Genomic DNA, 56,070 nt, shown 5'->3' with positions numbered 1-56,070 from the left:
TCCGGATCCACCGCAGCACCCTCGTCGCGTCCGCGCACATCACCGAACTCCGCTTCGACGGCGGGCGCGCCGCCGTCCAGATCGGCGACGAACTGCTCCCGGTGAGCCGCCGCCACACCCGCGAGGTCCGCGACCTGCTCGTCCGCCGCTTCCACCACGAGCAGCGCGACGACTGCGACGGGGACGGCCGCCGTGCTTGAGGCGACGACCGACGCCGACCCGCACCATACGACCGCCGCGCCCCCGGCGGACGCCCCCGACGCGTCCGACCCCGACCCGTCCCATACCGGCCGGGACGCCGCCCGCGCCCAGCTCCTGATCGCCCTCCGCACCGGCGCGATCGTCACGGCCGCCGTCGCCGCCCTGCCGCTGCTCCCCGCCCCCCTCGCCCCGGCCGTCCCCGCCGCCCTCGCGGCCGCCGCACTGGCGCACGTCCGCTGCGCCGAACGAACCGAAACCCCCCGCCCACCCCGCATTCGACGCCGCGCATTCCGCTGGGAGCCGGGCGTTCGGGCGGTCGATTCCCGGTGAGCGCGGCGGCCCTGGCGGCCGTGCTCGTCGCACTGGCCGTGGCGTTCACGGCGCGGCGCGGCGCGCGCCGGGCGTCGGCCCGTCCCGTGCCCGGACTGGCGGACGCGGCGCGGGAGGTGCCGCCGTGGCGCAACGCCGCCGCGGTCGGCGGCGAGCACCTGTGCGCCGCGATGTACCTGGGCGCCGCCGGGCTCGTCCTCGCCCACGGGACGGGCGTGCTGTGGCTGCCCGTGGGCGCGGCCGCCGGGTGCGCCCTGCTGGCGGCGTTCGTCGCCGCGCCGCTGCGCAGGTCCGGCGCGTACAGCGTCGCGGACTTCGCCGAGTGGCGGCTCGGCTCGCGCGGCGCCCGGCACGCCGCCACCGGCTGCGTCTGCCTGGTGGGCTGGTGCTACCTGCTGCCGCAGCTCCACGGCGCGGGCGTGGCGCTGTACGTGCTCACCGGCGGCCCCCACTGGACGGGCTGGACGATCGGCGTCGCGGCGGCGTCGGTCCTCGTGGTGTCCGGCGGCGTGCGGAGCGTCACCGCGTTCCAGGCCGTCCACTTCTGGGCGAAGCTCGCGGCGCTGACCGTGCCCGTCCTGGCGGGGGCCGTCCTGTGGCACGCGCACGCGGCGCCGGACGTCCGGGCCGTGCCCGCCGCGGGCGGCGCCCCCGGGACCGCCGGGACGTACGCGCTGGTCGCGTGCGTCGCGCTCGGCACCGTCGGGCTGCCGCAGATCCTCATGCACTTCTACGCGAGCGGCGGGGGCGGCGCGGCGCGCAGGACGGCGGCGTACGTCACGGTCCTCGTCGCGCTGTCCTCGGTGGTCGCCGTCCTGTACGGCGTGCTCGGACGCCGGCACGGGGCGGCCGCGCCGGGAACCGGGGCCGACGCGGCCCTCCTCCTGCTGCCGCAACGGACGATCCCGGGAACGGCGGGCGCGCTGCTCACGGGGCTGCTGGCGGCGGGCGCGCTCGCCGCGTTCGTCACCGCCTCGTGCGGCGTCGCCGTCGCCGTCGGCGGGACGGTCGCGCAGTACGCGCGGCGGCGCGGGGCGGCCGTGTCCCGCGCGAGCGCGGTGGTCGTGCTCGCCGCGCCGCTGGCCGTCATGCCGCGGCTCGGCCCGCACGGGGCGGCGGCACTCGTCACCCTGGCGCTCGCCGTCTCCGCGAGCACGCTGTGCCCTCTGCTGCTGCTGGGAATCTGGTGGCGCGGGCTTACCGCGCCCGGCGCGGTCGCGGGTCTGGTGTGCGGCTGCTGCCTGGCGCTCGCGGCGGGGGCGGCGCAGCTCGCCGGGCGGGGCGCGGTCCCGGCCGCGGCGGCGGCGCCCGCGGCGGCGGCCGTGATGGTCGCGGTGTCCCTGCTCACGCGCCGCAGCGTCCCGCGCCACGCGGGCCGCGCCCTGGCGCGGCTGCACCTGCCGGACGGCGCGTCCGACCGCCCTCCGGCCGGCTGACCGGGACGGACGCGCGCTCCGCCCGTTCGTCGCGCGAAACCGACCGCTCACCGTATGACTACGCTACGCACATCTATGACTACGGACCGTTCATCGCGGGCGGCGTGTCCGGGGTGCCGATCTGCGCATCACGGGCTTAGTGTTCTCAGTGGCACCACGAGCAACACCCGCCTTCGGAGGGGCGGGCGGCGCGGGGGACGGACGTCCGCCGGCCGCGGAACCTCCCACAACAGCACACCCGGAGATCCGGCGAACGCCAGTCGCCGCCGGATCGTGAGTCGCCGGGTCCCGTACCGGGGGGGTGGGACCCGACGGCCTGTGGCTCGGGTGCCGGTGGACAGTCGGGGGGTTGTTCATCGGCACCCGAGCTCTTTTCGTGCTCGGGTGTTTCCCGGCCGGGCCCGTGCGTTCGTCCGGGGCCGTGCGTTCAGGCGTCGCGCAGGCGCTTCAGCGTCGCGATGTCGCGGCCGTGCGGGCCGGGGTCGCGGCCCGGGGTCTCGATGATGAACGGGACGCCCGCGACGGCCGGGTGGTCGAACAGGGCCGCGAACGGCTCCTCGCCGATCTGCCCCGCGCCGATGTTCTCGTGCCGGTCCTTCGCGGAACCGCACGCGTCCTTGGAGTCGTTGGCGTGGACGAGGTCGAGCCGTCCCGCGCCGACCGTCTCGACCAGCGCGTCGATGGTCTCCTTGACGCCGCCCGGCGCGGCGAGGTCGTGCCCCGCGGCGAACGCGTGGCAGGTGTCGAAGCACACGCCCAGCTTCGGGTGGTGCTCCAGCCGCTCGAAGAACGGGCCGAGGTCCTGGACCTTGGCGCACAGCATCTTGCCCTGCCCCGCCATAGGCTCCAGCAGCAGCCGCGGGCCGTCGTCCGGGATCTCCTCCAGCAGGGGGAGGACGTGCTCGTGGACCTGCCGCATCGCGGCGTCGTACGACTGGCTGACGGCCGAGCCGGTGTGGACGACGACGCCCCGCGCGCCGATCACGTGCCCCCGCTCGAGCGAGTGCCGGACCGTCGCGATCGACTTCTCGAGGGTCTCCTCGCTCGGGGAGCCGAAGTTCACCAGGTACGGGGCGTGCACGTAGACGGGCACGTCGTCGCGGTCACGGAGCTTGGCGTCCTCGGCCGGCTTCCCGACGGGGAGCGCCCACCCGCGCGGGTTCGCGACGAACACCTGGATCGCCTCGGCGCCGATCTCGGCGGCGTACTTCAGGCCGCCGGTGGCGAGCCCGCCGGCGACCGGGACGTGGGCCCCGACGGGGCTCTGCGGAGAGGTCATGGTCCCTCCAGCCTATCCGCCGTCCCGCGCCCCCCGGCCGCCGATTCAGGGCGCCCGGACGATCGTGACCGTGGAGCCGCGGGCGGCCGTGGCGTCCCCGCCGGGCGTCTGGAACCGGACGGTGTTCCCGCCCCAGCCCGTCACGTTCACCTCGAACCCGGAGTCCTTCAGGATCTCGGTGGCGTCGTCGACGGTGCGGTTCGTGACGTCCGGCACCGGGATCTTCTCGGCGGCGGCGCCGCCGTCGCAGCCGAACTGGATCGGGCCCGCGTCGATGATGCAGTCGCGCTCGTTGACGACGAGCGTCACCTCGTCGCCGCGGGACACGCCGGTGCCCTCGGCCGGGGTCTGCCCGACGACGGTGCCGGGCGCCTTGCCCTCGACGCGCTTCTCCCGGACGGTCACGTTCAGGCCGAGCGAGCGGAGCTGGTTCGCGGCGGTCTCGCCGTTCGAGCCGACGAGGTCCGGCATCGACATGCCGCTGCTCAGCACGACGGAGACCGGCTCGTCCGGGGACAGCTCCTTCCCGGCGTCGGGGTCGGTGCCGATGACGCGGTCCTTCGGGACGGTCTGCGACTCGCGGGTGCTCGTCCCGCCGACCCGGAACCCGTCGTCGGCGAGGATCTTCTTCGCCTCGTCGAGCGTCTTGCCCTCGACGTCCGGGACGGCCCGGGGCGTGAGCCCCTTGGACGGCGTCAGCGTGACGGTCTCGCCCTGCCCGACGCGGGCGCCCGCGCCCGGGTCGGACTTCGCGACCAGGCCCTTGCGGATCCGGTCGTGGTAGACGGGTTCGGCGACGCGGACGGCGATCCCGGCGTCGGCGAGCGCGCCGCGGGCGTCCGCGAGCTCCATCCCGACGATGTCGCCCGGGACGTGCTCGTACTGCCCGGACGTCTGGTACCAGACGGCCCACCCGAGGATCACGGCGGCGATCGCGCCGATCGCGACGAGCACGTACCGGCCGGTGAGCGCCCCGATGACGCGGTCGCCGCGGGAGCGCGGCGGCGGGCCCGCCGGGTCCTCGCCGGGATCGAGCACGGCGGTGTGCCCGCGCACGTCCTCGGGGAAGCGGACGGGCGAGGTCTGCGGCACGGGCGGGAGCGTCTCCGTGCGCCCGTCCCCGGCCGGTTCGCCGTCCAGGCGCGTGGCGTCGGCGGGCGCCTCCAGGACGGTCGTGGCGCCGCGGGACGCCTCCTCGAGCCGGGCGTCGAGGTCCGGCGGCAGCCCGCCGTGGACCTCGGCGACCGCGGCGAGGTAGGCGTTCGCGTCCTGCGGGCGGTGCGCGGGGTCGCGGCTCGTCGCGGCCGTGACGAGCTCGTCGACCCGGTGCGGCAGCCCGGGGACGAGCTCCGACGGCGGCGGCACGGTCTCGTTGACGTGCTTGTACGCGACGGCGAGCGGCGTGTCGCCCTCGTGCGGGAGCCGGCCGGTGAGCAGCTCGAACAGCATGATCCCGGCGGCGTAGACGTCCGAGCGCACGTCGGCGCTGCCGGACGTGACCTGCTCGGGCGCGAGGTACCCGACGGTGCCGATGATCACGCCGGTCCGGGTCATCCGGCTCGCCGACTCGGCCCGCGCGAGCCCGAAGTCGGTCACCTTGACCTGGCCGTCCTCGGTGATGAGGACGTTCTCCGGCTTGACGTCGCGGTGCACGAGCCCGGCGCGGTGCGCGGCGCCGAGGGCGGCCAGCACCGGCAGCATGGTCTCCAGCGCGGCGCGCGGCCCGAACCGGCCGCGGGCGGCGAGCGCGTCGCGCAGCGTCCGGCCCGCGACGTACTCCATCACCAGGTAGCCGCGCTCGCCGTCCGTCCCCTGGTCGTACACGGCGACGACGTTGGGGTGCGACAGCGCGGCGGCGGCCTTGGCCTCGCCGATGAAGCGGTGCACGAAGTCCTCGTCGGCGGCGAGGCCGGCGTGCATCACCTTGACCGCGACGACGCGGTCGAGCCTGCTGTCGCGCGCGAGGTAGACCGTGGCCATGCCGCCGCGGGCGATGCGGGACTCAATGCGGTAGCGCCCGTCGAGCAGCTGCCCGACGAGTGGATCTGCGACCGTCGTGTCCATCGGTGCGAGTCTACGGCGGGTTCCCCATGGAACTCATCAGTCGCGAGTATGAGCATGGTCGAGCGCGGAGGGTGACGCGGCCGGCGCGGCGGCCGGGACGTCCACGGCGGCGGGGGACGCGGCGGTCCGCGGCCCGCGCCGCCGCTCCCCGCGCGGTGTGCTGCGCGACACGGCCACCCCGGCCAGGCACAGCGCGCCGCCGAGCAGCGTGACCGCTCCGGGGACCTCGTCGAGGAACGCCCACGACATCAGCACGACGATCGCGGGGACGGCGTAGGTCGTCGCGCCCATCTTCCCGGCGGACGTCCGCGCCAGCGCGTACCCCCAGGTGGTGAACGCCAGCGCGGTCGGGAAGACGCCGAGGTAGATCATGTTGAGGGTCGCGCCCGCCGGGGCGTCGGCGGCCTGCGACGCGAGCTGCCCCGCGAACGGCAGCGTCGCGACGGCGCCGATCGCGCACGCGAACGTGGTGAACTGCAGCGCGGACGCGTGCCGCAGCGCGGGCTTCTGGCTGACCACCCCGCCCGCGTAGGTGACGGCGGCGACGACGCACAGCAGGACGCCGAGCAGCGGCGACCCCTTCTCGCCGGACATCGACAGCCCGACGACGGCGGCGCCGGCGAACGCCACGGCCAGGCCCGCGAGCAGCCGGGAGGAGAAGCCCTCCTTCAGCAGCCAGCCGCCGAGGAGCGCGATCAGGATCGGCCCGATGTTGACGACGAGGGCCGCGGTGCCGGCGTCCACGAGCTGCTCGCCCCAGTTGAGCGCGACCATGTAGACGCCGAACCACAGCACGCCGGCGGCGACGATGCCCGGCCACGCGCCGCGCGGCGGGAGGCCCTCGCGGCGGACGAGCCAGAGGGCGCCGAGCACGACCGTCCCGGAGAGCAGCCGCCCGAGCGCGAGGGCGCCCGGGTCGTACGCCTCGCCGGCGCTCCGGATGGAGACGAACGCCGACGCCCACAGGACGACCGTCACGGTGGCGGCGGCGATCGCACGCCGGTCGACGCCCTTCGCCGCGGCGGGAGGGGAGTTGTCCTGTTCCATGAAGCGCACCTTAGGTTCGGATCGTTTCGATGAACCCCGAAGTACGGCGCGCGGTCGCGCCGGACCTCAAGCCGGACCCCGAATGGACCGCCCCCAGTCTGGGAGCGGTCCATTGTTCAGGTCCAGCGAATTACTCTTGAGGTCTCCGTTAAGGAACGCTACATCGAGGCGAGTCCCTCGAACGGCGACGACGCCTGCGCGTACCGGCGCTTCGGGATCCGCCCGGCCAGCCGCGCGAGCCGCCCGCCCTCCACCGCGTGCCGCATCGCGGCGGCCATCGTCGCCGGGGACTGCGCGCGGGTCACGGCCGTCGCCAGCAGCACCGCGTCGCAGCCCAGCTCCATGGCCAGGGCGGCGTCGCTGGCCGTGCCGAGCCCGGCGTCCAGGATGACCGGGACGCCCGCCCGCTCGACGATCAGCTCGATGTTGTGCGGGTTGCGGATGCCGAGGCCCGAGCCGATCGGGGAGCCCAGCGGCATCACCGCCGCGCACCCGACCTGCTCCAGCCGCCGCGCCAGGACGGGGTCGTCGTTCGTGTACGGCAGCACGACGAACCCGTCGTCGACGAGCTGCTCGGCGGCCTCGACCAGCTCGATCGGGTCGGGCAGCAGCGTGTGCTCGTCCGCGATCACCTCGAGCTTCACCAGGTTCGTGCCGAGCGCCTCGCGGGCGAGCTTGGCGGTCAGCACCGCCTCGCCCGCGGTGAAGCAGCCCGCGGTGTTGGGCAGCACGCGGATGCCGCACTCCGCGAGCACGTCCAGGACCGAGCCGCGCGCCGCCGGGTCCACCCGCCGCATCGCGACCGTGGTGAGCTCCGTCCCGGACGCGGTGAGCGCCTCCCGCAGCACCTGCATGCTGGGCGCGCCGCCCGTCCCCATGATCAGCCGCGAGCCGAACTCCTCGCCCGCGATCACCAGCGCGTCGTCCCGCGCCGCCGTCTCGTTCGTCCCGTCGTTCACCGTCAGCCTCCCTGCACGGCGGTCAGCACTTCCAGGCGGTCGCCGTCGCGCAGCGGCGTCGCCTCCCAGGACGCCCGGCGGACGACCTCGTCGTTCAGCGCGGCCGCCACACCGGACGGCGCCGCGCTCACGGCCGCGACGGCGGCGGCCACGCTGGTGCCCTCGGGCAGCTCGCGCGGCTCGCCGTTGACGATGACCTTCATCGCTTCACCTCGGAGAATCGATCGGGGGAGAACGGGCGGGCGACCTCGGGCACCGGGTCGCCGAGCAGCGCCGCGGCCAGCACGTCCGCCGAGACCGGCGCGAGCAGCACGCCGTGCCGGAAGTGCCCGGTGCCGAGGACCAGCCCCGGCACGTCCGAGGCGCCCATGACCGGGGCGTTGTCGGGGGAGCCGGGCCGCAGCCCGGCCGTGACCTCGACGAACTCCAGCTCGGTGACGCCGGGGATCAGCTCGCGGGCGTCCCGCAGCAGCTCCCACAGCCCGCCGGCGGTCACGCGGGTGTCGAATCCGAGCTCCTCCTGCGTGGCGCCGAGGACGATCTCGCCGCCGTCCGCGCGCGGCACCAGGTACACCGGCGAACCCTTCACCAGCCCCCGGACGCACCGCCGCAGGAACGGCACTCGGGCGCGCAGCCGGATCACCTGGCCCTTGACGGGACGGACGGGCGGGACGGTCCCGGCGGGCAGGCCCTCGAGGTCGCCCGACCAGGGCCCCGCGGACAGCAGCACACGGTCGGCCCGCAGGACGGTCCCGTCGTCCAGGCGGACGCCCGCCGCCGCGTCCCGCTCGACGACCACGCCCGCCGCGCGGCGCCGCACGACCCGCACGCCGGACCTCTCGCACGCCGCCAGCAGCGCCGCGGCGAGCCGGCGCGGGTCCACGGACCCGTCGTGCGGGGCGAGCAGCCCGCCCCGGACGCCCGGCGCCAGCATCGGCTCCCGCTTGCGGCACTCCCGCCCGGTGAGCGCCTCGACGGGGAGGCCGAGGCTCTCCTGGAAGCGGCGCAGGTCGTCCAGGACGGCCAGGTCGTCGGAGTCGAACGCGACCTGGAGCAGGCCGTCGTTCCGGTACCCGGTGGCGGTCCCGGTGAGCTCCTCCAATTCCGCCACGAACGCGTCGTAGCGGTCGCGGGACGCGAGGTTGAGCCGCAGCAGCGGCTCCTCGCCGTAGGCCAGCTCGCTGACGGGGGTGATCATTCCCGCCGCGACGGACGTCGCGCCGCTCGCGGGCGCGGGATCGACGAGGGTCACCGTGCCGCCCCGTCCGGCCGTCCGCCACGCCGCGGCCAGGCCGACGATCCCGGCCCCGATGACGACGATCTCCATGCGCGCTCCCTTCGCCGGCATGATCCGGATCAGGTCAGGCGGTCGGCGGCCCGTTCAGCCGCCCTCTCAGCCCGGTCGCACCGGACTCCCGCGGGTGTTCTGGGTGTTCTTCCCCCACTTTACGGCCGCTGTGACGCACATGACCGTCTGGACAGGTGTCCAGGCAAAAGCGGCCCCATTAGGGTGAGCGCCATGGAGAGGCTTGTTGTCGTGGGTGGCGGGCTGGCCGGCGTGCGCGCCGTGGAGGCCCTGCGCAGGAAGGGGTACGAGGGCGCGCTCACCCTCGTCTCGGCCGAGCGGCACCGGCCGTACGACCGGCCGCCGCTGTCGAAGGCCGTCCTCGCGGGCGACTCCGACGACACCACCGTCGACGCCGACTGGGACGCCCTGCGCTGCGAGCTCCTCCTCGGCGAACGGGCCACCGCGCTGCGCCCCGGCGCGCCCGGACGCGGCGGCGTCGTCGCCACCACGGCCGGCGACCTGCCCTTCGACGGCCTGGTCATCGCCACCGGCGCGGCCCCGATCACGCTGCCCGGCGACGGCCGCCAGCACGTCGTCCGCACCATCGAGGACGCCCGCGAGCTGCGCGGCCTCCTCGTCCCGGGCGCCCGCGTCGCGATCGTCGGCGCGGGCTGGATCGGCGCCGAGGTCGCCACCACCGCCGCGAAGAAGGGCTGCGCGGTCACCGTCGTCGAGGCCGCCGACACGCCCCTCGCGAACGCCCTCGGCCCCGAGGCCGGCGCCCTGACCGCCCGCTGGTACGCCGAGGCCGGCGTCGAGCTGCGCACCGGCGTGAAGGTCGCCGAGGTCGACGAGCGCGGCCTCGTCCTCGCCGCCGACGGCGCCCCCGGCCGCATCGACGCCGACGCGGTCGTCGTCGGCGTCGGCGTCCGCCCCGACCTCGGCTGGCTCGCCGGCTCCGGCCTCCTGCTCGAACGCGGCGTCGTCACCGACGCCGCCTTCCGCACCTCCCACGAGGGCGCCGAACCCGGCGCCCCCGGCGAGCACCGCCCCGACATCGTCGCCGTCGGCGACTGCGCCGCCTGGTGGTCGTCCCGCTACGGGCGCCGGCTCCTCGTCGAGCACTGGGACACCGCCCTCAACGCCCCCGAGATCGCCGCCGCGACACTCCTCGGCGAGGACGCCGCCTACGACGCGGCCCCGTACTTCTGGTCCGAGCAGTTCGGCCGCATGGTCCAGTACGCCGGGAACCACGCGGCGTCCGAGCGGATGATCCGGCGCGGCGACCCGGACGGCCCCAAGTGGGCCCTCGCGTGGCTCACCGGCGACCGCCTCGACGCGATCCTCACCGTCGACCGCCCCCGCGACCTCGTCCAGGCCCGCCGCGCGATCGCGTCCGGCGCGTCCGTCGACCCCGCCCTCCTCGCCGACCCCGACACCCCCGTCCGCCAGGCCGTTCGCGCGTAGCGGAGCGTCCTGGCGAAACAGGTGGTCGTCGAGGGGGTTTGCCGGTTTCGAAGGCGTGGTAGCAAGGGGGCGTGACGCAGATGCACGCAACCGTTGAAAGCGCACTCGACCCCCGGACCGACGCCCTCGCCGGCGAGTGGCTCACCCTCCCGGAGACCGCCGAGCGGCTCGGCATCAAGACCAACCGGATCAAGCAGCTCATCAGCGAGCGCAAGCTGCTGGCGGTCCGCCGCGAGGGGGAGCCGATGGTCCCGGCGGCCTTCGTCCACGAGGGCCAGGTGATCAAGGGGCTGTCCGGCACGCTCACCGTGCTCTCCGACGCCGGCTACAGCGACGTCGAGACCGTCCGCTGGCTGTTCACCGCGGACGACACGCTGCCCGGCACGCCGGTCGAGGCGCTCACCGAGAACCGGGGGACCGAGGTGCGGCGCCGCGCCCAGGCCCTGGCGTTCTGACCGTCCGCCCATCGGGGGTCACGCGCGCGCGTGGCCCCCGCAGCACTGCCCCGGAAGGAAGTCCTCCCCACCGTGTCCAGGCACCTGCCCTCCGACCGCGCCGTGGCCCTGCGCGCCCGGCTCGACCGCGCCCGTCTCTACCTCTGCACGGACGCGCGGGAGGAGCGCGGCGACCTGCCCGGGTTCCTGGACGCCGTCCTCGCGAACGGCGTCGACATCGTGCAGCTCCGGCAGAAGGGCCTGGAGGCGCGGCAGGAGATGGCGTACCTGGAGGTGTTCCGGGCCGCGTGCGAGCGGCACGGCGCGCTGCTGGCCGTCAACGACCGCGCGGACGTCGCCCACGCCGTGCGCGCGGACGTGCTGCACCTCGGGCAGGACGACCTGCCGGTGCCGGCCGCGCGGGAGATCGTCGGGGGCGACGTGCTGATCGGCCGGTCCACGCACGCGGCGGAGCAGGCGGCGGCCGCGGCGGCCGAGCCCGGGGTCGACTACTTCTGCACCGGGCCGACGTGGCCCACGCCGACCAAGCCCGGACGCCCCGCGCCGGGCCTGAAGCTGCTCGAGTACACCGCCGGGGAGCGGTTCTCCCGGCCGTGGTTCGCGATCGGCGGCATCGACCTCGGGAACCTGGAGCAGGTCCTGGCCGCCGGGGCGCGCCGCGTGGTGGTGGTGCGGGCGATCACCGAGGCGGACGACCCGGGCGCCGCGGCGGCCGAGTTCGCGCGGCGGCTCGCCGCCGTGTGACCCGCCCGTGTGATCCGCCCGTGTGACCCGCCCGTGCGGGCCGTCCCGTGCGTCCGTCCGGTGTGACGGCCCGCACGGTTCGCGGCGATGCGGCATGCCGCACAATGGGGATCATGGGACCCGACGACGAGCGGCCGGTCGACCTCGACGACGAGTTCGACGTCCTGCCCGACCAGACGTCCGACGACACCGACACCGGCTGGGGCGAGTGGCGCGGCGGCGACGACGACTCCCGCCTGCTGGAGGAGCGCCCGCCGCACTGGTGAGCCGCCCGGCGCCCTACAGGATGCCGAGGACGAACCCCGCCGTCATGACGACGGCGAGCGCGATCATCATGCGCCAGCGGTAGCGCGGGATGCGGGTCGGGCGCGGCTTGGGCGCCGGGGCGCTGCCCTCGCGCAGCGCCCGGACGAGCCGCCGCGCGGACGGCCGGGCCTGCGGGTTCTTGTCGAGGCAGCGGGCCGCGAGGTCGCGCAGCGGGCCGTCGAGGTCGCCGAGGTCCGGCGGCCGGGACGTCACCCGGCGCATCACCGCGGCGTTCGGCCCGGTGCCGAACGGGGGCCGGCCGGTGGCGGCGAACACCATCGCCGCGCCCCACGCGAAGACGTCCGCGGCCGGGCCGACGGGCTCGTCCTCGATCTGCTCGGGGGCCATGTAGGCGGGGGTGCCGAGCGGGCCGGTGGTCAGCGGCGTCGCGTCCGCCATGCGCGCGATGCCGAAGTCGATCACCTTGGCGCCGTCCGGGCCGAGGAGGACGTTGCCGGGCTTGAAGTCGCGGTGGACGATCCCCTCGCGGTGGATCGCGGCGAGCGCGGCGGCGGTGCCGAGGGCGACCCGGTGCAGCCGACGTTCCGGCAGCGGGCCCTCCTCGGCCACGATCTCCTGCAGGGACGGGCCGTCCACGTACTCGCTGACGATGTAGGGCCGGTCGCCGGTCACGTCGGCGTCCAGCACCTGCGCCGTGTGCCGCCCGGTGACCCGCCGCGCCGCGTCGGCCTCCTTGACGAACCGGTCGCGGGCGCGCCGCCCGGCCGCCATGCCGCCCTTCAGCAGCTTGACCGCGCAGAGTCCGCCGTCGTGGTCCTCGGCGAGGTAGACGACGCCCTGGCCGCCCTCGCCGAGCCTGCCCAGCAGGGGGCGGCCGCCGATGTCGTCCGGGTCGCCGGGGCCGAGCGCGGACGCGGGGCGGCGCCGCAGGTCGCGGGGGTCCGGGGCGGGCCGCCGGGTGGTGGCAGGGGACACGGGGACTCCGTGGGGGGAACGGATATGGAGGGTCCTTATTTGTACCGTGTGACCGTCCTGTCCGGCAGGGGAACGCGGATCTTCACGCGCGTCACCGGCATTCCCCGAACGAGCCCCGCTGCGCGACGTCCCGTGACGAGGACCCGACCATGACCGTGTAGCAGCCGTCCGCGACCTTCCACCGCTTCGCCTCGACGTTCCAGTAGGACAGGTCCCGCGCGGTCAGCGGGAAGGCGACGGTCGTGCTCTGCCCCGGCCGCAGCGTGACCTTCGTGAAGCCCTTGAGCTGCTTCGGCGGCTGCGGGACGTCCACACCGGGCGAGGGCAGGCCGAGGTACATCTGCGGGACGGCCACGCCCGTGCGGCTCCCCGTGTTCGTGACCGTGACCTTCACTTCCTTGGAGCCGACCTTCAAGCCGCTGTAGCGGAACGTCGTGTACGACAGGCCGTGCCCGAACGGGTACTTGGGCGTGATGCCCTTGGCGTCGTAGTGCCGGTAGCCGACCATGACGCCCTCGGAGAACGTCGCGGTCTTGTTCACGCCCGGGTACTGCGCGGGGTTCCCGGCCGTGGGCGCGTGCGCCTCCTCGGCGGGGAACGTGACCGGCAGGCGCCCGCCCGGGTCGACGTCCCCGTACAGGACGCGGGCCAGCGCGTCGCCGGCCTCCTGCCCCGGGTACCAGGTCTCGACGACCGCCGCGACGTCGTCCGCCCACGGGGTGAGGACGGGCCCGCCCGTCTGCAGCACCACGATCGTGTTCCGGTTCGCCGCCGCGACCGCCGAGATGAGGCCGTCCTGGTCGCCGCGCAGCGGCTCGCCGCACTCCAGCGTGAGGCACGATTTGTCGAAGAACTCGCCCTGGCCGTCGGTGGCGAACACGATCGCGACGTCCGCGCCGCGGGCCGCGTCCGCCGCGGCGCCGTGGTCGTCGCCGTCCCGGTAGGTGATCGAGGCGCCCGCGCCGGCGCGCCGCGTCAGGCCCTCCTGCGCGCCGACGGACGCGAACGGGACGACCTTGGCCGACCCGAACCCGGCCTGGCTCTCCTTCGCGGCCCGCCCGATCAGCGCGATCTTCTTCGGCGCCTTCAGGGGGAGGACGCCGTCGTTCTTCAGCAGCGTGACGCCGTTCTCGGCGATCGTCCGGGCCGCGGTCTCGCTCGCCGTCCGGTCGACGCGGGCGAGGTCGTTCGGGTACGCGGGCCGGTCGAAGACGCCGAACTCGAACATCGTCCGCAGGACGTTGCGGGTGTGCCCGTCGATGGTCGCCTGGGTGACCTTCTTCTGCGCGCGCGCCATCTTCAGCAGGAACGCGTTGTAGCGGACGCCGATCGGCAGTTCCATGTCGAGCCCGCCGTTGGCGGCCTCGGTGGTGTCGTGCACGGCGGTGTGGTCGGACATGACCATCCCGTTGAAGCCCCACTCCGACCGCAGGATCCCGTTCAGCACGCCGCCGTCGTGGCACGCCCAGCGGCCGTTCAGCTTCCCGAACCCGCACATGACGGTCGCGGCGCCGCCCTCGGTCACGGCGGCCTCGAACGGCGGCAGGTAGATCTCGCGGAGCGTGCGCGGGTCCACGGCCATGTTCAGCTCGAGGCGGTCCTTCTCCTGGGTGTAGACGGCCAGGTGCTTCACCGAGGCCATCACGCCCTGCCCCTGCGCGCCCTTGATCCAGGACGCGCCGAGCCGCGCCGACAGGTACGGGTCCTCGCCGAACCCCTCGAACGTCCGGCCGTTGAGCGGCGTGCGCAGCACGTCCACGGTCGGGCCGAAGATCACGTCGTTGCCGCGGTGCCGCGCCTCCCACCCGACCGTCTTGCCGTACAGGTGCGCGGCCCCCCGGTCGAACGTCGCGGCCAGCGCGATCGGCGCGGGCAGCGCGGTCGCCTCGCCCTGCCGGACGCCCGCCGGGCCGTCGACCATGTACAGCGGCGGGACGCCGAGGCGTTCGATCCCGTTGTTGGTGTCGGCGTGCGCCCAGTCGAAGAACCCGCCGAGCGGGCCGCCGAACGGGTCGTCGGACGCCAGCAGCGCGATCTTCTCGTCGTCGGTCAGCTTCGCGAGCAGCAGCCCGGCCCGCCGGTCCGCGCTCAGCGAGGTGTCGCACCACGGCCGCACGGCCGGGTCGCCGCAGCGGCTCGCCGCGGCCCGCGCGCCGTCCGTCCGGGCGGGGACGACCACGAGCGCGAGCGCGCAGGCGAGCGCGCCGGCCGCGGGCAGCCACCGCCCGGTCCGCGTCCTGAGGGTTCGCGTCCCGCCGGTCCGCGACCTGCCGGTTTGGAGCATCAGGCCTCCCCGCCCCCGTGCCCGGCGCCCTCGTGCCCCGCGCCCTCGTCCTGGACGCGCAGCGCGTTCAGCGTGAAGGCGACCATGTGGTAGTGGCCGATGAGCATCACCAGTTCGATCAGCTCTTGCTCGCCGAAGCGGGTGGCCAGCTCCGTCCAGGTCGCGTCCGTCACCGTGCCGCGCTCGTGCAGCTCGTCCGCGGTGGCCAGCACCATCCGGTCGTCGTCGGCCCACGGATGGTCGTCGGGGTCGCGGCGGAGCGCGGCGATCTCGTCCTCGGTCAGCCCCGCGTCCAGCGCGAGCCCGCGATGGTGCGCCCACTCGTACTCGCAGGACCGGTGGTGCGCCGTCCGCAGGATCGCCAGCTCGCGGTCCCGGCCGGACAGCAGGCCGTTCATCAGCAGCGCCGACCCGAGGCCGATCCAGGACTGGAACAGCGACGGGTGCCGGGCCAGCGTCGTGAAGACGTTCAGCGGCCCGGTCGTGGCGGTGACGGCCTTGAGCACGTCGTCCCACTGCTCCGGCGGCAGCGGGGCGATGCGCGGAACGCGGTTCCCGGGGATGTCGGCGCACATGGCGACATTTCTGCCACCAAATGGTGGGACAGTGCTAGAGCGATCAGGTCATTTGGCCGGATCGTGCCAATCTTCGTGAATCGGTCGCCGGTCCGCGCGGTGTCAGGTGCGGCGGGAGGTCGCCGCGACGGCCAGCCCCGCGAGCGCCTCGCGCGCCTCCTCGGTGATCGGCGCCGCCCGGAGCGCCCGCTCGGCCTCGTCGAGGTACCGCTCGATCATCTCCTCGCAGGCCGCGAGCCCGCCGGTCTCCTCGATGATCGTGCGCAGCTCGTCCACCCCCGGCCGGTCCAGCTCCGGGTCGCCGAGACGCCGCTCGAGCGCCGCCGCCCGCGTCGCGTCCGCCCGCTCCAGCGTCAGCGCGACCAGCACCGTCCGCTTGCCCTCGCGCAGGTCGTCGCCCGCCGGCTTGCCCGTCTCGGCCGGGTCGCCGAACACGCCCAGGACGTCGTCGCGGAGCTGGAACGCGATGCCGAGCGGCAGCCCGTACGCGGTCAGCGCGGCGGAGACGTCCGGACGGCCCCCGGCCAGCGCCGCGCCCAGGTGCAGCGGCCGCTCGATCGTGTACTTCGCGCTCTTGTACTCGACCACCCGCAGGGCCGTGGCGACCGTCGCCGCGCCGCGCGTCCCCTCCAGCATGTCGAGGTACTGGCCGCACATGACCTCGGTGCGCATCAGGTCGTAGACGGCCCGGCCGCGCCGCCGGCGCTCGCCGTCCAGCCCGCACGCCTCGAACATCTCCGCCGACCAGGCCAGGCACAGGTCGCCGAGCAGGATCGCGGTGCCCTCCCCGAACGCCGCCGCGTCGCCCGGCCAGCCCTGCGCGCCGTGCAGCGCCTCGAACCGGCGGTGCACCGACGGCTGCCCGCGCCGCGTGTCGCTGGAGTCCATGACGTCGTCGTGGATCAGCGCGCTCGCCTGCAGCAGTTCCAGGGACGCCGCCGCGTCCACGATGCCCGCCTCCCCGCCGCCGCCCGCGGCGCGCCACCCCCAGTAGCAGAACGCCGGGCGCAGCCGCTTCCCGCCGCGCAGCAGCGCGTCCAGCGCCCCGAGCAGCGGCGACAGGTCGTCGCTGATCGCCAGCAGGCCGGGACGCTGCCGGTCGACGAACGCGAGCAGCGCCTCGTCGACCCGCTTGCGGATGCGGCTCGTCGACATGTCGTGATCGTATCCAGGGGAAGGCATGCAACCGCCCGTCAGTAGCGCGAGATGTCCACCGATCTTAGGAAATCTCCGCCATTTAACGACAACTGGATGTAAACGCGCGGTCCAACCGGAACCTGCCCGGGTCCGGGGCCCGCCGCCCGCCCCTTCTGTACGCTGGGGGGATGCGATCCGTGCGCCCCGAACGGCCCCCCACAGTCCGCGAGCTGCTCGCCACCGGTGGAAGGTCCTTCTCCTTCGAGTTCTTCCCGCCCAAGAGCGAGAAGGGCGCGCGGACCCTCTGGCGTACGATCCGCGAGCTCGAGCCGCTGCGGCCCACGTTCGTCTCCGTCACCTACGGCGCCGGCGGCGGCACCCGCGACACCACCGTCGACATCGTCGAGCGGATCGCCACCGACACCACCCTCACCCCGGTCGCCCACTTCACCGCGGTCGACCACTCCCAGGCCGAGCTCCGCCACCTCATCGGACGGCTCGCCGCCGCGGGCGTCCGCAACATGCTCGCGCTGCGCGGCGACCCGCCCGGCGACCCCATGGGGGAGTGGGTCAGGCACCCCGACGGCGTCGAGTACGCCGCCGACCTCGTCCGGCTCATCCGCGCCACCGGCGACTTCAGCGTCGGCGTCGCCGCGTTCCCCTACAAGCACCCCCGCTCGCCCGACATCGAGAGCGACACCCGGTACTTCGTCGAGAAGTGCCGCGCCGGCGCCGACTACGCCATCACGCAGATGTTCTTCCGCGCCGAGGACTACTTCCGCCTGCGCGACCGCGTCGCCGCCGCGGGCGGCGACGTCCCGATCATTCCCGGGATCATGCCGGTCACCCGGCTCAGCACCATCGAGCGGTCCGAGCAGCTGTCCGGCGCGCCGTTCCCGCCCGAGGTCAAGGCCCGCTTCGACGCCGTCGCGGACGACCCCGAGGCCGTCCGGCGCCTCGGCATCGAGCACGCCGCCGAACTGTGCCGCGAGCTCCTCGACCAGGACGCCCCGGGCGTCCACTTCATCACCTTCAACAAGTCGACGGCGACGCGCGAGGTGTACGGGCTGCTCGAAGCCGACGGCTACTGCGGCGCGGCGCCCGTGGCCAGCGGCAGCGTCCCGCCCATGACCGCGTAGCGGGGCCCGCCGCCCGGGAACTCGAAGTCGGTCAGCAGGTCCACCATGCCGACCGACCGGTAGAGCCGGCGGGCGGGGGTGTCCGGCCGCCGCTCCAGCGTCGACAGCACCACCGTCCGCTCCGGCCTGCCCTCGCACAGCGCCGTCAGCAGCCCCCGGCCGAGCCCCCGCCCCTGCGCGTCCGGACGGACGTGCAGCTCCGCGACCTCGAAGGCGTCCTCGAGCCACGTCGCCGCGTGCTCCGGGCCGCCCCGCGCGGTCAGCGCCTCGAGCACCACGTCGTGCCACCACTGGCCGCGCTCGCCGTGGAACCCGTACGCGAGCCCGTGCAGCGGCCCCGGCAGGCGCACCAGCCCGCCCCGCCGCTCCGCGACGAACGCCCGGAACCCCGGATATCGCGCGTGCCGCTCCATGATCGTGCGCCGCCCCGGCAGCTGCTCGCGCGGCGGGTCCATCGCCGCCGCGTAGACGTCCAGCAGCGGGTCCAGCCTGCGCAGGAAGGCCCGTTCGTCGATCTCGCGCAGCTTCGCGTCCCTCACCCGCCCGAGCCTAGACCCGGGGGAGGGTCCGGGGGGTCGCCGACAGCCGCTCGTACACGTCCCACAGGATCCGGTCGGCGGCCTGCCGCAGCCGCGCCCGCTCCGCGTCGAGGGACGCACCCCACCGGCGCGCCTCCGGGCCGAGCCACGCGTCCGTCCCGCCGAGGGTCTTCACGGGCGCGTCGAGCGCCTGCCGGAGCCGGTCGATCCCGCCGTAGGCGTCCGCGTACGCCCGGTAGAGCTCCGCGTACGCCGGGTTGGGGCGCTCCGTGGGCGCCAGCGCCCCGGCCGCCGCGCCCTCGATCGGCGGCGGCAGGCTCCCCGGAGGCGGCGGCGCGCTCATGCCCGCCTCCTGCGGGGGGACGACCCTCCGGCGGGAGCCGCGCTCATTCCCTCGCTCCGCCCGGTCATGACGCGGGCCGCGACGTCGTCAGGTCCAGCTTGCCGACGGCCTCCCGCGTGCGCGCGCTCCAGTCGGCACCGGCGATGACCTGCACCGCCACCGGACGGACGTCCGCGCGCCCGGCCTCGGCCAGGAACGCCCGCAGCCACCCGACGTCCATCCGGACCTCGTTGCTCGCCATGCCCAGCGACTCCCGGATCACCCGCAGCCGCGCCTCGTCGCCCTCGGCCCCCGCGAGCAGCCGCGCGGCGCCCGCCGGGCCCAGCCGCTCGTACAGGCGCGCGGTGTAGTCGGGATCGTCGACGTCGGCCTTCAGCCGCGCCCACACCGCGGGCGGGACGGCCGCGCCGTCCTCGAACGCAGCCCGCAGGGCCCGCGCGTCCGCCTCCGCCGCCTTCTCGGCCGTCCGCCGGTCGGGGTGGCTGCCGATGTCGCCCGCGCCGCGCGACGGCAGCCCGCCCGGCGACGGCGTCCCCGCCCGTCCCGGATCGGGGGTGCGCGGCGCCTTCGCCACCGGGTCCCGGCGGGGCGGCGCGACCGGCGCGGGCGCGCCGCCGGCGGCCTCCACCGGCGCCCGCCCCGTCTCCGGCAGCGGCGCCGGACCGGACGGCGGCCGCATCGAGCCGCCGTCCGGGTGCGTCATCGCGTAGCTGTAGCGGCGCGACAGCATCCCGAGCTGGTTCCCGACCCACTGCGCGACCTCGTCGGCCTGCCGGTACCCCGCCGCGGACACCCCGGGCGGCGGCCGGTGCCCGTTCAGCCAGCCCCGGATCGCGTTCTGCGCGTCCTGCATCTGCTTGATGAGCCGATCCAGCGCCGGCGGGTCGATCCCCCGGAAGTTCGGGTCGCGGGCGGCCGGGCCCGTGCGCATCTGCGCGGTCATCGGTCCTCCGGGGGTCACCGGACGTCGGGGTCGTCTCCCAGAATCACACCGGCGTCACAGGCTGTCGAGGGCTTTGCCGACAGCGGCCTCGTCGCGCGCGACGAACGCGGCGCCGTCCGTCACCACGATGGGCCGCTGGATCAGCACCGGGTTGGCGACCATGATCTCGATCCACCGCGCCCGGTCGTGCTCCAGGTCCTTCAGCCCGAGCTCCTTCGCGACCGGCTCGGTCAGCCGCGCGACCTCCCACGGCTCCGCGCCGATCCGGGTGAGGACGGCGTCCAGCTCCGCGGCCGTCGGCGGCTCGTCCAGGTACCGCCGCTCGGTGTAGGCGACGCCCGCCTCGTCCAGCGCGGCCTTCGCGGCGCGGCTCTTGGAGCAGCGCGGGTTGTGCCAGATCTCCGTCATCACTCCACCTCCGCCGGGTCGCCCCCGGTGATCTTCAGCAGTTCCTCGTACGACGTCGGGAACACGGTGTGCGGATGCCCGCCCGCCGCCCACACCCGGTCGTGGTCGTCCAGCCAGACGTCCACGAGCGTGCGGATCGGCGCCGGATGGCCCACCGGCGCCACGCCGCCGATCGGCTGGCCCGTCGCCTCCCGGACGAACTCGGGCGTCGCCCGCCGCACCTTCCCCGCGCCCACGAGACCCGCGACCTTCACGGTGTCGACCCGGTGCGCCCCGCTCGTCAGCACCAGCAGCGGCGCGCCGTCCGCGTCGAACACCAGGCTGTTGGCGATCGCGCCGACCTCGCAGCCCAGTTGCTCCGCGGCGGCCTGCGCCGTCCGCGCCGCCTCCGGCAGTTCGACGACCTCGCCCTCGACCCCGTGGTCGCGCAGGACGCTCGCGACGTGTTCGGCGTTCGGATGCATGCCCGCACCCTAACCGACCTGCGCACGGCGCTCCGTTCGAACACGTTGACGAATCGTCACGAGGGCGGTTTACTGTGAGTGCGTCGAACTTATGTTCGACGTGATGCGGGACTCGCGGCCCGTATCAGGGCGACGCCCTCCGCCGGCGGCGATGTGCCGGCGGGGGGCCGAGGGCCGGGCGGAGTGAGGGGAAGCTCTCCGCCCGGCCGGCCCGAGCCCCGGAAGGAGGCAGCCATGTCCGCAACGACGACCGCAGTCCACTCCGCCGCTCTGCCCGGCCCGCCGAGCCCGCGGCGGCGTCCGAGGCCCGCGCCGCGCCCGGCGCACACCGCCGCCGGCCAGCTGCAGGCCGCCCGCACGGGCCTCGCCGAGGCCGCCGAGGCGACCACGCCCGCCGTCCGCTACGTCTGCGCCCACCTCGCCGCGCTGCGCGCCGCCGCCGCGGTGCTGGCCTCCCGCGAACCCGTGGAGACGCACCGCCGCGGCCGTCCCCGCAGCGTGTGGGTGCTGCTGCCCGAGGCCGAGCCCGCACTGCGCGAATGGGCCGCCTTCTTCGCCGCCGGCGCCGACAAGCGCGCCGCCGCCGAGGCCGGCCTGCCCCGCGCCGTCACCGTCCGCGAGGCCGAGGAACTCCTGCACGACGCCGAGATCTTCGTCTCCCTCGTCGAGGACTCCCTCGGCATCGCCGGCCAGACCGCCCTCCCGTTCACCGACGCCAACTGACCCCTCCCCGGGGGCCCGTCCCACCTCCCCGGGACGCCCCCGCCGGGCCGGGGCGGCTCGCTCCCCTCACCAAGCACCGCCCCGGCCCGGCCTCCCCCCCGCGATGCCGCCCCGCGGCTCCACCGCGTACAAGCGCAGTTAGCCACGCGGGCAAGCCCGGCTCTTGGGGGTGGCCTTTGTGTGGGCGGGCGCGGTCGCCGGCCGTCGAGGCGGTGCGGGGATGCGGGCTTGGGGGTGTGCGCACGGGTGGGGGCCTGCGGCGTTCATGGCCGGGGGCGGGCGGGGTCGGGGGTGGTTCGGGGTGGGTGATAGGGATTTGCGGGTGGACGCACTGTTGCCGCTCGCCGGGATGCGCATCGTCGAGATCTCCAGCTTCGTCGCCGCGCCGCTGGGCGGGATGACGCTCGCGCAGCTCGGCGCCGAGGTGATCCGGGTGGACCAGGTCGGCGGCGGGCCCGACATCGACCGGTGGCCGCTGGCGCCGTCCGGGCGGAGCCTGTACTGGGCGGGGCTCAACAAGGGGAAGCGCTCGGTCACCGTGGACCTGCGGTCGGCCGAGGGACGCGGCGTCGCGGCGCGGCTCGCGGCCGAGTGCGGGACCGTGCTGACGAACGCGCCGCCGCGCGACGGCCTCGCCCCGGACGACCTGGCGGCGCGGCGGCCCGATCTCGTGCACGTCCAGCTCCTGGGGCGCCGGGACGGGGGCACCGCGGTCGACTATACGGTGAACGCGGCGTCCGGGTTCCCGGCGATCACCGGGCGGGACGGCGCGCCGGTGAACCACGCGCTGCCGGTGTGGGACGTCGTCTGCGGGCTCTACCTGGCGGCGGGGCTGCTCGCGGCGGAGCGGCACCGGCTGCGGACGGGCGAGGGCGTCCGGCTGCGGGTCGCCCTCGACGACGTCGCGCTGGCGACCGCCGGGAACCTGGGGTACCTCGCGGAGGCGCAGCTCGGGGCGCCGCGCGAGCGGCTCGGCAACCACCTGTTCGGCGAGTTCGGGCGCGACTTCGAGGCCGCGGACGGGCGCGTCATGGTCGCCGTGGTCACCGGACGGCACTGGCGCGACCTCGTCGCCGCGACCGGGCTCGGGGACGTCGTGGCGGCGCTCGAGCGGGCGCTGCGGGCGGACTTCGGGACGGCCGGGGACCGGTACCGGCACCGGGAGGCGATCGGCGGCGTCCTCGCCTCGTGGTTCGGGGCGCGGACGTGCGCGGAGATCGCGGACGCGCTGGGCGGCACGTCCGTCCTGTGGTCGCGGTACCGGGACTTCGGCGAGGTGGCGCGGGACCTGGACGGCCGGCCGCTCATGGGCGAGATCGACCAGCCCGGCGTCGGCCCCCACCTGGCGCCCGGCTCGCCGCTGGTGTTCGGCGGGCAGGCCCCGCCCGTCCCCGCGCCGGCCCTCGGCGAGCACACCGCCGAGGTCCTGCGGGACGTCCTCGGGATGACCGGCGACGAGGTGGCCGGCCTGCGGGCCCGGGGCGTCGCCGGGGAGCCCTAGTCCTCCTGCAGGACGGAGAGGGTGTTGCCCGCCGGGTCCTTGAACCACGCGATGAGCGGGCCCTCCTTCCGGAAGATGCCCTTCTCGTCGGTGGCGCCGCCGTAGTGCTCGAACCGGACGCCCCGCCCGGCGAGCCCGGCGACGGCCGCCTCGATGTCGTCCACCGGGAAGTTCAGGATCGTGAACGTCGCCGGCGTGTGGTCGGGTTTCGGGTAGACGAGAGTGTCGCGGCCGCCCGCGATGTGCAGGGTGAGCATGCCGTGCTCCTCGGAGACCTCCAGGCCGAGGACCTCGCCGTAGAACTTCCGCGCGGCCTCGATGTCGTCCACCGAGAACCCGCTGAACGCCTTCGTGTCTTTGAACATGCGCCGCCTCCTTCGTCGTGTGCGCACCGATACCGACCGGCCGCGGCGCCGGAACTCATCGCACGGCTTTTGTCGGCATATGAGATTGTTAGGGGAGCGAAGTAAGGAGGGACAGGCGTGGCGGCGCGGGGCGGTCGGGGGCTGGTGCCGCTGCTGGCGTTCCTCGGCGTGGCCGCCTACTCGCTGTCGATGGCGGTCGTCACCCCGGCGCTGCCGCAGATCCAGGCGGGGCTCGGCACGACGCCGGCGGGCGCGGCGTGGGCGCTGACGGCGATGACGCTGTCGGCGGCCGTGGCGACGCCGGTCGTGGGGCGGCTCGGCGACCTGTACGGGCCGCGCCGGGTGCTGCTGGCGGTGCTCGCGGCGGCGACGGCCGGGATGGTCGTGGCCGCGTCCGCGGGGTCGCTGCCGGTCATGCTCGCCGGGCGGGTGCTGAGCGGCGCCGGCGCCGGTGTGTTCCCGCTCGCCTACACGATCATCCGCGCCGTGGTGCCGCCCGAGCGGACGGCGTCCGCGGTGGGCCTGATGTCGTCGATGCTGGGGCTCGGCGGCGCGCTGTCGTGGTGCATGGCCGGGCCGATCATCGACCTGCTCGGGTGGCGGTGGCTGCTGTGGGTGCCGGTGCTCGGGCTCGCCCCGGGGCTGGTCGCCGCCTGGTTCGTGGTGCCGGGCTCGCCGCCCCGCGCGGGCGCCCGGGTGGACTGGTGGGGCGCGGTGCTGTTCGCGGGGTGGCTCGTGGCGGCGCTGGCGGCGCTCACCCAGGGGACGTTCTGGGGCTGGACGTCGCCGGGCGTGCTGGGGCTGCTCGCCGCGGCGGCGGTGACGGCCGTCGTCTGGCTGCGGGTCGAGGCGCGGGTGCGGGAGCCGCTCGTCGATCCGCGGATCATGCGGCTCCGCGGGGTGTGGACGGCCAACGCGGCGTCGCTGCTGTCGGGCTACGCGCTGATGGCGGGAGGGCTGCTGTTCCCGCTGCTGGTCCAGCTCCCGCAGGACACCGGCCACGGGTTCGGGGGCAGCGCGACGCAGGCGGCGGTGCTCCAGCTGCCCGCGAGCGTCGGGATGACGCTGGCGGGCGCGGCGGCGGGGGCGCTGGACCGGCGGATCGGGTCGCGCGCCGTGCTGTTCGCCGGGGCGGCGCTGACGGGCGGCGGCTACCTGTTCGTCACGTTCGCGCATTCGGAGCTGTGGCACCTGTACGCCGGCGGCGTCGCCCGCGGCGTGGGCCTCGGCCTCGCCTACGCGGCGGTCGCGACGCTGGTGGTGCTGGCCGTCCCGGAGGGGGAGACGGGCGCGGCGACGGGCGTCAACACGCTGATCCGGACGGTCGGGGCGTCGCTGGGCACGCAGGTCAGCGCGGTGATCGTGGCGGGGGTGCCGGGGGAGCGGGGGTTCACCGCGGGGTTCGCGCTGAGCGCGGCGGCGATGGCGGCCGTGCTCCCGCTGGCCCTGCTGGCCGCGCGCGGCGGGGGCCGGTCCGGGCGGGTCGCGGGGGAGCCGGTGGTGCGTCCGGCGATGGCGTCGGCGGACGCGCGCGACGGCGCGTGACGCGGCTCAGGCGCGGGGCCGGAACCCGTCGAACATGACGGCGAGGGCGCGGTCGCGCGTCCCGGCGTCCCACTGACCGCGCTCGGCCGCCAGGCACGCGGCGGTGAGCAGCGCGAGCACCTCCGGCATCCCGACGTCGTCGCGGACGGCACCGGACCGCTGCGCCCCGTCCAGCAGCGTTTCCAGCAGGCGCAACATGGTGCCCTGCAGGTCCCCCAGCCCGGCCTTCACGTCGTCCTCGGCGACGCCCGACTCGGCGAGCGCGTCCACGAGCATCCGCTTGTGGGTGCTCTCCTCGACGATGCGGGCGAAGAACGCGAAGAAGGACGTCTCCGCGGCGGACTCGTCCGCGATCAGGGCGGCGCCCTCGTCGGCCAGCGCGCCGACGCGGTCCCGCACGACCGCCCGGTAGAGGTCCTCCTTGGTCGGGAACTGCCGGTAGATGGTGGCGAGCCCGACGTCGGCGCGGCGGGCGATCTCCCGCATCGAGGCCGACATCCCGTCCCGGGCGAGGACGATCTCGGCCGCCTCGAGAACGCGCGCGCGGTTGCGCCGCGCGTCGGCGCGCAGCGGACGCTCGGTCTCGGGCATGGCGGTCTCCTTGCAAACCGGAACAGGTGATCCGTATAGTCGAGAAGTAACCGGATCAATTGTTCCGGTTGTTCTCGCATGCCGATTCTAGAGGAGAACGCATGGAGTACGCGGCACTGGGACGCTCCGGGCTCAAGGTCTCGCAGGCCGGCCTGGGCACCATGAACTTCGGTACGGACCATCCGATGGCCGGATGCGGCGAGGACGAGGCCCGCCGGATCATCGACGCCTTCCTGGAGGCGGGCGGCAACCTCATCGACACCGCGAACCGCTACACCGGCGGCCAGTCGGAAGAGATCGTCGGACGGGCCATCGCCGGCCGCCGGGAATCGGTCGTGCTCGCGACGAAGGGGTTCATGCCGCAGGGCGACGGCCCCAACGACGCGGGGCTGTCGCGGCTGCACCTCACCCGGGCCCTGGAGGCGAGCCTGCGCCGCCTGGGCACCGACCACATCGACCTCTACCAGTGCCACCAGTGGGACGCGGACACGCCCATCGAGGAGACGATGGCCACGCTGGACGGCTTCGTCCGGTCGGGCAAGGTCCGCTACATCGGCTGCTCGAACTTCACGGCCGCGCAGATCGTCGAGGCGCGGTGGGCGGCCGAGCGCGTCGGCGGGACGCCGTTCGTCAGCCTGCAGCCGCAGTACTCGCTGGCCGTCCGCGACATCGAGGCGGAGATCCTGCCGGTGTGCGAGCGGCACGGCCTCGGCACCCTGACGTACTCGCCGCTGGCGAGCGGGGTGCTGACCGGGCGGTACGCGCGCGGCGCCGCACCGGACGCCGACTCGCGGATGGGCCGGATGAGCGCGTCGCCGCTGGCCATGGCGCGGGTCTTCGTCGACGAGATGCTGAACGAGCGGACGCTGGGCATCGCCGAGGAGGTCGGGAGGGTCGCGGACGAGCTGGGCGCCACGCCCGCCGCCGTCGCGCTCGCCTGGGTGCGCTCGCGCCCGGGGGTCACCTCGGTGATCGTCGGGCCGCGCAGCCTGGAGCACCTGCGCGGGAACCTGGCGGGCTTCGAGCTGGAACTGCCGCCCGAGGCGGTCGCCCGGCTGGACGAGGCGTCGTGGTCGCCCATGCTCGCGCCGGTCACCGGCATGGGCGGGGTGCGGGCCGGCCATCTGCGGACGGTGACGAACGCGTGAGCGCGCGCGTGACCGTGTGAGAGCACGCGAACGGGGGCCCGGGCGGAGCCCGGACCCCCGTCGTGCGAGGCGGTGGATCAGAACGACTCGACGGCGCGGCGCGCCTCCGGGTCGAGGACGCCCCAGGAGATGAGCTCCTCGGTCAGCTCCGTCGGGGACTTGTCATAGATGACCGCGAGTGAACGCAGATCCTCCTGACGGATGGACAGGACCTTCCCGTTGTAGTCGCCCCGCTGGCTCTGAATCGTCGCGGCGTAACGGGCGAGAGGACCGGCCTTGTCCTTCGGAAGCTGCTGCAGCCGCTCGAGGTCGATCACGAGCTTCGGTGTAGGCCCGAGCGGGCTCGGCGCGGCTCCGCCGGGCAGCAACTCGGAAACCGGCACGCCGTAGAAATCGGCGAGCTCGGCCAGCTTCTGAACGGTGACGGCGCGGTCGCCCCGCTCGTACGAACCCACGACGACGGCCTTCCAGCGGCCTCGGGACTTCTCTTCCACGCCGTGCAGGGACAGCCCCTGCTGGGTGCGGATGGCGCGCAGGCGCGCGCCGAGAGCCTTTGCGTATTCAGACGGCATTCTTGGCCCCCCAGGCTCACTTTCGTCGTCGATTGGTTCCCGGCCGATGCCGGAGAACCGACAGAATCCCGAAGCCAATGCGCCTCAAGACCCCGTCTCCAGGGATGGTTACGGACAGTGACGGTAAAACGGTGCGGGCCCCAGGTCAAGCTGATTGGAAAAAAGCGGTCGAATCCGTAGGTCTCGGTTCGGACCGTCCGGGACCCCCGAACCCCGGCGGGAACGGCGTCCAGACGGCCGTTCCGCGCGCTCGACCGGCCGAGTGTGACCCCTCTCACCAGGGATGATACGACCCCGCCCCGGGACGGGGCAGTTCCCGCCGACTGCTAACGTGTGGGGGACAAGACGTCCTTTAAGGCCCGTCCAGTGAGGCGGGAAAGGAGGTTTCCGAGGTGAATGCTGCCTCCAGGCCGTCGCGGCCTGCGGGGTCGCGCGCCGCGGAGGGTGACCCCCGGCCCAAGGCCGTTCTGGAGGGTCCCGACATCCGCCGTGCGCTGACCCGGATCGCCCACGAGATCCTCGAACGCACCAAGGGCGGGCACGACGTCCTGCTGCTCGGCATCCAGACGCGCGGGGTGACGCTGGCCGAGCGGCTGGCGGGCCTGCTGCGCGAGGTGGAGGGACGTCCGGTGCCGTGGGGCTCGCTCGACGTGACCATGTACCGGGACGACCTCCGGATGCGTCCCGCGCGCGCCCTCGGCCGCACCGAGCTCCCGTCCGACGGCATCGACGACCGCGTCGTGGTGCTGGTCGACGACGTCCTGTTCTCCGGACGGACGGTCCGCGCGGCGCTCGACGCCCTCAACGACCTCGGCCGGCCGCGCGCCGTCCAGCTCGCGGTGCTGGTCGACCGCGGGCACCGCGAGCTGCCGATCCGCGCCGACTACGTGGGCAAGAACCTGCCGACGTCGATGCGCGAGACCGTCAAGGTGCTGCTGGACGAGAACGACGGCCGCGACGCGGTGCTGCTCGGCCCGGTCCCCGAGCCGGTCGGCTCCCCGGTCGCCGGCCCCGCGGGAGGTGCCGAGTGAAACGCCATCTGATCTCCGCCGCCGACCTGACCCGCGACGACGCGCTGCTCGTCCTCGACACCGCCGAGGAGCTGGCGCAGGTCGCGGGCCGCTCGATCAAGAAGCTGCCGACGCTGCGCGGCCGCACGGTCGTCAACCTGTTCTTCGAGGACTCCACCCGCACCCGGATCTCGTTCGAGGCGGCCGCGAAGCGGCTCTCCGCGGACGTCATCAACTTCTCCGCGAAGGGGTCCAGCGTGTCCAAGGGCGAGAGCCTGAAGGACACCGCGCTGACGCTCGAGGCGATGGGCGCCGACGGCGTCGTCATCCGGCACGGCGCGTCCGGCGCCCCGCACCGCCTCGCGGGCTGGGTGCAGGGCAGCGTCGTCAACGCCGGCGACGGCACCCACGAGCACCCGACCCAGGCGCTGCTGGACGCGTTCACGATGCGCCGCCGCCTCGGCGAGCTCGAAGGCCGCCGGATCACGATCGTCGGCGACGTCCTGCACAGCCGGGTGGCGCGTTCCAACGTCCTGCTGCTGGACACCCTCGGCGCCGACGTCACCGTCGTCGCGCCGCCGACGCTGCTGCCGGTCGCGATCGACACCTGGCCCTGCCGGGTCTCCTACGACCTGGACGCCGTCCTGCCGAAGAGCGACGTGGTCATGATGCTGCGCGTCCAGCAGGAGCGGATGAACGCCGCGTACTTCCCGACCGTGCGCGAGTACAGCCGCCGCTACGGCCTGGACGCCGAGCGGATGGGGCAGCTCCCCGAGCAGGCGATCGTCATGCACCCCGGGCCGATGAACCGCGGCGTCGAGATCGCCGCCGAGGTCGCCGACTCGGTCCGCTCCACCATCGTCGAGCAGGTCGCCAACGGCGTCAGCGCCCGGATGGCCGTCCTCTACCTGCTGCTCGGAGGCTCCGAGCCCGCCATCGGCCAGGAGGTCTCCCAGTGACAGAAACCCTCATCAAGGGCGCCCGGATCCTCGGCGGCGAGCCCGCCGACATCCTCGTCCGCGACGGCGTCATCGCCGCGGTCGGCACCGGCCTGGACGCCCCGGGCGCGCAGGTCGTCGACGCCGACGGGCTGATCGCCCTGCCCGGGCTGGTCGACCTGCACACCCACCTGCGCGAGCCCGGCCGCGAGGACGCCGAGACCGTCGAGTCCGGCACGAAGGCCGCCGCGATGGGCGGCTACACGGCCGTCCACGCGATGGCCAACACCGACCCGGTCGCCGACACCGCCGGCGTCGTCGAGCAGGTGTGGCGGCTCGGCCGCGAGGCCGGGTACTGCGACGTGCAGCCGGTCGGCGCCGTCACCCGCGGCATCGCGGGCGAGCAGCTCGCCGAACTCGGCGCGATGGCCGACTCCGCCGCGTCCGTCCGGGTGTTCTCCGACGACGGGCACTGCGTCTCGGACGCCGTCATCATGCGGCGCGCGCTGGAGTACGTGAAGGCGTTCGACGGCGTCGTCGCGCAGCACGCGCAGGAGCCGCGGCTCACCGAGGGCGCGCAGATGAACGAGGGCGAGGTGTCGGCCGCGCTGGGGCTGCGCGGCTGGCCCGCGGTCGCCGAGGAGGCGATCATCGCCCGGGACGTCCTGCTCGCCCAGCACGTCGGGTCGCGGCTGCACGTCTGCCACGTGTCCACCGCCGGCTCGGTCGAGATCCTCCGGTGGGCGAAGAGCAAGGGCTGCCCGGTGACCGCCGAGGTCACCCCGCACCACCTGCTGCTGAACGACGCGCGCGCCGAGTCCTACGACCCCATCTTCAAGGTGAACCCGCCGCTGCGCACCGCCGAGGACGTCACCGCGCTGCGGCACGCGCTCGCCGACGGCACCATCGACTGCGTCGCCACCGACCACGCCCCCCACCCGGTCGAGGCGAAGGAGACCGAGTGGGCGGTCGCCGCGATGGGCATGATCGGCCTCGAGACCGCGCTGCCGGTCGTCCAGGAGGCCATGGTCGACACCGGGCTGCTCGACTGGGCCGGCGTCGCCGACCGCATGGCGTACCGGCCCGCGCGCATCGGCCGCCTGTCCGGGCAGGGACGCCCGCTCGAGACGGGGTCGCCCGCCAACATCACGCTGTACGACCCGTCGCCGCGCCGCGCCGTGGACCCGTCGGCCATGACGTCCAAGAGCCGCAACACCCCGTTCGCCGGGCTGGAGCTGCCGGGACGCGTCGTGGCGACGTTCCTGCGCGGCGAGCCGACCGTCCTGGAAGGGAAGCTTCAATGAACCCTGCTCTGCTCGTTCTGGAAGACGGCAGGGTGTTCCACGGGGCCGCGTACGGGGCCGAGGGCGAGACCTTCGGCGAGATGGTCTTCAACACCGGGATGACCGGCTACCAGGAGACCCTCACCGACCCGTCGTACGCGCGGCAGATCGTGGCCATGACGTCCCCGCACATCGGCAACACGGGCGTGAACGACGAGGACCCCGAGTCCGGCCGCATCCAGGTCGCCGGGTACGTGGTCCGCGAGCCCGCGCGCGTCGCGTCCAACTGGCGCGCCACCGGCTCGCTCGGGTCGGCGCTGCGCGACCAGGGCGTGGTCGGCATCGCGATCCCCGGCACCCGGGCGCTGACCCGCCACCTGCGCGACCGCGGCGCCATGCGCGCCGGGATCTTCAGCGGCGCCGCCGCGGCCGCCGGTGAGGACGCGCTGCTGGAGCGCGTCCGGCTCAGCCCGTCGATGGAGGGCGCCGACCTCGCCCGCGACGTCTCGACGGCCGAGCCGTACGTCGTCCCGGCGATCGGGGAGAAGCGCTTCACCGTCGCCGCCGTCGACCTCGGCATCAAGTCGATGACGCCGCACCGGATGGCCGAGCGGGGTTGCGAGGTGCACGTGCTGCCCGCCACGGCCACGTCCGCCGACATCCTCGGCCTGAACCCCGACGGCGTGTTCTTCTCCAACGGCCCCGGCGACCCGTCCGCCGCCGGCTACGCGGTGGACGCGCTGCGGGGCGTCCTCGACGCCGGCAAGCCGTTCTTCGGCATCTGCTTCGGCAACCAGATCTTCGGCCGCGCGCTCGGCCTCGGGACGTACAAGCTGCGGTTCGGCCACCGGGGCATCAACCAGCCCGTGCAGGACCGGACGACCGGCAAGGTCGACGTGTCGGCCCACAACCACGGGTTCGCCGTGGACGCCCCGACGGACGGCCCGTTCGACACCCCGTACGGGCGTGCCGAGGTCACCCACGTGAACCTGAACGACGGCTGCGTCGAGGGCCTGCGGCTGCTCGACCGTCCCGCGTTCAGCGTCCAGTACCACCCGGAGGCCGCGGCGGGCCCGCACGACGCGTCCGGCCTGTTCGACCGTTTCTGCGAGATGATGGAGGGGTCTGCGTGATTACAGAGGGTGCAAGGTAATGCCGCGCCGCGAAGACCTGAAGTCGGTCCTGGTCATCGGCTCCGGGCCGATCGTCATCGGCCAGGCCTGCGAGTTCGACTACTCGGGCACCCAGGCGTGCCGCGTGCTGAAGGCCGAGGGCCTGCGCGTCACGCTGGTCAACAGCAACCCCGCGACGATCATGACGGACCCGGAGTTCGCCGACGCCACCTACGTCGAGCCGATCACCCCCGAGGTCGTCGAGAAGATCATCGCCAAGGAGCGGCCGGACGCGCTGCTGCCGACGCTCGGCGGCCAGACGGCCCTCAACACCGCGATCGCGCTGTTCGAGAGCGGCGTCCTCGAGCGGTACGGCGTCGAACTGATCGGCGCCGACGTCGACGCCATCCAGGCGGGCGAGAACCGGGAGATGTTCAAGGAGATCGTCGCCAAGGTCGCGCGCGAGCAGGGCCTGAACGCCGAGTCCGCCCGGTCCGTCATCTGCCACACGATGGACGAGGTCATGGCCGCGGCGGGCGAGCTCGGCTACCCGCTGGTCGTGCGGCCGTCGTTCACGATGGGCGGCCGCGGCTCCGGCTTCGCCCACGACGAGGACGACCTGCGCCGCATCGCCGGCGCGGGCCTCGACGCGTCCCCGACCAGCGAGGTGCTCCTCGAGGAATCGATCCTCGGCTGGAAGGAGTACGAGCTCGAGGTCATGCGGGACCGCGCCGACAACGTCGTCATCGTGTGCTCCATCGAGAACCTCGACCCGATGGGCGTGCACACCGGCGACTCGATCACCGTCGCGCCCGCGATGACGCTGACCGACCGCGAGTACCAGAACATGCGGGACGTCGCGATCGCGGTGATCCGCGAGGTCGGCGTCGACACCGGCGGCTGCAACATCCAGTTCGCGGTGCAGCCCGGCACCGGCCGGATGATCGTCATCGAGATGAACCCGCGGGTGTCGCGGTCGTCCGCGCTGGCGTCCAAGGCCACCGGCTTCCCGATCGCCAAGATCGCCGCGAAGCTCGCGATCGGCTACACCCTCGACGAGATCCCGAACGACATCACCCGCGAGACGCCCGCGTCGTTCGAGCCCACGCTCGACTACGTCGTGGTGAAGGTCCCGCGGTTCGCGTTCGAGAAGTTCCCCGGCGCCGACGGCACCCTCACCACCCACATGAAGTCGGTGGGCGAGGCCATGGCCATCGGCCGCTGCTTCACCGAGGCCCTGCAGAAGGCGCTGCGCTCGCTGGAGCAGAAGGGGTCGTCGTTCGCCTGGGCGGGCAAGGACGACGCCTCGGGCCTCGACGTCGCCGCGCTGGTCGAGTCCGCGTCCCGTCCGCACGACGGACGGCTCCGCGACGTGCAGCGCGCGCTGTGGGCCGGCGCGACCCTCCAGGACCTGTACACCGCCACCGGCATCGACCCCTGGTTCCTCGACCAGATCGCCGCGATCAACGCCGTCGCCGAGGAGATCCGCACCGCCGACGACGCGCTCACCCGCGAGAAGCTCCTCGCCGCCAAGCGGCACGGCTTCTCCGACGCGCAGATCGGCGAGCTGCGGGGCCTGTCGGAGGAGGTCGTCCGGGAAGTCCGGCACGCCCTCGGCATCCGCCCCGTCTACCTCACCGTGGACACCTGCGCCGCCGAGTTCGAGGCGAAGACCCCGTACATGTACTCGTCCTACGACGAGGAGACCGAGGTCCCGGCCGGGACGAAGCCGAAGGTGCTGATCCTCGGCAGCGGCCCGAACCGCATCGGGCAGGGCGTCGAGTTCGACTACTCGTGCGTCCACGCGTCCTTCACGCTGGCCGAGGCGGGCTACGAGACCGTCATGGTCAACTGCAACCCCGAGACGGTCTCCACCGACTACGACACGTCCGGGCGGCTGTACTTCGAGCCGCTCACCCTCGAGGACGTCCTCGAGGTCGTGCACGCCGAGCAGCAGACCGGCGAGGTCGCGGGCGTGATCGTCCAGCTCGGCGGGCAGACCCCGCTCGGCCTCGCGCAGAAGCTCAAGGACGCGGGCGTCCCGATCGTCGGCACGTCCCCGGAGAGCATCCACCTCGCCGAGGAGCGCGGCGCGTTCGGGCGCGTCCTGCACCGCGCGGGGCTCCTCGCGCCCAAGCACGGCACCGCCACCTCCTACGCCGAGGCCCGCGAGATCGCCGCCGAGATCGGCTACCCGGTGCTGGTGCGGCCGTCCTACGTGCTCGGCGGGCGCGGCATGGAGATCGTGTACGACGACGTCACGCTCGAGTCGTACATGGCCCGCGCCACCGAGGCGAGCCCGGAGCACCCGGTGCTGGTCGACCGGTTCCTGGACGAGGCCATCGAGATCGACGTCGACGCCCTGTTCGACGGCGAGGACCTCTACCTCGGCGGCGTCATGGAGCACATCGAGGAGGCCGGCATCCACTCCGGCGACTCCGCGTGCGCGCTCCCGCCGATCACCCTCGGGCACGACGACGTCCGCCGCATCCGCGAGGCCACCGAGGCGCTCGCCCGCGGCGTCGGGGTGCGCGGGCTGATGAACGTCCAGTACGCGCTGTCCGCGGGCGTCCTGTACGTCCTGGAGGCGAACCCGCGCGCGTCCCGGACCGTCCCGTTCGTGTCCAAGGCGACCGCCGTGCCGCTCGCGAAGGCCGCCGCCCGCGTCATGATGGGCGCGACGATCGCCGAGCTGCGCGCCGAGGGCCTGCTGCCCGCGACCGGCGACGGCGGGAACCTCCCGCTGGACGCGCCGATCGCGGTCAAGGAGGCCGTCCTGCCGTTCGACCGGTTCCGCAACGCGCGCGGCCAGGGCGTCGACACGATCCTCGGCCCGGAGATGCGCTCGACGGGCGAGGTCATGGGCATCGACGAGGTGTTCGGCACCGCGTTCGCCAAGTCGCAGCAGGCCGCCTACGGCTCGCTGCCGACCAAGGGCCGGGCGTTCGTCTCCGTGGCGAACCGGGACAAGCGGCACATGGTGTTCCCGGTGAAGCGCCTCGCTGACCTGGGCTTTGAGATTCTTGCCACGGAGGGGACCGCCGAGGTCCTGCACCGCAACGGCGTCCATGCCAAGATCGTGCGCAAGCACAGCGAGGGACCCGGCCCGGACGGCGAGCCCACGATCGTGCGGCGCGTCCTCGACGGCGAGGTGGACCTCATCGTCAATACTCCCTTCGGCGGCCCCGGCCAGTCCGGGCCCCGGCTCGACGGGTACGAGATCCGTACCGCGGCCGTGCTGCGCGGCGTACCGTGCGTCACGACCGTGCAGGGCCTCGCCGCCGCCGTCCAGGGCATCGAGGCCGTCGCGGGCGGGCAGATCGGCGTCCGCTCCCTGCAGGAGCACGCCGAGCGGCTCAGCGGCGCGCACGGCCGCACGGGCACGGACGGCGCGGGCGACCCGGCCACCGGCTGACGTCGCCGCCGCGCACCGGCGGGCGCCCCGCGGACGAGCGGGGGCGCGCCCGCCGGTGCGCGGCGTCCGGGCCGGATCGGCGGCGCCCGGGAGTCCGGCGCGGCGAGGCGACGAGGAGAGGGAGACGGGTGTCCGACACACCGGTGCAGACGTCGGCGACGGTCCTGACGGTCCGCCAGGTGCAGGACTACCACGCGATGACGCTGGTCGCCCCGGCCATCGCCGAGCGGTTCCGGCCCGGCCAGTTCATCGCGGTCGCCGTCGGCGGCCGGCACACGGCCCGGCTCGTCCGCCGCTGCTTCGGGGTGCACGAGGTCAAGTCCGACTACGGCGGCACCGTCGAGGTCGTGTTCGCCGACACCGAGCCCGGCACCGGATGGCTCGCCGGGCTGCGCTCCCGCGACCAGCTCGACCTCCTCGGCCCGCTCGGCCGCCCGTTCCGGCTGCCCCGCGACCCGGTGAACTGCCTGCTGGTCGGCGGCGGCCCCGGCGGCGCGGTGCTGTTCGCGCTCGCCGACTCGCTGCTGCGGCGCGGCTGCCGCGTCCACTTCGTCCTCGGCGGCCCGTCGGCCCGGCAGGTGTTCGGGTCGCGGATGGCGCAGCGCATCGGCGACAGCGCGACCGTCGTCACGGCGGACGGGACGCTCGGCGACCGCGGGACGGTCCGGGACGTGCTGCCCCGCGTCATCGACGAGACGGCCGCCGACGTCGTCTACGGGTGCGGCCCCACCGACCTGCTCCGGTCGGTCACCCAGATCGCCGGGGACTTCGGGCTGCCGTCCCAGGTCTCGGTCGAGGAGTTCATGCAGCGGACGGGCGCGTGCGGCACCGGCGTCTGCATGACGTGCGTGCTGCCCGTCCACGGCGACGACGGCGTCACCCGCATGGTGCGCGCCTGCGCGGACGGGCCCGTCCTGCGCGGCGACCGCGTCCGGTGGGGCGACCTCGGCACCATCCCGTTCGACGCGCTCGGCGCGCCGCGCGTGCTGTCGCCGGGCGCGCGCGGCGTCACGGAGGGGAGCGAGCGGTGAGCGATCGGCTGTGGACCTCGATCGGCCCCCTGGGCCTGCCCAACCCCGTCCTGACCGCGTCCGGGTGCGGCGGCACCGGACGGGAGCTCTCCCAGTTCTTCGAGCTCTCCCGCCTGGGCGCGTTCGTCACCACCTCCGTGATGCCCCAAGCGCGCGCGGGACGTCCCACACCACGCGTGGCCGAGACCCCGAGCGGCCTCCTCACGGCCATGGGGCTCCCGGGCCCCGGCATCGAGACGTTCCTCGAACACGACCTGCCGTGGCTCATCGAGCAGGACGTCCGCACCATCGTGTCCGTCGCGGGCAACAGCGTCGAGGAGTACGGCGACCTGTCCCGGCGGCTGCGCGGCGTGCCCGGCGTCGCCGCGATCGAGGTCAACCTCGCCGCCCCGAACGCGGGCGACCGCGGCGGGACCTTCGGACGGCACCCGGCGGCCGCCGCCGCGGTCGTCCGCGCCGTCCGCGAGCACGCCCGCTCCGGCGTCCCCGTGCTGGCCAAGCTCGCCCCGGACGCCACCGACATCGTCACGATCGCCCTGGCGTGCGTCGACGCGGGCGCGAACGGGCTCACGCTGATCAACACGATGGAGGGCATGGCGATCGACCCGCAGACGCTGCGGCCCGCCCTCACCGGCGTGTCCGGCGGCCTGTCGGGCCCGGCGATCCGCCCGGTCGCCGTCCGCTGCGTCTACCAGGTGCACGCCGCGCTGCCCCGCACCCCGATCATCGGCGTCGGCGGCATCGCCACGGGCCTGGACGCGCTGGAGTTCGTCCTCGCCGGGGCGTCGGCGGTCGCCGTCGGCACCGCCCTGTTCCACGATCCCACGGCCGGCCCCCGCATCCTGCGCGAACTCGACGAGGCCCTCGCGGCCCGCGGGATCGGGAGCCTCGCCGACGCCGTCGGGCTGGCCCATCGGCCCGCCGGCTACGTGCCGCCGCAGGTGCGGCCCGACGAGCCCGAGAAGGAGAGAACGTGACCGCCCCCATCGCCGTCGCGCTGGACGCGCCCGACCTGGAGACGGCCGCGCGCTGGGCCACCCTGGTCACGCCGCACGTCTCCACCGTCAAGGTCGGCCTCGAGCTGTACCTGCGGTACGGCCCGGACGTCGTCGCGAGCGTCCGGGGCGCCAGCCGCGTGCAGGTGTTCCTGGACCTCAAGCTCCACGACATCCCCGCCACCGTCCGGGGCGCGGCGCGCGCCGTCGCGCGGCTCAAGCCGTCCTTCCTCACCGTGCACGCCGCGGGCGGGCCCGCCATGATCCGGGAGGCCGTGGAGGCCGCCCCCGCCACCAAGATCGCCGCGGTGACGGTGCTGACGTCCCTCGGGGACGCCGATCTCGCCCGCCTCGGCATCGAGGGCCCCGCGCCGGACGCCGTCCGCCGCCTCGCCGTCCTGGCCGTCGAGGCGGGCGCGCAGGCGCTGGTGTGCTCGCCGCAGGAGGCCGCCGCCGTGCGCGCCGAGGTCGGACCGGACATCGCGCTCGTCACCCCCGGCGTGCGCCCCGCGGGCGCCGACGTCCAGGACCAGGCCCGCGTCGCGACGCCCGAGCAGGCCCTCGCCGCCGGCGCGGACCTGCTCGTCATCGGCCGCCCCATCACCGGCGCCCCGGACCCGGGCGCGGCCGCCGCCGCCCTCGCCGCCGCCCTCCGCCGCACCACCACCGAACCCCCCACGACCCCCTGACCCACCCACCCCAGCGCCCGGTCCTGGGCCCCGCCCCGCGTGGCCGACACCCTGGCGTGCGCCGTCCACGGTCGCCTGAACGGCCGACCGCGGGCTCGTCTTGACAGGCCGCGGGTCATGGCCGGGGTCATGAAGGTCGCGTGTGGGTGAGATGTCTCATGTGTCGCGTTCCGGGGGGTCGGTCCGGGGATGTGCGGGTGTGGCCCCGGATGCGATGCACCGGGTCTGACGTGGGAAGATGTCGGACGGGCGTCGCGCGGGGGCGGCCGCGCGCCGGGCTGCGCGCCGCCTCGGCGGATGCGTCGGCGGGTGTCTTGACCGATGGTTTGTCACGCGGCCGGTCATGACCGGCGCGCGCACGGCTTTATGGGGCGGGGGAGGTCCGTATGGCGAGATTTGCTTTGCGAGCCGGATTTAGCATCGCGTGCAGAGGGCGCTCAGTTGGGCGGCCCTGATCACCCATTGCGGTTATTGGCGGGCACGCGAATGCCGCCCCGGGACTTCCACAATGCGATACGCGGGAACGTCCGGGTGTTCACGAACGGGTCTCGCGGGAGCGTTTCCCGGACGGCGGAACGCGTCCGGCTCGCCGGCCGGACCGTTCTCGTGCGGACGGGTGCGGAGGCGCGCCCGCGGGCGCGGGACGGGGGAGCGGTGTCGGGCGGCGGGCCTCCGGGACGGGAACGATCTTGGCGGGCGGGTGTTGTCGAGGATGGCAGTTGCGCGACCGCCGCGACGTGCGGAACGGCGCGGCGTGACGAGCGTCACTCGGTCGGGACGCCCTGTGGGGAGGTTCACACGGGCCGTCCCGAGGGGGTTCCGGACGGTCACCGGAACGGTCCGACGGCGCGGCGCGGGGCCCGCGGCGGGAGCCCGGAGCGTCCCGTCGAACGGTACCTTCTGCCGCAAACCGGGTCGGAATGGGGGGTTTTTCACGATCTCCCGAAAGTCCCAGCAAGGTGCAGGGGTCGACTTCCGGACCGTCCAAGTTGTGTACACTCCGTATTGAGGACACTCCGGGGAGTGATTTTCGTGAATTTGTGGTGGGCTAAACGGCACTTCACGTTGCCTTATGGGGCAACAACTCGCTAGTTTCCCAACCCGTCCGACTCCGTCGAGTGGAAACCTGAGGTGACCCGGCGTGGCTCTTCCGCCCCTAACCCCCGAACAGCGCGCCGCAGCCCTGGAGAAGGCTGCCAAGGCCCGCAAGGAGCGGGCCGAGGTTAAGAACCGGCTCAAGCACGGGGGAACCTCGCTCGCCGAGGTTCTCAAGGAGGGTCAGACCGACGACGTCATCGGGAAGATGAAGGTGTCGGCCCTCCTGGAATCGCTGCCCGGTGTGGGCAAGGTCCGTGCGAAGCAGATCATGGAGCGCCTGGGCATCGCCGAGTCCCGCCGCGTGCGGGGCCTCGGCGCCAACCAGCGCGCCTCCCTGGAGCGTGAGTTCGGCGGAAGTGCGAACCGCTGACGCGCGACTCACGGGCGGGCGCGGCGGTCTGACCGCCGCGGCCGGCTCCGGGCTGCCCGGAAACGGGGCGCCGGGCACCGGGACGACCGGTGCCGGGCTCCCCGGCGGGCTCCCCGGGGCGGGCACCATCCCGCCCGACTCCGGCGCACCCATGACTGCGCCGGACGGCTCCCCAACGCACGGGCCGCTCGCCCGTCGGCTGACGGTCCTCTCCGGGCCGTCGGGCGTCGGCAAGAGCACGGTCGTCGCCGAGATCCGGCGCTCACACCCCCGGGTGTGGCTGTCGGTCTCGGTGACCACCCGGGCCCCCCGCCCGGGCGAGACCCACGGCGTGCAGTACTTCTTCGTCGACGACGCCGGTTTCGACCGGCTCGTCGCCGAAGGGGAGCTCCTCGAATGGGCCGAGTTCGCCGGGAACCGCTACGGCACCCCCCGCCGGCCCGTCGAGGAGCGGCTCGCCCGCGGCGAGCCCGTCCTGCTCGAGATCGACCTGCAGGGCGCCCGGCAGGTGCGGGGCACCATGCCGCAGGCCCAGCTGGTGTTCCTCGCGCCGCCGTCCTGGGAGGAGCTCGTCCGCCGCCTCACCGGCCGCGGCACCGAGCCGCCCGAGGTCATCGAACGGCGCCTGGACGCCGCCCGCGTCGAGCTCGCCGCCGAGAAGGAGTTCGACGTCACGCTCGTCAACACGTCCGTCCGGGACGTGTGCTCCGAGCTGGTAGCCTTGATGGCTGTTCAATGACCGAAGTCCGCCCACCGGCGGACACGGCCCGCACCCTAGTGGAAGGCCACGGAGTGGCAGCCAGCAGCGAAGGCATCACCAACCCGTCGATCGACGAGCTCCTCGAGGTCGTCGACACCAAGTACGGCCTCGTGAGCATCGCGGCCAAGCGCGCCCGGCAGATCAACGCCTACTACGCCCAGCTCGGCGAGGGCCTGCTGGAGTACGTCGGGCCGCTCGTCGAGACCCAGGTGCAGGAGAAGCCCCTGTCGATCGCGCTCCGCGAGACGCGCGAGGGCCTGCTCAACGCCGAGCCCATCGAGGGCTGAGACCACCCGGGCCGCCCGCCCGCCGGGACCGGCGGCACGGCCCGAACGGACCGGGCGCCGCGCCTGGGGAGCGTGAGCCGGGCCGGTGAGCCTGGAGAGTGATGGCATGACCACCGGTAAGCCCCGCGTCGTCCTCGGCGTCGGCGCGGGCATCGCCGCGTACAAGGTGTGCGAGCTGCTGCGGCGGCTCACCGAGTCGGGCCACGACGTGCGCGTCGTCCCCACGGCGGACGCGCTGCGCTTCGTCGGCGAGCCCACCTGGGCGGCGCTGTCGGGCCACCCCGTCTCCCCGAACGTCTGGGACGGCGTCTCCGACGTCCCGCACGTCCGGCTCGGGCAGACCGCCGACCTCGTGTTCGTCGCGCCCGCCACCGCCGACCTGCTCGCCCGCGCCGCGCACGGCCTGGCCGACGACCTGCTCACCAACACCCTGCTCACCGCCCGCTGCCCGGTGGTGTTCGCGCCCGCGATGCACACCGAGATGTGGGAGCACCCCGCCACCCGCGACAACGTCGCGACGCTGCGGGCCCGCGGCGCGATCGTCGTCGAGCCCGCCTCCGGGCGGCTCACCGGCGCCGACACCGGCCCCGGGCGGCTGCCCGACCCCGCCGAGCTGTTCGAGGTCGCCCGCCGCGTCCTCGCGCGCGGCGGCTCCGCGCACGACCTCGCCGGACGGCACGTCGTCGTCTCCGCCGGCGGGACGCGCGAGGCGATCGACCCCGTCCGGTTCATCGGCAACCGCTCGTCCGGCCTGCAGGGGTACGCGCTCGCCCGCACCGCCGTCGCGCGGGGCGCCCGGGTGACGGTCGTCGCCGCCAACGTCGCCCTGCCCGCCCCGGCCGGCGCCCGCGTCGTGCCCGTCGGGTCCGCGGAGGAGATGCGCAAGGCCGTCCTGGAGGCCGCCGGGGACGCCGACGCCGTCGTGATGGCCGCCGCCGTGGCCGACTTCCGGCCCGCCTCCTACCAGGGGTCGAAGATCAAGAAGACGCCGGACGGGGAGCCCGAGCCGATCGCGCTCGTCAAGAACCCCGACATCCTCGCCGAGCTCGGCGAGCGCCGCCGCCCCGACCAGGTGATCGTCGGGTTCGCGGCCGAGACCGACGACGTCCTCGCCAACGGCCGGGCCAAGCTCGCCCGCAAGCGCAGCGACCTCCTCGTCGTCAACCAGGTCGGCGAGAACCTCGCGTTCGGGACGCCCGACAACGCGGCGGTCGTGCTCGGCGCGGACGGCTCCAGCGTCGACGTGCCGCGCGGCGCGAAGGAGGAACTGGCCGACACCGTGTGGGACCTGGTCGCCGCCCGCCTGAAACCTCGATCCTGATCGATCCCGCTAGACTGCTGGGATCCTCGGGTCGCCCGGGCGAGGCGACCCCGCCGAACAGAAGAACCATCCGTCCTGCGACGTCAGTCAGCAGCCGCTGCAAGGAGTTCACGTACGTGTCTCGCCGCCTGTTCACCTCCGAGTCCGTCACCGAAGGACACCCGGACAAGATCGCGGACCAGATCAGTGACGCGATCCTCGACTCGATGCTCAAGGACGACCCGAAGAGCCGGGTCGCCGTCGAGACAATGATCACGACCGGCCAGGTGCACGTGGCCGGCGAGGTCACCACCGAGACCTACGTGGACATCCCGAGCATCATCCGGGAGAAGATCCTCGAGATCGGCTACGACTCGTCCAAGAAGGGCTTCGACGGCCACTCCTGCGGCGTGTCGGTGTCCATCGGCGCCCAGTCGCCCGACATCGCGCAGGGCGTCGACGACGCCTACGAGACGCGCGCGGGCGACGACCGCGACAAGCGCGGCGACGAGCTGGACCGGCAGGGCGCGGGCGACCAGGGCCTGATGTTCGGCTACGCCACCAACGAGACCCCCGAGCTGATGCCGCTGCCGATCACGCTGGCGCACCGGCTCGCGCAGCGGCTGTCGGCCGTCCGCAAGGAGGGCACCGTGCCCTACCTGCGCCCGGACGGCAAGACGCAGGTCACCATCGAGTACGACGGCGACCGCGGGGTCCGCCTCGACACCGTCGTCGTGTCGTCGCAGCACGCCCCCGACATCGACCTCAAGGAGCTCCTGACGCCCGACGTCAAGGAGCACGTGGTCGACCCGGTGCTGGCCGCGTTCGAGCTCGACACCGAGAACTACCGGCTGCTGGTGAACCCGACCGGCCGCTTCGAGATCGGCGGCCCGATGGGCGACGCCGGCCTCACCGGCCGCAAGATCATCGTGGACACCTACGGCGGCATGGCCCGCCACGGCGGCGGCGCGTTCTCCGGCAAGGACCCGTCCAAGGTGGACCGCTCCGCCGCGTACGCGATGCGCTGGGTCGCCAAGAACATCGTGGCCGCCGGGCTCGCAGACCGCGCCGAGGTCCAGGTCGCCTACGCGATCGGCAAGGCGCACCCCGTCGGCGTGTTCGTGGAGACCTTCGGCACCGAGAAGGTCGACCCGGAGAAGATCGAGAAGGCCGTCGACGAGGTCTTCGACCTCCGGCCGGGCGCGATCGTCCGCGACCTCGACCTGCTCCGCCCGATCTACTCCCAGACGGCCGCCTACGGTCACTTCGGCCGTTCCGAGCCCGACTTCTCCTGGGAGTCCACGGACCGCGCGAAGGACCTCGCCTCCGCCGCCGGACTCTGACGGACGCACCGGGCCCCGGACGCACCGCGCGTCCGGGGCCTTCGGCGTGCCCTCAGGACGCGCAGCGCGCGCCGTGCCCGAGGGCGCCGTACCGGGCCGCGAGCGTGTAGCGGCCCGCCGCCGGGACCTCCAGCCGGACGAACTCCCCCTCGCGGCGCAGGCACGCGCCGCCGCCGACGTCCAGCCACGGCGACCAGGCGACCCGCACCGGCACCGACCCCGCCGCCGGCATGTCGACGACGAGCGCGCCCGCGTCCAGCCGCGCCACCGTGCCCGGCGCGCCCACCAGCGGGGTCGCGTGCCGGACCCGGAACAGCCGCCAGTGGCCGTCGCGCCACACCTCCGCCAGGTACGCCGGCTCCGACCGGACGAGCGCCGCCTCCTCCTCGGCGGCCCAGTCGACCTCCTGCGCGGGCAGCACCACCCACTTGACCGCCCACTCGTGCAGCCAGTCGCGGTACGACTCGGCGGTGAGCGCGCCCTCCTCGTAGAACAGCCCGTGCCGTTCGGCGTCGACCTGCCGGTTCCAGCCCCGCGCCAGGACGAACTCGCGGGCCAGGCCCGACGACTCCCAGTGCGATCGCAGCGGCACGACCTCGATGCGGCTCTCGTCCGCGTCCAGCGCCTCCAGCTCCGCGATGAGCCCGCGCGCGTGGTCGGCGGCGCGCCCCGCGGGCTCGGTGTGGACGAGGTCGTCCACGGGCTTCACGACCTGCCAGGCGGCCGTCACCACGAACGCCAGCGACAGCGCCGCGAGCCGCGCCCGGCCCCGCACGCACCCGACGGCGACGAGCAGGAACATGCCGCCGAACAGCAGCGACAGGCGCTCCACGTTGCTGCCCACCGGCGAGGGGATCAGCCACGTCAGCAGGATCCCGGCGAGGTACACCCCGGCGCCGAGCCGGACGAACCGCCACGTCGCGGGCGCGCAGACCAGGATCGCGAGGACGCCCGCCACCGCCGGGAGCACGATCGCGTCGAACGAGATCGGCTGCACCCCACCGAACGGGAACAGCACGCTCGTCGTCCCGGACACCACCGGCAGCCCCGCCCCGACGGCGGCCGCGGCGCGGAACCGCCGGGTCAGCACCAGCGCGCCCGCCAGCACCAGCAGGAACAGCCCCGCCACCGGGCTCGCCAGCGACGCGAGCAGGCTGCACGCGATCATCCCGGCGCCCCGCCGCGCGGGCGTGCCGCGCCGCGTGAACACCAGGACCGTCGCCGCGAGCGCGAACGTCAGGCCGAGGCCGAACGTCGTCCGTCCCGAGGCGCTGTTGCAGGCCAGCGCGAACGCCGCCCACACCGCCGCGGGCAGCGCCACCGGCGCGCGGAACCGCACGAGCAGGTGCGCGGTCAGCACCGCAGACAGGACGCCCGTCACGGTGGCGACCGTCCGGATCCCGAACAGCGCCATCACGTACGGGGAGATGACGCTGTAGGAGACGGGATGCATCCCGCCGTACCAGGAGAAGCTGTAGGCGGCGCCGGGGTGCGCGGCGGCGAAGTCCGTCCAGGCGGCCTGCGCGGCGAGGTCGCCGCCCTCGGTCGCCAGGAGCAGCGCCCACACCAGGTGCAGGACCACGGCCGTCAGCGCCGCCGCCGTCACCGGATGCCGCGGGCTCGCGTACCGCCGCCATCCGGGCTCCGGCGGCGCGGGACGGCCCGTCCGCGCGTCCCCGACCAGGACCTCCGCCCGCCCGGGCGCTCGCGCGACGCTCACGAGACCTGCCGGGACACGCTGAACGAAAGGGGTACGGGAGGCATCCGCCAATGATTCACGCAACCGCCCCCCGGCACAAAACGGACGCCCCGCCCCCTCTCCAGGAGTGACCCGCCCGGCGCCCAGCGCGACAGCGGCCCGGTTCGGATGTCGTGGCGGCGGCTCGCCGGGGAGCGCCAGTGCGGCCCGCGACCGGCTCGGTAGCAGGCGGGAGTCGGCTCGGCACCGGGTCGAGGGTGCGTTGTCCGTGGTGGCGGTGCGCCGGGCGGGGGGGCTGCCGTGCTCGGGACACGGCCGATGCGACGGGGGACCCGGTTGGGGGCGGGTGGTCGGGGGTGTCTGATAGGACGGGGGCGTGACCAAGGGAGCCGGGGGAGACAGCGGGGGAGCGGACCTGATCCCCGGGCTCGCCGATCTTCCGCGGGGGCCGGCGAAGGGCGGCGGGGCGAAGAAGCCGGCGAAGCCGCCCAAGAAGGGCGCGAAGGTGCCGGCGGGGGAGCTGCCGGTCGCGCGGGTCGCCGTCGACATCCCGCTGCCGCACCTCGACCGTCCGTTCGACTACCTGGTGCCCGCGAAGCTCGACGCCGAGGCGGTGCCCGGGTGCCGGGTGCGGGTCCGGTTCCGGGGGCAGCTCGTGGACGGCCTGCTGCTGGAGCGGGTCGCCGAGAGCGACCACGAGGGCGCCCTGATGTACGTGGAACGGGTCACGTCGCCCGAACCGGTGCTCACCCCGCAGGTCGCCGCGCTGGCGCGGGAGGTCGCCGACCGGTACGCCGGGACGTTCGCGGACGTCGTGCGGCTCGCCGTCCCGCCGCGGCACGCCCGGGTCGAGGCCGAGCCGCCGCCGGAGCCGCCGCCCCCGCTGGAGGAGGACGCGGGGCCGGGCCCGTGGGCCGAGTACCCGGCCGGGCCGTCGTTCCTGACCGCGCTGGCCGAGGGACGGGCGCCGCGCGCGGTGTGGACGGCGCTGCCCGGCCCCCGCTGGACGGACGCGATCGCGCGGGCCGTCGCGACGGCGCTGCGAGCCGGGCGCGGCGCGCTGGTCGTGCTGGCGGACGGGCGCGACGTCGCCCGCGTGGACGCGGCGCTGGCCGCGGAGCTCGGGGAGGGGCGCCATGTCGCCCTCACCGCCGAGACCGGGCCCGCGGAGCGGTACCGCAGGTGGCTGGCGGTCCTGCGCGGCACGGCGCGCGCGGTGGTGGGGACGCGCGCGGCGATGTTCGCGCCCGTCGCCGATCTCGGCCTCGTGGTGCTGTGGGACGACGGCGACGACGTGCACGCCGAGCAGCACGCCCCGTACCCGCACCCGCGCGAGGTGCTGGCGCTGCGGGCGCACCGGTCGGGCGCGGCGGCGCTGATCGGCGGGTTCACCCGGACGACCGAGGCGACCCGGCTGGTCGAGACCGGCTGGGCGCACGCGCTCGCCCCCGACCGGGCGCGGACCCGGCAGGTCATGCCGCGCGTCCGGTTCGTGGGGGAGGACGGGGAGCTGGCGCGGGACGCCGCCGCCCGCACGGCGCGGCTGCCGAACATGGCGTTCCAGGCGGCCCGGCGCGCGCTCGAGGACGGTCCGGTGCTGGTGCAGGTGCCGAGGCGCGGCTACGTGCCGGGGCTCGCGTGCGTCCGGTGCCGGACGCCCGCGCGGTGCGGCGCCTGCCAGGGGCCGCTGGCGCTGCCGTCGTCGCACGCCGCGCCCTACTGCCGGTGGTGCGGGCGGATCGCGGGCGACTGGCGGTGCGCGGAGTGCCAGCACCCGCAGTTGCGCGCGATGGTCGTGGGCGCCAAGCGGACGGCCGAGGAGCTGGGGCGCGCGTTCCCCGGGGTGCCGGTGCGCACGTCGGGGCGGGACGCGATCCTCGACCGGATCGGCCCGGAGCGGGCCCTGGTGGTGGCGACGCCCGGCGCGGAGCCCGCGGCCGAGGACGGGTTCACGGCCGCGCTGCTGCTGGACGGCTGGGTGCTGCTGGGCCGTCCGGACCTGCGGGCCGCCGAGGAGGCGCTGCGCCGCTGGATGAACGCGGCGGCGCTCGTCCGCCCGGGCGGGCCGGTGGTCGTGGGGGCGGACGGGACGCTGCCGCCGGTGCAGGCGCTCGTCCGGTGGGATCCGGTGACGTTCGCGGAGCGGGAGCTGGCCGAGCGCCGCGAGGCCGGGTTCCCGCCGGCGGTGCGGATGGCGTCGCTGACCGGCACGCCCGCCGCGATCCGCGAGCTGCTGGCCGACGCGCGCCTCCCGGACGCCGCGGAGGTGCTGGGGCCCGTGCCGGTCGCGGCGGCGCCCGGCGGGCAGCGGGCGGAGGGCCCCGAGCGGGAGCGCGCGCTCGTCCGCGTCCCGCCGCGCGACGGTGCGGCGCTGGCGCGCGCGCTGAAGGAGGCCCGGGGCGTTCGCAGTGCGCGGAAAGCGGCGGAGGCCGTACGCGTCGAGATCGACCCCCTGGAGCTGATCTGACCAATAGGGTGCTCTGGTGGCCGATAACTGGGTGGAGTCGACCGACCGCGACCTGCGGCGGTGGGCGGACGAGCGCGGAGAGAAGCTCGACGAGCAGGGGACGCGGATCCTGCTGGAGCTGATGCGGGACGAGCTGGGCCTGCCGGGCCCCGGGGAGCTGACCCCCGAGCGGCTCCGGAGCCTCCTGCTGGAGGTGTTCCCCGAGGCGGTCGTCGCGGCCGCCGACGACGTCCCCACCGTGCTGGCGGCGCTGCGCGGCATCGTGGCGTACCTGCGCGACTCCGGGGCGGTCACCGCGCCGGACGCGGCCGCGCTGGAGACCGAGATCGACCGCGCCGCGCCCGAGTTCACCGAGATCGTCGGCGACTTCGACGCCGCCGAGCAGGAGGCCGCCGCGGAGGTCGTCGCGGGGCTGATGCGGGCCGACGGCGTCGCCATGGACGACCGGGAGGCCGTCGAGAGCTGGGTGCGCGAGTTCGAGAGCCTGCCGGAGGCGGAGCGGTTCGCGCGCACCGAGGAGTACCTGCGGGAGGTCGAGGAGCGCGTCGTCCCGCCGGTCCGAATCGCGCCGGAGGCCGAGCTGGCCGCGGCGGCGCGCGCGTCCCGGCTGACCGCGGCGGTCGTCGCGCTGGCCGAGTGGACGGGCGAGCGCGAGCTGACCGAGCACGAGACCCTCACCGACGACGACGCGGCGGAGGCCCGCCGCGTCCTCGGGCTGAAGGAGCCGGACGGCGGGTCCGACGGCGAGCTGGAGCGGCTCTGGTGGGCGGCGGCCGCCGCCGAGGTGATCGACGTCGAGGGCGGCCGCGCCGCGCCCGGCGCGGCGCTGGCGGGGCTGCGGTCCGCCGACGACGCCGCGCTGCTGGCCGCGTGGCTGCCGCTGTTCGACGCCGTCGCGGTGCCCGAGCACGACTACGAGGACGGGCTCGACGCCGGCGAGCTGGTGCAGAACGCGCTGACCGGCGTCCTGATCCACCTGTACGAGCAGGAGGAGCCGACCCCGCCGGACGAGCTCGTCGCCGCGATGATCGACCACATCGGGGAGCAGTACGTGGTCGAGGAGGAGGGCGCGGCGATGTCGCGGCTCCTCGCCGACGCGTTCCGCCGGGAGTTGGACGTCCTGGGGGAGTGGGGGATCGTCGAACCGGCCGGGGAGGCGGGCGGCCGCGCGCTGACGCCGCTCGCCGTGTGGGCCGTCCGGGAGCTGCTGGTGGCCGACGGGTTCCTGGCGCCGGTCGTCGGCGACCTGGCGGGCGCGACGGCGGCGGAGCTGGTCGCGGGCCTCGTCTGGCACCGTCCCGACACGGCCGACGAGGAGATCGGCGGCTGGCTGGACGGCCGGGACGCCGCGGCGGCCGCCGCCGAGCTCCTCGACGTCATGCGGACCGGCGGGCCGGGCGCCCGCAGCCTCGCGGCGTCCGTCCTGCACCGCATCGGCGCGGAGGCCGCGCCGGTCGTGCGCGCCGCGGGCGGGCATCCGCTCGCCGCCCCGTACGCGGCGATGTGGCTGGCGGCGGCGGGCGACCCGGAGGGCCGGGAGCTGACCCGCGACGAGTACCTGTGGGTGTTCGTCGACACGGTCGCCGGGATGATGGAGGCCGCCGACCCGGCGGAGGCCGTCGAGGCCGCGCTCGCCGACGTCCCGGCGGACGCCGACATGGCGGCCATGGTGGACGAGCTGTGGCGGATCGAGCACCCGGACCTGGTCGGGGTGCTGGAGGCCCTCGGCGAGCACTGCCCCGACCGGACCGTCGCGAAGACCGCCCGCACCGCCGCCTACAAGGCGCGATCCGCCTGACGCCTCCGTAAACTGGACGGTACGTCCCACGATCGAGCGTTCGACCCTGCAGGAAACGGAGCCCTCCTTGGCCGTCAAGCCCATCCGCCTCTTCGGCGACCCCGTGCTGCGCACTCCCGCCGAGCCGGTGAAGGACTTCGACAAGGAGCTGCGCAAGCTCGTGAAAGACCTCACCGACACGATGATCGACGCCCCCGGGGTGGGGCTGGCCGCGCCGCAGCTCGGCGTCGGGCTGCGCGTGTTCACCTACTACGTGGACGACCGCCTCGGGCACGTCGTCAACCCCACCCTGGACCTGTCGGACGAGCAGGAGACCGACGACGAGGGCTGCCTGTCGCTGCCCGGCCTGGCGTTCCCGACGCCCCGCGCCGTCGGGGTCGTCGCGAAGGGCTTCAACATGCACGGGGAGCCGATCACGCTGGAGGGCACGCACCTGCTGGCGCGCTGCGTCCAGCACGAGACCGACCACCTGGACGGCGTGATCTTCATCGACCGGATGGACCCGGAGCAGCGCAAGGCCGCGATGAAGGCGATCCGCGAGGCCGAGTGGTTCGGCGACCCGGCGCCGGTCGTGAAGGAGTCGCCGCACCGCACGTTCGGGAAGGCGCTCTGATGAAGCTCGTCTTCGCGGGCACGCCCGGCACGGCGCTGCCGTCGCTGGACGCGCTGCTGGCCTCCGACCATGAGGTCGCCGCCGTCGTCACCCGCCCGGACGGGCGGGCGGGCCGGGGCCGCCGCGTCGCCGCGAGCCCCGTCGCCGAGCGCGCCGCCGCCGCCGGGATCGAGGTGCTCAAGCCGGAGAAGGCCCGCGACCCCGAGTTCCTCGACCGGCTGCGGGAGATCGCGCCCGACTGCTGCCCGGTCGTCGCCTACGGGGCGCTGCTGCCCCGCGAGGCCCTCGACATCCCCCGGCACGGCTGGGTGAACCTGCACTTCTCGCTGCTGCCCGCGTGGCGCGGCGCGGCGCCCGTCCAGCGCGCCATCCTGCACGGCGACGACGTGACGGGCGCGGCGACGTTCGAGATCGAGGAGGGGCTCGACACCGGCCCGGTCTACGGGGTGCTGACCGAGCCGATCCGGCCGGACGACACCTCCGGCGACCTGCTCGGCCGCCTCGCCGTCGCGGGCGCGGGCCTGCTGCTGGACACGATGAACGGCATCGAGGCGGGGGTGCTGGAGGCGCGCCCGCAGCCGGGCGAGGGCGTCTCGCACGCCCCGAAGCTCACCCCGGAGGACGCCCGCGTCGACTGGGCGTCCCCCGCGCGGCACGTCGACCGGCTCGTCCGCGCGTGCACGCCCGCGCCGGGCGCGTGGACGGAGTTCCGGGACGCGCGGCTGAAGCTCGGGCCCGTCCGCCCGGCGCCGCCGGACGCCGAGCCGCTGCCCCCGGGGCGGCTGCGGGCGGGCAAGAAGGAGGTGCTGGTCGGGACGGCCACGCACCCGGTCGTGCTCGGCGAGGTCCAGCCGCCCGGCAAGCGTCCCATGCCCGCCGCCGACTGGGCGCGCGGCGCCGCCATCACCGGTGAGGACGCGCTGCACTGATGCCGCACTCCACCCGCAGACACGGCGGAAACCGGGACAACCGGGGCAAGGGCGACGGCGGCGCCGGGCGGCGTCCCGGCGGCCCGCGCCGCACCGGACGCCCGCAGGACCTCGTCCGCCGCACCGCGTTCGACGTCATCCGCGCCGTCGAGACCCGCGACGCCTACGCCAACCTGCTGCTGCCCGCCCGGCTCCGCGACCGCGACCTCACCGGCCGCGACGCCGCGCTCGCCACCGAGCTGACCTACGGGACGCTGCGCGGCCGCGGCACCTACGACGCCGTCCTGGCGCTGTGCAGCGACCGCGAGCTGCGCCGCATCGACGCCCCGCTGCTGGACGTTCTGCGGCTCGGCGCCCACCAGATCCTCGCCACCCGCATCCCGCCGCACGCCGCCGTCGGCACCACCGTGGAGCTGGCGCGCTCGGTCGCCGGGCCCGGCCAGGCGAAGTTCGCGAACGCGGTGCTCCGCAAGGTCGCCGGGCGCGACCTCGACGCCTGGCTGGCGATCATCGCGCCGCCGGACGCCGAGCCGGTGACGCGGCTGTCGGTCGCGCACAGCCACCCGAAGTGGATCGTGTCGGCGCTGCGCGACGCCGTGGGCGCCGCCGAGGTCGAGGACCTGCTCGCCGCCGACAACGCCCGCCCGCGGGTGACGCTCGTCGCCCGCCCCGGCCGCGCGACGGTCGCCGAGCTGGTCGAGGCGGGCGCCGAACCGGCCCCGTACTCGCCGTTCGGCGCCGTCCTGCCGGACGGCGACCCGTCCGCCGTCGCCGCCGTCCGGGAGGGCCGCGCCGCCGTCCAGGACGAGGCGAGCCAGCTCGTCGCGCTCGCGCTCACCGAGGTCCCGGTGGAGGGACGCGACGCGCGCTGGGCCGACGTCTGCGCGGGTCCGGGCGGCAAGGCGGGCCTGCTGTCGGCGATCGCGACGCGGCGGGACGCGCGGCTCGTCGCCGCCGACGTCCAGCCGCACCGGGCGGGCCTCGTCCGCGGCGCCGTGGACGGACGCGCCGGGGTGCTCGCCGCCGACGGCACCGCGCCGCCGTGGCGGCCGGGCGCCTTCGACCGGGTCATGGTGGACGCGCCCTGCACCGGCCTCGGCGCGCTGCGGCGCCGCCCGGAGGCCCGGTGGCGGCGCGGCCCCGAGGCGGTCGCCGAACTCGGCCCGCTGCAGCGGCGGCTGCTCGCGGCCGCGCTCGACGCGACCCGCCCCGGCGGCGTGGTGGCCTACGTCACGTGCTCGCCGCACCTGGCCGAGACGCGCGTCGTGGTCGACGACGTCGTCCGCGCGCACGGCGGCGCCGAGCGGCTCGACGCCCCGGCCGTCCTGGCCGGGTCGGCGCCGGGCCTCACCGGGCTGGGCGACGGTCCGTACGCGCAGTTCTGGCCGCACCGCCACGGCACCGACGCGATGTTCCTGGCACTCCTGCGCCGCGTCTGACGTTCACCTTGAGGAGGGCCCGGGTTCACCGCCGGGCCGCCCGCCGAGGAGGGAGGTCCGTGCTCACCGGCTTCATGCACGCGGTCTCGGCCGCGGGCAGCGCGGCCTTCTACGTCCCGCTTTTGGTGATTTTGTACTGGTGTGTCGCGCCGCGGCTCGCCGCGCGCGGCGCGGTGCTCCTGCTGCTCAGCGCGACCCTGAACACGCTGCTCAAGCTGGTCTTCCACGATCCGCGGCCGTTCTGGACGGACCCGTCGGTCGAGGGGCTCGCGGCGCACTCGTCGTTCGGGATGCCGTCCGGCCACGCCCAGAACGGGATCGTCGTGTGGGGGTTCCTCGCGTCGCGGGCGCGGCGGCCGCTGCCGTGGGCGGGCGCCGTCGTCATGATCGTCCTGATCGGCGTCTCCCGCGTGTACCTGGGCGTGCACTCGGTGTGGCAGGTCCTGGCGGGCTGGGCGATCGGCGGGGCGCTGCTGTTCCTCGCGCTGACGGCCGGTCCCGCCGTCGTCGCGTGGTGGGGGCGGCAACGGGTGCTCGCCCAGACGCTGCTGTCCCTGGGCGTGTCCCTGCTGCTGCTGGGCGCGTCCTGGGCCGCGCTCCAGCCCATCGAGGACTTCCGCTACCCCGCCGAGTGGCGGCGGGCCATCCTCGAGGCCGGGGGCGACATCGAGCCGCTGAGCCTCACCCAGGCGGCCATGATCACGGGCGCCCTGGCCGGGCTGCTCGCCGGCCTGTCGATCGCCGCGCGGCGCGGCCTGCCCGACCCCGGCGGGACGGTCCCGCGCCGCCTCGCCCGGATCGGCGTCGGCGTCGCGGGCGCACTGCCGCTGCTCGCGCTGAACCTGCCGTTCGATGGCCCGCACCCGGCCCAGGCGTTCGCCGTCCAGGCGCTCGTCGGCCTGTGGGTGACGGCCGGGACGGCCGAGGCGTTCGCCCGCCTGGGCCTCGCGGGGCGGGCGCGGCCCGATCCCACCCCCGCCGTCACCCGACCGGGTGACGGACCGCCCGGCCTCCGGCAATAGACTCTCCGCATCATGGCTCCGCAGATCTCACCCAGCATCCTGTCCGCCGACTTCGCCCGACTGGCCGAGGACGTCGCGCGCATCGCCGACTCCGCCGACTGGGTGCACGTGGACGTCATGGACAACCACTTCGTCCCGAACCTCACCCTCGGGCTCCCGGTCGTCCAGTCGCTGCTGAAGAGCAGCGCCCTCCCGCTCGACTGCCACCTCATGATCGAGGACCCCGACCGCTGGGCCCCGCAGTACGCCGAGGCCGGCGCGGGCAGCGTCACCATCCACGCCGAGGCCGCCAAGGCCCCCATCCGCACCCTGCGCGCGATCCGCGCCGCCGGGGCGCGCGCGGGCCTCGGAGTGAACCCGGCCACGCCCGTCGACGGCTTCGAGGACCTCCTCGGCGAGATCGACATGCTCCTGCTGATGAGCGTCGAGCCGGGCTTCGGCGGCCAGAAGTTCCTCGACGTCGTGCTGCCGAAGGTGCGCCGCGCCCGCGAGCTGATCAAGGGCCGCGACCTGCCCGTCTGGCTGCAGGTCGACGGCGGCGTCAGCGCCGAGACGATCGAGCGGTGCGCCGAGGCGGGCGCCGACGTGTTCGTCGCGGGCAGCGCCGTCTACGGCGCCGACGACCCGGCCGAGGCCGTCCGCCGCCTGCGCGGCCAGGCCGAGGAGGCGACCGCCAAGGCGGACTGGTGACGGACGGGCGCGCGACCGGCGCGCACCGGGCGGGCGGGACGCGCCTGCCGTGCGCCGCCGTCCTGTTCGACGTGGACGGCACCCTGATCGACTCGACGCCGCTCGTCGAGCACGCGGCCCGGCTGTGGGCGCCCGGCTACGGCATCGACGCCGACGAGTTCCTCGCCGGTGCGCACGGGCGCCGCACGAGCGACCGCATCGCCGACTTCCTGCCGCCGGACCGCGTCGCCGAGGCCACCGCGCGCCTCGACGCCCTGGAGGCCGCCGGGACCGACGGCATCACCGCCCTCCCCGGCGCCCTCGACCTCCTCGCGGGCATGAACGGGCTGCCGTGGGGCCTCGTCACGTCCATGGACCGGGGGCAGCTCGCGGCCCGCGCCGCCGCCGCCCGGATCCCGCTGCCCGACGTGGTGGTCACCGCGGAGGACGTCCGGCACGGCAAGCCCGACCCGTCCGGCTACCTGCGCGCCGCCGGGCTGCTCGGCGCGGCGCCGTCCGCGTGCGTGGTCGTCGAGGACGCCCCCGCCGGGGTGGCCGCCGGGCGCGCCGCGGGCGCGACCGTCCTCGCCGTCACGACCAGCCACCCGCCCGAGGCCCTGGGCGAGGCCCACCACGTCATCGAGGACCTGACGGCCGTCGCCCCGGGCCCGGACGGCCTCACGCTCGCCTGACGCGCCCGCCCGACCGCGCCCGCTCGGCCGCCGCCGTCCGGCTCCGGCCGCCGGAGCGGCGGCGAAGCGACGGCGGTGGACGTCCACCGCCGCCGCTCCCCCCGCATCGACGCCGGGTCTCCCGGGCGGAGGGACGGACCGGGACCGGCGGAGTCACGTTCGCCCCCCGCCGTCCCGCCGGCCCCCTCGGGTTCGCCGGCCGCGCAGACAACAACTAGCGTGAAAGTTGCCATAGGGCAACAGAATCCGTGTCGGTCCCGGCCGGAATCCGGCGGTTTCGCGGTAGGGGCCGCGACCGGAGGGCATCCCACCGTCATGAGACTGCGTTCCCCGGCTGCGACCGCCCCGGACGGCGCCGATCCGGCGCTTCGGACCGTTCCGGATCGGCGGGGACCTGCCCGCGTCGGCCCCGGAGACCGTCACCGGAAGCCGCGGCGCGGCGGCGTCCCGCGCCGCGACCGCGTCCCGGACCCGCCGGGCGCCGGTGACGGCGCCGGGCCCGGCCCGCGCCCGTCCCGGGCGGACGAGGAGGGAGAAGCGTGAGCATCGCGCTGGACGTGACCGTGGTCGAGCGGCACGGGCCGATCGCCGTGCTGTCCGTCGCGGGCGAGCTCGACCTGAACAACGGCCCGCTGCTGGCCGACGCGGCGCTGGACGCCGCGGGCGAGGGGCACCCGCACGTGATCCTGGAGATGTCCCGGGTGCCGTTCTGCGACTCCAGCGGCCTGAACGCGCTCATCCGGCTCTACCGCCGGCTCCGCGCCGAGCAGGGCTCCCTGACGCTGGCCGCGGTCCCCGCCCGCCTCACCCGGCTGCTGAGCATGACCGGCATCGACCGGATCATCCCCGCGCACCCGGACGTCCCGGACGCGGTGGAGACCGTGCGGGAGGCGGCCGGACGGCCCGACGCGGAGGCCCGCTGACCTGCGCGTCCGCCGTTCCGCCGCCGCGGCGGGGCCGCGACCGGCCGGCCCCGCACCGCGCGGGCGCCGGGCCGGGCGGTCGCCGTCGTGGCGATTTTCACAGAGGCGGGGAATGCGAGACATGGCACACTGGTTGGCAAGCATGAACGCGTGCTCCGGGGTCGGTGCAATTCCGAACCGGCGGTGACAGTCCGCGACCCGGCCGAAACCATCGGCCGGTTGACCCGGTGGAACTCCGGGACCGACGGTGAAAGTCCGGATGGGAGGCAGCGCGCGGTACGCCCCTGTTCAGGGGTGTAGTGGGCATATCTGCCGTACCCCCGGAGCCTTTGGAGTAGGAGGCCCGGGAGTGTTCACCGGCATCGTCGAGGAGCTCGGCGAGATCGCGTCGATCGAGCCCCAGGGGGACTCGGTCGCGCTCGCGATCCGCGGCCCGCTCGTCACCCAGGACGCCGTCCACGGCGCGTCGATCGCCGTCAACGGCGTCTGCCTCACGGTGGTGGACGTCCGGGACGGCGTCTTCACCGCCGACGTCATCAAGGAGACCCTCGACAAATCGAGCCTCGGCGCGCTCGAACCGGGCTCGAAGGTGAACCTGGAACGTCCCGTCCGGCTGTCCGACCGGCTCGGCGGGCACCTCGTCCAGGGCCACGTGGACGGCGTCGGCGCGATCGTCTCCCGGGAACCGGGGGAGCGCTGGGACGTCGTCACGGTGTCCCTGCCGGCCGACCTGAGCCGCTACCTCGTCGACAAGGGCTCCATCACGGTGGACGGCATCAGCCTCACCGTCGTCGAGGCCGGCGCCGACCGGTTCAGCGTCGCGCTGATCCCGACGACCCTCGCGCTCACCACGCTCGGCCACAAGCAGCCCGGCGACCCGGTGAACCTCGAGGTCGACGTCGTCGCCAAGTACGTCGAGCGCATGCTGGGCGACCGCGCATGAGCTGGCTCGACGCGAGCTTCACCGTCTTCGGCGAGCACGTCCTGTGGACCGATCTCCTCGGCAACGCGCTCTCCCTCGCCGTCGTGTGGCTCGCCATGCGCAAGACGATCTGGACGTGGCCGGTGCAGCTCACCGGCGCCCTCCTGCTCCTCGCGGCGTCCCTGCACGCCGACGTCCCCGGCAACGCGCTCAAGCAGGTGCTGTTCTGCGGCCTCGCCCTGTACGGGTGGCACCGCTGGACGCGCGGGCGGCGCGACGGCGAGGGACTCGTCGTCCGGCAGGCCACGGCCCGCGAGCGGATCGTGCTGGTCGCGGTGCTGGTGCTCGGCACCGCGGTCGTCGCGCAGCTGTTCACCCACCTGGCCTGGCTGGAGATCGCCTGGTCGCCGTGGGCGAACGCGTACATCTTCGTCGGCAGCGCGGTCGCGACGTTCGCGCAGAGCCGCGCACTGGTCG

Annotated in this window: 55 protein-coding genes and 2 riboswitches (2 of these 57 running past the window's edge); of the genes, 36 read left to right on the top strand and 19 right to left on the bottom strand. The window is 74.9% G+C overall.

Features of this window, described 5'->3' with window-relative positions; all coding sequences use genetic code 11:
* The 3 genes in view from AB0L25_RS08215 to AB0L25_RS08205 are tightly spaced (each overlapping or abutting the next) and all read left to right on the top strand, a layout consistent with a single transcriptional unit that may run on beyond the window.
* Positions 1-200, top strand: partial view of a LytR/AlgR family response regulator transcription factor gene (locus tag AB0L25_RS08215; protein WP_500169874.1) — the 3' end only. 592 nt of this gene lie to the left of the window's left edge; only the last 200 of its 792 coding nucleotides appear in the window; the start codon falls outside the window, past its left edge; it ends in the stop codon at positions 198-200.
* Positions 193-531, top strand: a complete 339-nt coding sequence (locus AB0L25_RS08210; protein ID WP_500169873.1) for a hypothetical protein — start codon at positions 193-195, stop codon at positions 529-531. The genes AB0L25_RS08215 and AB0L25_RS08210 overlap by 8 nt, the downstream gene beginning before the upstream one ends.
* On the top strand, positions 528-1,967 hold the full coding sequence (locus tag AB0L25_RS08205; RefSeq protein WP_500169871.1) for a sodium:solute symporter family transporter: 1,440 nt from the start codon (positions 528-530) through the stop codon (positions 1,965-1,967). Before AB0L25_RS08210 ends, AB0L25_RS08205 begins: the two co-directional genes overlap by 4 nt.
* A 427-nt stretch (positions 1,968-2,394) precedes the next feature.
* Here the strand turns inward: AB0L25_RS08205 and AB0L25_RS08200 are convergent, their stop codons facing one another.
* The 6 genes from AB0L25_RS08200 to thiO form a co-directional block, all read right to left on the bottom strand.
* On the bottom strand, positions 2,395-3,246 hold the full coding sequence (locus tag AB0L25_RS08200) for a deoxyribonuclease IV (RefSeq protein WP_500169869.1): 852 nt from the start codon (positions 3,244-3,246) through the stop codon (positions 2,395-2,397).
* A gap of 45 nt (positions 3,247-3,291) precedes the next feature.
* Positions 3,292-5,310, bottom strand: a complete 2,019-nt coding sequence (gene pknB, locus AB0L25_RS08195) for a Stk1 family PASTA domain-containing Ser/Thr kinase (protein WP_500169867.1) — start codon at positions 5,308-5,310, stop codon at positions 3,292-3,294.
* Positions 5,311-5,346: 36 nt separating this feature from the next.
* Positions 5,347-6,357, bottom strand: a complete 1,011-nt coding sequence (locus AB0L25_RS08190) for a DMT family transporter (RefSeq protein ID WP_500169866.1) — start codon at positions 6,355-6,357, stop codon at positions 5,347-5,349.
* A 158-nt stretch (positions 6,358-6,515) separates the two neighbouring features.
* Positions 6,516-7,316, bottom strand: coding sequence for a thiazole synthase (locus AB0L25_RS08185; protein ID WP_500169864.1), 801 nt, complete (start codon positions 7,314-7,316; stop codon positions 6,516-6,518).
* Positions 7,317-7,318: 2 nt separating this feature from the next.
* Entirely contained in the window at positions 7,319-7,519 is a 201-nt protein-coding gene (gene thiS / locus AB0L25_RS08180; protein WP_500169862.1) for a sulfur carrier protein ThiS, read from the bottom strand.
* Positions 7,516-8,643, bottom strand: a complete 1,128-nt coding sequence (gene thiO / locus AB0L25_RS08175) for a glycine oxidase ThiO (RefSeq protein WP_500169860.1) — start codon at positions 8,641-8,643, stop codon at positions 7,516-7,518. The genes thiS and thiO overlap by 4 nt, the downstream gene beginning before the upstream one ends.
* Positions 8,633-8,745, bottom strand: a riboswitch (TPP riboswitch). It overlaps the preceding gene by 11 nt.
* Positions 8,746-8,835: 90 nt before the next feature.
* On the opposite strand from thiO, the gene AB0L25_RS08170 reads away from it, so the two are divergent.
* The 4 genes from AB0L25_RS08170 (at position 8,836) to AB0L25_RS08155 (ending at position 11,536) form a co-directional block, all read left to right on the top strand.
* The gene (locus AB0L25_RS08170; RefSeq protein ID WP_500169858.1) at positions 8,836-10,071 is read left to right on the top strand and encodes an NAD(P)/FAD-dependent oxidoreductase; all 1,236 of its coding nucleotides are present in this window, start codon (positions 8,836-8,838) and stop codon (positions 10,069-10,071) included.
* Between the two features lie 80 nt (positions 10,072-10,151).
* Positions 10,152-10,526, top strand: a complete 375-nt coding sequence (locus AB0L25_RS08165) for an Rv2175c family DNA-binding protein (protein ID WP_500169956.1) — start codon at positions 10,152-10,154, stop codon at positions 10,524-10,526.
* A gap of 72 nt (positions 10,527-10,598) precedes the next feature.
* Positions 10,599-11,270, top strand: a complete 672-nt coding sequence (thiE, locus tag AB0L25_RS08160) for a thiamine phosphate synthase (RefSeq protein WP_500169856.1) — start codon at positions 10,599-10,601, stop codon at positions 11,268-11,270.
* Between the two features lie 113 nt (positions 11,271-11,383).
* A complete protein-coding gene (locus AB0L25_RS08155) occupies positions 11,384-11,536 on the top strand; it encodes a hypothetical protein (protein ID WP_169528898.1) in 153 nt (50 codons plus the stop codon).
* A 13-nt stretch (positions 11,537-11,549) separates the two neighbouring features.
* Here AB0L25_RS08155 and AB0L25_RS08150 read toward each other — a convergent pair whose 3' ends face one another.
* From AB0L25_RS08150 to AB0L25_RS08135, 4 genes are all read right to left on the bottom strand, one after another.
* Positions 11,550-12,512 carry a serine/threonine-protein kinase gene (locus tag AB0L25_RS08150; RefSeq protein WP_500169854.1) on the bottom strand — a complete coding sequence of 321 codons (963 nt, stop codon included), beginning with the start codon at positions 12,510-12,512 and terminating at the stop codon, positions 11,550-11,552.
* Between the two features lie 91 nt (positions 12,513-12,603).
* A complete protein-coding gene (locus tag AB0L25_RS08145) occupies positions 12,604-14,796 on the bottom strand; it encodes a glycoside hydrolase family 3 C-terminal domain-containing protein (protein ID WP_500169852.1) in 2,193 nt (730 codons plus the stop codon).
* A complete protein-coding gene (locus tag AB0L25_RS08140) occupies positions 14,796-15,371 on the bottom strand; it encodes a carboxymuconolactone decarboxylase family protein (protein ID WP_500169850.1) in 576 nt (191 codons plus the stop codon). The genes AB0L25_RS08145 and AB0L25_RS08140 overlap by 1 nt, the downstream gene beginning before the upstream one ends.
* A gap of 102 nt (positions 15,372-15,473) precedes the next feature.
* A complete protein-coding gene (locus tag AB0L25_RS08135; RefSeq protein ID WP_500169848.1) occupies positions 15,474-16,526 on the bottom strand; it encodes a polyprenyl synthetase family protein in 1,053 nt (350 codons plus the stop codon).
* A 170-nt stretch (positions 16,527-16,696) separates the two neighbouring features.
* Here AB0L25_RS08135 and metF point away from each other — a divergent pair, with 170 nt between their 5' ends.
* Complete coding sequence (metF, locus tag AB0L25_RS08130) at positions 16,697-17,647, top strand: methylenetetrahydrofolate reductase [NAD(P)H] (protein WP_500169846.1); 951 nt, start codon at positions 16,697-16,699, stop codon at positions 17,645-17,647.
* Here metF and AB0L25_RS08125 read toward each other — a convergent pair.
* The 5 genes from AB0L25_RS08125 to AB0L25_RS08105 form a co-directional block, all read right to left on the bottom strand.
* Entirely contained in the window at positions 17,593-18,186 is a 594-nt protein-coding gene (locus AB0L25_RS08125) for a GNAT family N-acetyltransferase (RefSeq protein WP_500169844.1), read from the bottom strand. The genes metF and AB0L25_RS08125 overlap by 55 nt on opposite strands.
* A gap of 10 nt (positions 18,187-18,196) precedes the next feature.
* On the bottom strand, positions 18,197-18,529 hold the full coding sequence (locus AB0L25_RS08120) for a hypothetical protein (protein WP_500169842.1): 333 nt from the start codon (positions 18,527-18,529) through the stop codon (positions 18,197-18,199).
* 64 nt (positions 18,530-18,593) lie between these two features.
* The gene (locus AB0L25_RS08115) at positions 18,594-19,472 is read right to left on the bottom strand and encodes a hypothetical protein (protein ID WP_500169840.1); all 879 of its coding nucleotides are present in this window, start codon (positions 19,470-19,472) and stop codon (positions 18,594-18,596) included.
* Between the two features lie 54 nt (positions 19,473-19,526).
* Positions 19,527-19,880: an arsenate reductase family protein gene (locus AB0L25_RS08110; protein WP_500169838.1), complete on the bottom strand. Its 354-nt coding sequence runs from the start codon at positions 19,878-19,880 to the stop codon at positions 19,527-19,529.
* Positions 19,880-20,344: a YbaK/EbsC family protein gene (locus AB0L25_RS08105; RefSeq protein ID WP_500169836.1), complete on the bottom strand. Its 465-nt coding sequence runs from the start codon at positions 20,342-20,344 to the stop codon at positions 19,880-19,882. Before AB0L25_RS08105 ends, AB0L25_RS08110 begins: the two co-directional genes overlap by 1 nt.
* Positions 20,345-20,578: 234 nt before the next feature.
* On the opposite strand from AB0L25_RS08105, the gene AB0L25_RS08100 reads away from it, so the two are divergent.
* On the top strand, positions 20,579-21,067 hold the full coding sequence (locus tag AB0L25_RS08100) for an SAV_6107 family HEPN domain-containing protein (protein ID WP_500169834.1): 489 nt from the start codon (positions 20,579-20,581) through the stop codon (positions 21,065-21,067).
* A gap of 322 nt (positions 21,068-21,389) precedes the next feature.
* On the top strand, positions 21,390-22,568 hold the full coding sequence (locus AB0L25_RS08095; protein ID WP_500169833.1) for a CoA transferase: 1,179 nt from the start codon (positions 21,390-21,392) through the stop codon (positions 22,566-22,568).
* Here AB0L25_RS08095 and AB0L25_RS08090 read toward each other — a convergent pair.
* Positions 22,565-22,933 carry a VOC family protein gene (locus tag AB0L25_RS08090; RefSeq protein ID WP_500169831.1) on the bottom strand — a complete coding sequence of 123 codons (369 nt, stop codon included), beginning with the start codon at positions 22,931-22,933 and terminating at the stop codon, positions 22,565-22,567. The two genes, AB0L25_RS08095 and AB0L25_RS08090, sit on opposite strands and share 4 nt — an antisense overlap.
* Before the next feature lie 117 nt (positions 22,934-23,050).
* Here AB0L25_RS08090 and AB0L25_RS08085 point away from each other — a divergent pair, with 117 nt between their 5' ends.
* Positions 23,051-24,478 (top strand): MFS transporter, encoded by a 1,428-nt coding sequence (locus tag AB0L25_RS08085; protein ID WP_500169829.1) that lies wholly within the window; start codon positions 23,051-23,053, stop codon positions 24,476-24,478.
* A 6-nt stretch (positions 24,479-24,484) separates the two neighbouring features.
* On the opposite strand, the gene AB0L25_RS08080 is transcribed toward AB0L25_RS08085, so the two are convergent.
* Positions 24,485-25,069, bottom strand: coding sequence for a TetR/AcrR family transcriptional regulator (locus AB0L25_RS08080; RefSeq protein ID WP_500169827.1), 585 nt, complete (start codon positions 25,067-25,069; stop codon positions 24,485-24,487).
* Positions 25,070-25,170: 101 nt separating this feature from the next.
* On the opposite strand from AB0L25_RS08080, the gene AB0L25_RS08075 reads away from it, so the two are divergent.
* Positions 25,171-26,217 carry an aldo/keto reductase gene (locus AB0L25_RS08075; RefSeq protein WP_500169826.1) on the top strand — a complete coding sequence of 349 codons (1,047 nt, stop codon included), beginning with the start codon at positions 25,171-25,173 and terminating at the stop codon, positions 26,215-26,217.
* Between the two features lie 77 nt (positions 26,218-26,294).
* Here the strand turns inward: AB0L25_RS08075 and bldD are convergent, their stop codons facing one another.
* Entirely contained in the window at positions 26,295-26,789 is a 495-nt protein-coding gene (bldD, locus tag AB0L25_RS08070; RefSeq protein ID WP_067795069.1) for a transcriptional regulator BldD, read from the bottom strand.
* Between the two features lie 392 nt (positions 26,790-27,181).
* Between bldD and pyrR the strand changes: the two genes are divergently transcribed.
* The 13 genes from pyrR (at position 27,182) to metK (ending at position 42,420) form a co-directional block, all read left to right on the top strand.
* Positions 27,182-27,820, top strand: coding sequence for a bifunctional pyr operon transcriptional regulator/uracil phosphoribosyltransferase PyrR (gene pyrR / locus AB0L25_RS08065; protein ID WP_500169824.1), 639 nt, complete (start codon positions 27,182-27,184; stop codon positions 27,818-27,820).
* Positions 27,817-28,758, top strand: a complete 942-nt coding sequence (locus AB0L25_RS08060; protein ID WP_500169822.1) for an aspartate carbamoyltransferase catalytic subunit — start codon at positions 27,817-27,819, stop codon at positions 28,756-28,758. The genes pyrR and AB0L25_RS08060 overlap by 4 nt, the downstream gene beginning before the upstream one ends.
* Positions 28,755-30,041: a dihydroorotase gene (locus AB0L25_RS08055; RefSeq protein WP_500169820.1), complete on the top strand. Its 1,287-nt coding sequence runs from the start codon at positions 28,755-28,757 to the stop codon at positions 30,039-30,041. The genes AB0L25_RS08060 and AB0L25_RS08055 overlap by 4 nt, the downstream gene beginning before the upstream one ends.
* Positions 30,038-31,153 carry a glutamine-hydrolyzing carbamoyl-phosphate synthase small subunit gene (carA, locus tag AB0L25_RS08050; RefSeq protein ID WP_500169819.1) on the top strand — a complete coding sequence of 372 codons (1,116 nt, stop codon included), beginning with the start codon at positions 30,038-30,040 and terminating at the stop codon, positions 31,151-31,153. The genes AB0L25_RS08055 and carA overlap by 4 nt, the downstream gene beginning before the upstream one ends.
* Before the next feature lie 19 nt (positions 31,154-31,172).
* Complete coding sequence (carB, locus tag AB0L25_RS08045) at positions 31,173-34,547, top strand: carbamoyl-phosphate synthase large subunit (protein WP_500169817.1); 3,375 nt, start codon at positions 31,173-31,175, stop codon at positions 34,545-34,547.
* Between the two features lie 128 nt (positions 34,548-34,675).
* Complete coding sequence (locus AB0L25_RS08040) at positions 34,676-35,578, top strand: iron-sulfur cluster-binding protein (protein ID WP_500169815.1); 903 nt, start codon at positions 34,676-34,678, stop codon at positions 35,576-35,578.
* Entirely contained in the window at positions 35,575-36,555 is a 981-nt protein-coding gene (locus tag AB0L25_RS08035) for a dihydroorotate dehydrogenase (RefSeq protein ID WP_500169813.1), read from the top strand. Before AB0L25_RS08040 ends, AB0L25_RS08035 begins: the two co-directional genes overlap by 4 nt.
* The gene (gene pyrF / locus AB0L25_RS08030; RefSeq protein WP_500169811.1) at positions 36,552-37,262 is read left to right on the top strand and encodes an orotidine-5'-phosphate decarboxylase; all 711 of its coding nucleotides are present in this window, start codon (positions 36,552-36,554) and stop codon (positions 37,260-37,262) included. The genes AB0L25_RS08035 and pyrF overlap by 4 nt, the downstream gene beginning before the upstream one ends.
* A 1,141-nt stretch (positions 37,263-38,403) precedes the next feature.
* Positions 38,404-38,730, top strand: coding sequence for an integration host factor, actinobacterial type (mihF, locus tag AB0L25_RS08025; protein ID WP_151016644.1), 327 nt, complete (start codon positions 38,404-38,406; stop codon positions 38,728-38,730).
* 127 nt (positions 38,731-38,857) lie between these two features.
* Positions 38,858-39,469 (top strand): guanylate kinase, encoded by a 612-nt coding sequence (gene gmk, locus AB0L25_RS08020; RefSeq protein WP_500169955.1) that lies wholly within the window; start codon positions 38,858-38,860, stop codon positions 39,467-39,469.
* 53 nt (positions 39,470-39,522) lie between these two features.
* Positions 39,523-39,777, top strand: a complete 255-nt coding sequence (rpoZ, locus tag AB0L25_RS08015; protein WP_026405772.1) for a DNA-directed RNA polymerase subunit omega — start codon at positions 39,523-39,525, stop codon at positions 39,775-39,777.
* A 106-nt stretch (positions 39,778-39,883) separates the two neighbouring features.
* On the top strand, positions 39,884-41,098 hold the full coding sequence (gene coaBC / locus AB0L25_RS08010) for a bifunctional phosphopantothenoylcysteine decarboxylase/phosphopantothenate--cysteine ligase CoaBC (RefSeq protein ID WP_500169808.1): 1,215 nt from the start codon (positions 39,884-39,886) through the stop codon (positions 41,096-41,098).
* Positions 41,099-41,214: 116 nt separating this feature from the next.
* Entirely contained in the window at positions 41,215-42,420 is a 1,206-nt protein-coding gene (metK, locus tag AB0L25_RS08005) for a methionine adenosyltransferase (RefSeq protein ID WP_500169806.1), read from the top strand.
* 52 nt (positions 42,421-42,472) lie between these two features.
* Here metK and AB0L25_RS08000 read toward each other — a convergent pair whose 3' ends face one another.
* On the bottom strand, positions 42,473-44,140 hold the full coding sequence (locus tag AB0L25_RS08000; protein ID WP_500169804.1) for a DUF8823 domain-containing protein: 1,668 nt from the start codon (positions 44,138-44,140) through the stop codon (positions 42,473-42,475).
* 355 nt (positions 44,141-44,495) lie between these two features.
* On the opposite strand from AB0L25_RS08000, the gene AB0L25_RS07995 reads away from it, so the two are divergent.
* From AB0L25_RS07995 to pnuC, 11 genes are all read left to right on the top strand, one after another.
* Complete coding sequence (locus tag AB0L25_RS07995; protein WP_500169802.1) at positions 44,496-46,586, top strand: primosomal protein N'; 2,091 nt, start codon at positions 44,496-44,498, stop codon at positions 46,584-46,586.
* Between the two features lie 16 nt (positions 46,587-46,602).
* Positions 46,603-48,384: a hypothetical protein gene (locus AB0L25_RS07990; protein WP_500169801.1), complete on the top strand. Its 1,782-nt coding sequence runs from the start codon at positions 46,603-46,605 to the stop codon at positions 48,382-48,384.
* Between the two features lie 67 nt (positions 48,385-48,451).
* Complete coding sequence (def, locus tag AB0L25_RS07985; RefSeq protein WP_500169799.1) at positions 48,452-48,997, top strand: peptide deformylase; 546 nt, start codon at positions 48,452-48,454, stop codon at positions 48,995-48,997.
* Positions 48,997-49,926, top strand: a complete 930-nt coding sequence (fmt, locus tag AB0L25_RS07980) for a methionyl-tRNA formyltransferase (protein ID WP_500169797.1) — start codon at positions 48,997-48,999, stop codon at positions 49,924-49,926. Before def ends, fmt begins: the two co-directional genes overlap by 1 nt.
* The gene (locus AB0L25_RS07975; protein WP_500169795.1) at positions 49,926-51,365 is read left to right on the top strand and encodes an RsmB/NOP family class I SAM-dependent RNA methyltransferase; all 1,440 of its coding nucleotides are present in this window, start codon (positions 49,926-49,928) and stop codon (positions 51,363-51,365) included. Before fmt ends, AB0L25_RS07975 begins: the two co-directional genes overlap by 1 nt.
* Before the next feature lie 59 nt (positions 51,366-51,424).
* Positions 51,425-52,387, top strand: a complete 963-nt coding sequence (locus tag AB0L25_RS07970; RefSeq protein ID WP_500169793.1) for a phosphatase PAP2 family protein — start codon at positions 51,425-51,427, stop codon at positions 52,385-52,387.
* Positions 52,388-52,399: 12 nt separating this feature from the next.
* Positions 52,400-53,077 carry a ribulose-phosphate 3-epimerase gene (gene rpe, locus AB0L25_RS07965; protein ID WP_500169791.1) on the top strand — a complete coding sequence of 226 codons (678 nt, stop codon included), beginning with the start codon at positions 52,400-52,402 and terminating at the stop codon, positions 53,075-53,077.
* The gene (locus AB0L25_RS07960; protein ID WP_500169789.1) at positions 53,074-53,748 is read left to right on the top strand and encodes an HAD-IA family hydrolase; all 675 of its coding nucleotides are present in this window, start codon (positions 53,074-53,076) and stop codon (positions 53,746-53,748) included. The genes rpe and AB0L25_RS07960 overlap by 4 nt, the downstream gene beginning before the upstream one ends.
* Positions 53,749-54,287: 539 nt before the next feature.
* Positions 54,288-54,671 (top strand): STAS domain-containing protein, encoded by a 384-nt coding sequence (locus tag AB0L25_RS07955; protein ID WP_500169787.1) that lies wholly within the window; start codon positions 54,288-54,290, stop codon positions 54,669-54,671.
* Between the two features lie 146 nt (positions 54,672-54,817).
* A riboswitch (FMN riboswitch) is annotated at positions 54,818-54,948 on the top strand.
* 72 nt (positions 54,949-55,020) lie between these two features.
* Positions 55,021-55,614 carry a riboflavin synthase gene (locus tag AB0L25_RS07950; protein ID WP_500169785.1) on the top strand — a complete coding sequence of 198 codons (594 nt, stop codon included), beginning with the start codon at positions 55,021-55,023 and terminating at the stop codon, positions 55,612-55,614.
* Positions 55,611-56,070 carry the 5' portion of a nicotinamide riboside transporter PnuC gene (pnuC, locus tag AB0L25_RS07945; protein ID WP_500169783.1) on the top strand. It continues 194 nt past the right edge of the window, so only the first 460 of its 654 coding nucleotides appear in the window; the start codon lies at positions 55,611-55,613; its stop codon lies beyond the right edge, outside the window. Before AB0L25_RS07950 ends, pnuC begins: the two co-directional genes overlap by 4 nt.

Source organism: Spirillospora sp. NPDC052242 (assembly GCF_040679555.1).
Taxonomy (GTDB): domain Bacteria; phylum Actinomycetota; class Actinomycetes; order Streptosporangiales; family Streptosporangiaceae; genus Spirillospora.
Note: the sequence above shows the minus strand (reverse complement) of the source record. Positions and strands in the feature narration are given on the sequence as shown.

Excerpts from the sequence above, each read along its gene's own strand:
- AB0L25_RS08115 (WP_500169840.1), bottom strand. The coding sequence starts at position 19,472 with ATGACCGCGCAGATGCGCACGGGCCCGGCCGCCCGCGACCCGAACTTC.
- AB0L25_RS08155 (WP_169528898.1), top strand. The coding sequence starts at position 11,384 with ATGGGACCCGACGACGAGCGGCCGGTCGACCTCGACGACGAGTTCGAC.
- AB0L25_RS08145 (WP_500169852.1), bottom strand. The coding sequence starts at position 14,796 with ATGCTCCAAACCGGCAGGTCGCGGACCGGCGGGACGCGAACCCTCAGG.
- AB0L25_RS08080 (WP_500169827.1), bottom strand. The coding sequence starts at position 25,069 with ATGCCCGAGACCGAGCGTCCGCTGCGCGCCGACGCGCGGCGCAACCGC.
- carA (WP_500169819.1), top strand. The coding sequence starts at position 30,038 with ATGAACCCTGCTCTGCTCGTTCTGGAAGACGGCAGGGTGTTCCACGGG.
- AB0L25_RS08165 (WP_500169956.1), top strand. The coding sequence starts at position 10,152 with ATGCACGCAACCGTTGAAAGCGCACTCGACCCCCGGACCGACGCCCTC.
- bldD (WP_067795069.1), bottom strand. The coding sequence starts at position 26,789 with ATGCCGTCTGAATACGCAAAGGCTCTCGGCGCGCGCCTGCGCGCCATC.
- AB0L25_RS08100 (WP_500169834.1), top strand. The coding sequence starts at position 20,579 with ATGTCCGCAACGACGACCGCAGTCCACTCCGCCGCTCTGCCCGGCCCG.
- thiS (WP_500169862.1), bottom strand. The coding sequence starts at position 7,519 with ATGAAGGTCATCGTCAACGGCGAGCCGCGCGAGCTGCCCGAGGGCACC.
- AB0L25_RS08090 (WP_500169831.1), bottom strand. The coding sequence starts at position 22,933 with ATGTTCAAAGACACGAAGGCGTTCAGCGGGTTCTCGGTGGACGACATC.
- AB0L25_RS07975 (WP_500169795.1), top strand. The coding sequence starts at position 49,926 with ATGCCGCACTCCACCCGCAGACACGGCGGAAACCGGGACAACCGGGGC.
- metF (WP_500169846.1), top strand. The coding sequence starts at position 16,697 with ATGCGATCCGTGCGCCCCGAACGGCCCCCCACAGTCCGCGAGCTGCTC.
- coaBC (WP_500169808.1), top strand. The coding sequence starts at position 39,884 with ATGACCACCGGTAAGCCCCGCGTCGTCCTCGGCGTCGGCGCGGGCATC.
- fmt (WP_500169797.1), top strand. The coding sequence starts at position 48,997 with ATGAAGCTCGTCTTCGCGGGCACGCCCGGCACGGCGCTGCCGTCGCTG.
- AB0L25_RS08120 (WP_500169842.1), bottom strand. The coding sequence starts at position 18,529 with ATGAGCGCGCCGCCGCCTCCGGGGAGCCTGCCGCCGCCGATCGAGGGC.
- AB0L25_RS08105 (WP_500169836.1), bottom strand. The coding sequence starts at position 20,344 with ATGCATCCGAACGCCGAACACGTCGCGAGCGTCCTGCGCGACCACGGG.
- AB0L25_RS08075 (WP_500169826.1), top strand. The coding sequence starts at position 25,171 with ATGGAGTACGCGGCACTGGGACGCTCCGGGCTCAAGGTCTCGCAGGCC.
- AB0L25_RS08170 (WP_500169858.1), top strand. The coding sequence starts at position 8,836 with ATGGAGAGGCTTGTTGTCGTGGGTGGCGGGCTGGCCGGCGTGCGCGCC.
- rpe (WP_500169791.1), top strand. The coding sequence starts at position 52,400 with ATGGCTCCGCAGATCTCACCCAGCATCCTGTCCGCCGACTTCGCCCGA.
- AB0L25_RS08135 (WP_500169848.1), bottom strand. The coding sequence starts at position 16,526 with ATGTCGACGAGCCGCATCCGCAAGCGGGTCGACGAGGCGCTGCTCGCG.
- AB0L25_RS08190 (WP_500169866.1), bottom strand. The coding sequence starts at position 6,357 with ATGGAACAGGACAACTCCCCTCCCGCCGCGGCGAAGGGCGTCGACCGG.
- carB (WP_500169817.1), top strand. The coding sequence starts at position 31,173 with ATGCCGCGCCGCGAAGACCTGAAGTCGGTCCTGGTCATCGGCTCCGGG.
- AB0L25_RS08200 (WP_500169869.1), bottom strand. The coding sequence starts at position 3,246 with ATGACCTCTCCGCAGAGCCCCGTCGGGGCCCACGTCCCGGTCGCCGGC.
- AB0L25_RS08140 (WP_500169850.1), bottom strand. The coding sequence starts at position 15,371 with ATGTGCGCCGACATCCCCGGGAACCGCGTTCCGCGCATCGCCCCGCTG.
- AB0L25_RS08110 (WP_500169838.1), bottom strand. The coding sequence starts at position 19,880 with ATGACGGAGATCTGGCACAACCCGCGCTGCTCCAAGAGCCGCGCCGCG.
- thiO (WP_500169860.1), bottom strand. The coding sequence starts at position 8,643 with ATGGAGATCGTCGTCATCGGGGCCGGGATCGTCGGCCTGGCCGCGGCG.
- pknB (WP_500169867.1), bottom strand. The coding sequence starts at position 5,310 with ATGGACACGACGGTCGCAGATCCACTCGTCGGGCAGCTGCTCGACGGG.